Genomic DNA, 55,526 nt, shown 5'->3' with positions numbered 1-55,526 from the left:
GGGAAGCTGCGCGGAGGTTTCGGCCAGACGCTGCCGAATGACCTGCGGTTTCGAGCCAAGAGAGCGGATGTTTGACGCTTGATTTACTTTCCTAAGGAAAGGTAACGTCCTCCTATGACCCTCGCCGACCAGCCACCCGCGGCAGCACTCGTCTTCCAGACCCTGCTCCAGCACGGTCCACTGAGCCGCGCCGAGCTCGGCCGGCGGACCGGGCTGACGCCCGGTGCCGTCACCAAGGCGGCCGCCTCCCTGATGGCCGACGGCTGGATCACCGAAGGTGGCCGGCCCGCCACGGAACGGACGAACGGCCGCCCGGCGACCCTGATCGAAGTACGGGCCGAGCGCGCGCTGTTCGCCGGCGTGAAGGTCACCGGGGAGGAACTCATCGGTGTCCTGGCCGACCTGACCGCGAGGCCGCTGGCCTCCCATCGGGTGGCGCTGGACTCGCGGGACGTGGGCACCGTGGTGCTGGCCATCGCCCGGCTGGTGGACCGGCTGCGGGTGGCGGCGGACCTGGAGGGGGAGGACGCCGTGCACGGCATCGGGGTCACCATCTCCGGTGACGTGGACAGCCGGCTGGGCACCGTCCAGTACTCACCCTTCCTCAACTGGCGCCGGGTGCCGCTCGCCCAGCTGGTCGAGGAGGCCACCGGCACCCCCACGGTCATCGAGAACGACGTGCGCGCCCTGACCGTGGCCGAGCAGTGGTTCGGCGCCGGCGTCGGCGTGTCGATCTTCGCCCTGGTCACGGTCGGCGCGGGCATCGGCGCCGGACTCTCCATCGGCGGCCGGGTGGTCTCCGGCGCGCACGGCGTGGCCGGTGAGATCGGGCATCTGCCGGTGAGCGGCGTCGAACGGGTCTGCACCTGCGGCAACACCGGTTGTGTCGAGGCGGTCGCCTCCACCCACGCGATCGCCGAGCAGGCCCGGCAGGCCACCGGGGACCCGAAGCTCACCATGGACGACGCGGTACACCTCGCCCACGCCGGAGACCCCACCGTCCGTGCGGTCTTCGCCCGCGCCGGACACGCCGTGGGCCTGGCCCTGGCCTGTGTCGCCAACCTCATCGGACCGGAACGGATCATCATCTCCGGCGAGGGCGTGGCCTCCTACGACCTGTTCGCCGACCACATCCGGCAGGCGTTCGTGGACCACGCGTTCGGCGCCGCGGTGGACTGCGACCTCCTGGTCCGCCCCCTGCCGTTCGAGGAATGGGCACGCGGCGGCGCCGCGGTCGCGGCACAGCGCGTGTTCGCGCCCACGAAATAGACCCGGTCCGGGTGCCCAGCCCCCCGGCAGGGCACCCGGATCCGGCGGCGTGTCGCTCTTGTCAGGGACGGGCCGTCGGCGTGTTGGCCTCGGTGACGTCGACCGCGGACCACGCCTGGTCGACCGTGCGGTACTCGACGCCGCTCGCGCCGTAGAGGTCCTTGGCCGCCTTCAGCGTCGCGATCCGCGCGTCGTGGAAGTCGGTCGAGGAGACCATGTACCGGGTCAGGGCACGGTAGAAGATCGCCGTGGCCTTGGCGCGGCCGATGCCGGTGACCGTGGACCCGTCGTAGGTCGGTGAGTCGTAGGTGGTCGCACCGATGGTCTTGCGGCCGCTGCCCTCGGCGAGCAGGTAGAAGGCGTGTGAGGAGACGCCGGAGCCGGCGTGCACCTCGGCGTTCGCCACCTCGGGCGACCAGTAGTCGACCGTGCCTTCGAGGCGGTCGAGCGAGGGGTGGTCGAGGCGGCGCAGGAACTTCTGGCGCAGGCCCAGCTTCTCGCCCAGCAGGTAGTTCGGCGGGTTCTTCTGGTTGTTCGCGAAGAACTCCACGCCGGAGCCGAAGATGTCGGCCAGCGACTCGTTCAGCGCGCCCGGTTCGCCGAACTGGTTGCCGTCGTTGTCGACGTACGTCGGTTCGAGCTTGGCCGTGGCGTCCACCACGCCGTGGGTCAGCTCGTGGCCGGTGACGTCGAGGACGACCAGCGGCTTCTTGATCTCGTCGCCGTCCCCGTCGCCGTACAGCATGCAGCCGCAGGCCGAGTCCCAGAAGGCGTTGCCGACCTTCTTGCCCCAGTGGACCATGGCGCGGGCGGGCTTGGAGTTGTTCGCTATGCCCTTGCGGCCGAAGGTCTTCTTGTAGAAGTCCAGGGTCTCGGTGATGCCGTACTGGGCGTCGGCGGCGGCGCTGCCCCGGCTGGTGGTGGTGCCGTTGCCCCAGCTGTCGGTGGTGCTGGTGAACTTGGTGCCCTGGCCGAAGCTCTCGGTCTCCTTGCCCTTGGCGTCCCGGGTCTCGGTGCCGTAGCGGGTGGGGTCCTTGAGCAGGAAGCTCTTGCGGGCGGTCTGCGTGGTGGTGAGCGGAACCTTGCCGACGAAGAGGGACTTGCCATAGCCGTGGGCGGTGGCCGGGTAGTGGGCCGCGGCGGAGACGGACACGCCGGCGAGGGCCTGGGCCTGCGCGCCGGCGCCGGCGGCCGGGTCGAGGGTCTCGCCGCGGCTGCGGAGGGTCTCCAGCAGCTTGGGCGAGAGGAACTCGTCGCTGTCCGGCGTGTTGCTGCGCACCTTCCCGGTGAGGGCGTCGACGACGACCGTGCTGGAGCCGTCGGAGCCGTCGACGGTCACCTGGTAGGCGAGGGCGGCGGCGCCGTCCCGGGCGTCCACCACGAGCCGGGCGGTGCCGGCGTCGCCGGCGGCGACCGCGGCGGCCTTCTCCTCGGCCTGCCGGGCGGTCAGCTTCGCCTCGGTGGCGGCGGGCCTGACGGTGTGATCGGCCGCGCGGGTGACGCCGGTGTAGGCCAACCGGCGGGAAAGATGGACCACGAGGTCGCCGCCGAGTACCGGCATCCCCCGGTGGGTGCGGACGAAGCGGACGTGGCGTGCCCCTTCGGGGTCGATCATCACGTCCTGCGGCCGGAGTTCGTCGCCCGCGCCGACACCGGTCGCCGTGGCATGGGCGAACGCCGCGGCCCGGGCGGCGGCCACCACCTGCGCGGCCGTCGTGGCGGAGGCCGCGACCGACTGTCGTTCCCCCGTGGCGGGACCGGCGAAGGCCGTACCGGCCAGGCCCGTGGCGGCCGTCGTCACGGCGACGGCGACCGCCACGCTGCGTATGTGCACGCTACGCACTGATCAGGGTTCCTTCGTTCGAAGGCGGCCGGGGTCACCAACCGCCTTGCGGCAGGGCGCCGTTGGGCGCCAAGGGGGCTGGTCGGGCCCCGGGCCGCAACCCTTCCGGACGAATCATGTCCATGTAAAGCGCAATTCGTTACGTTTCTTGCCTTTCGTGGCAATACATGGCGAATCCGCACCGCACGGTGATCAGGGAGTGACCAACTGTGCGTCGGCTGTGGAGATGTGACGGGATGCGAGAGGGTTCCCCGAACCGTGTGTGACTCATCTCGCATCGAAGGCAGCACAGAGAGGAGCAGGTCCGAATGGTCTCGGCAATGGTGTGCAGAAGCGCGGTGCTCGGGGCGGTGACGCTGTCACTGTTCGCGGTCCCGGCCCAGGCGGCGCCCCTGAAGACGGCGGACGGGCCGCAGGCGGCCGCCGCCCTCCCGGCGCCCGACACCGCGGGGCTGACCGCGGTCCTGCGCTCGGTCGTGGCGAAGGGTGCGCCCGGCGCGATGGCCCGCATCGACGACGGCACCCAGGTCTACCGGTCCGCGCAGGGCATGGCCGACCGTATGAGCCGGCGGGCCCTCACCACCACCGACCGCTTCCGGGTGGGCAGTGTCACCAAGACGTTCTCGGCGGTGGTCCTGCTGCAACTGGTGGACGAGCACCGGCTCGCCCTGGACGCGCCGGTCAACCGCTACCTGCCGGGGCTGCTGCCGGACGACCGCATCACCGTGCGGCACGTGCTGAGCCACCGCAGCGGTCTGTACGACTACACCAACGACATGTTCGCGAGCAGCGTGTCCGGCTTCGAGGCCGTCCGCGACAAGGTCTTCACCTACCGCCAGCTGGTGGACCTGTCCCTGCAGAAGCCGCGCACCAACGCGCCGGGCGCCGCCTACTCGTACTCGAACACCAACTTCGTGGTCGCCGGCATGCTGATCGAGAAGCTCACCGGGCACAGCGTGCGCACGGAGTACGAGAACCGCATCTTCAAGCCGCTCAAGCTCGACGACACCTTCTACGTGCACCCCGACACGAGGATCCCGGGGCAGCACGCCAACGGCTACCTCACCGCGGACCGGGCGGGCGACCGGCCCGTCGACGCCACCGACCAGACGGTCTCCTGGGCGCAGAGCGCGGGCGCCATCATCTCCAGCGCCCGCGACCTCGACACGTTCTACTCGGCGCTGGTGCGCGGCAAGCTGACGTCGGCCGCCCGCCTCGCGGACATGGAGCGCTTCACCCGCGTCAACTCGAACACCTCCTACGGGCTGGGGCTGCGCCGCCGCGACCTGTCCTGCGGGATCTCGGTGTACGGCCACACGGGCGCCGTCCAGGGCTACTACACGTACGCCTTCACCAGCAAGGACGGCAAGCGCAGCATCACCGCGCTCGCCAACGCCTCCAACAGCTCCGACGTGCTCAACACGCTGGCGGCCACGCTGGAGCCGGCGTTCTGCGGCAAGCAGAAGTCGGTGCGGAGCACGGCCGTCCCGCTGGAGCGGGAGGACGTGGCGCCGGCCGCGCCGCGGGAGCAGTAGCACCGCGACCCGCCGGGGGAACCTCGCGCCCGGGCCGGACGTTCAACCGGCGACTCCCCCACCGGGCGCGGCGTTCGGCCCCTGACCTCGTAGAGGCGGCGAGATGAGCGAGCTGGTCCCCGGGGGCAATCTGCCCCTTCCGGGCGGCGCGCTGACGCTGCGGGTGCCCGGTCCCTTCGACGTGTCGGCCCTGATCACCGGCGAGAGCGGCAGGGTCGGCGGTGACGCCGACTTCGTGTTCTACAACCAGCCGGACGCGCCCGGCGTCCGGCTGCGCGGTGACACGCTGACCGTCGAGACGGCCCTGCTGCGGGCCGGGGCCCAGCGCGTCACCCTCACGGTCACCGCCGCCGAACCCGGCACCCCGCTCGGCCGGCTGCCCGCCGCCACCCTGCACGTGACCGACCGCCTCGGCCGTACGGTGGCCCGCTTCGCACCGCCGCGCCCGGAGACGGAGACTCTGCTGCTGCTCTCCGAGATATACCGAAGGGGCACCGGCTGGAAGCTGCGCGCGATCGGCCAGGGATACGCGGACGGACTGGCGGGCCTCGCCCGGGACTTCGGTGTCGACGTGGTCGAGGACCGGCAGCCGGCCGCCGGTTTCCGCGCCGCCATCCCGACCCAGCGCACGGCGGCCTCGCCGCCCCGCCCCTCGACCGCCTCGCTCCCCGATCCGGACGGCCTGCTGGGCCAGGTCAACTCCGCCCGCGCCCGGGCCGGCCGCCCGCCGGTGGCCCCGGACGCCCGGCTCACCTCGGCCGCCCTCGCGCACGCCGGCGCCATGGCCGACGCCGGCCGGCTGGCCACCGAGAGCCATGACGGCGTCTCGGTCCACCAGCGGATCAGCGACACCGGATTCACCTACGTCACGGTCGGCGAACACCTCGTCTCCGGCCCCCGCACCCCGGCCGAGTTCGTCGACTACTGCCTGCGCTCCGAGGACGCCCGGCGCACCCTGCTCGACCCGGCCTTCACCCACGCCGGCCTGGCCCACGCCCGCAGCCCGCGGAACGGGGACACCTACTGGACCGCCCTGTGGGCCAGACCCCTGACCCAGGCCGAACTGACCCGCACCCGCGCCGAGGTCGTCGACCTCACCAACCGCGAGCGCACCCGGACCGGGCTGCGGCCGCTCGCGGTGGATCCGCAGCTGGCGGCGGCCGCGCAGGCGTACAGCACGGACATGGCGACCCGGGACTTCTACTCGCACACCTCCCCCGAGGGCACCCAGCCGTGGGACCGGGCCGCCGCCGCGGGCTCGCGGCGGCGCACCATCGGCGAGAACATCGCCTGCGGCCAGCGTTCCGCGGCCGAGGTGGTGGACGGCTGGATGAACAGCCCGGGCCACCGGGCCAACATCCTCAAAGCGGACTTCACCCACATAGGCATCGGCTTCGCGGGCGGCGGCCGGGCCGGCACCTACTGGACCCAGCTGTTCGGTGCCTGAACCGGTACCGTCCGTGATCTTGGCGGAACGGGTCCGTCCGGGACACCATGCCGGACATGAAGGGTGATCTCTTTTCAAGTCAGCACATGGTGGCACCGGCGCTGGAGCCGGGCCTGACGGTCGAGAACGCGAAGTGCCTCAGGTACGCGGTCAACGGCGAGATGTACGCCCGCCAGGGCGCGATGATCGCGCACCGCGGCGGTCTGAAGTTCGAGCGCAAGGGCCAGGGCGTGGGCGGGATGCTCAAGCGCGCGGTCACCGGCGAGGGGCTGCCGCTGATGTCCGTGCAGGGCCAGGGCGAGGCCTGGTTCGCGCACGAGGCGCAGAACTGCTTCATCGTCGAGATAGAGCCGGGCGACCAGTTCACGGTGAACGGCCGCAACGTCCTGTGTTTCGACGCCACACTGGCGTACGAGATCAGGACGGTGAAGGGGTCCGGCATCGCCGGCGGCGGTCTGTTCAACAGCGTGTTCTCCGGACACGGCAAACTCGGCCTGATCTGCGACGGCAACCCGCTGGTGATCCCGGTCTCGCCGCAGGCCCCGGTGTACGTCGACACGGACGCGGTGGTGGGCTGGACCGCGCACCTGCAGACCTCGCTGCACCGCTCGCAGTCCATCGGGTCGATGCTGCGCGGCGGTTCGGGGGAATCCGTGCAGCTGATGCTCCAGGGCGAGGGGTACGTCGTGGTCCGGCCGAGCGAGGCGACCCCGCAGAAGGTGCAGCAGCACTGAAGCCCGGCGCCCTGGTCCGAGTGGCCCGGCCGTCGTGGCCGGTCCGGGTTGACCAGGGCGGTCCGGCCGGGTGAGGGTGCGAACGGCGCGGATCGTCGCCCCCGCGCCGGAAGGGTGAACCGCCTTGAACGGCATCATCGGCATCTCCGACATCGAAGCCGCGGCCCGGCTGGTCGCCGTTCACGTCGTACGCACCCCCACCGTGGCCAGTCCCGGCCTGTCGGAGCTGCTCGGCGTCCCGGTCACCGCCAAGCTGGAACTCCTCCAGCGCACCGGCTCCTTCAAGGCGCGCGGTGCCACGGCGAAGCTGCTGTCGCTGAGCGAGGCCGAGCGGGCGGCGGGCGTGGTGGCGGTCAGCGGCGGCAACCACGGCATCGCCCTCGCGGTGATGGCCGCGGCCCTCGATGTGAAGGCGACGGTGGTGATGCCCCGTACCGCGCCCGCCCGCTCGATCGCGCTGGTCGAGGCGGCCGGGGCGGCGGTGCGGCTGACCGACGGCATGGACTCGGCGTTCGAGCTGGTGCCGCGGCTGCGGGACGAGGGGCTCACGCTGGTCCACCCCTTCGACGACCCGGTGGTGATCGCCGGACAGGGCACGGTGGGCCTGGAGCTCGCCGAGGACGCGGACGACGACCTCACCGACGTGCTCGTCAGCATCGGCGGCGGGGGCCTGATCGCGGGCGTGGCGGCGGCCCTGCGGGCCCGCCGCCCCGGGGTGCGGGTGTGGGGCGTGGAGACGGCGGGCGCGCAGGCCATGTCCGAGGCGCTCGCGGCGGGCGGTCCGCTGCCGGTCGCGGTGTCGTCGATCGTGACGACGCTCAGCGCGCCGTCCGTGTCCCGGCTGACCTACGACCATGCGGCGGCGCTGGTGGAGGAGGTGCTGGTGGTGCCGGACCGGGAGGCGGTGCGGGGCAGTCTGGAGTTCGCCGAGCACGCCAAGGTGTGGACCGAGCCGGCCGCCGGCTGCCTGCTGCCCGCGGCCCGACAGGTGCGGGAGCGGGTCGGCGACGGGGCGCGGATCGGCCTCGTGGTGTGCGGGGGCAATGTGACCCACCAGGAGATCGCGGCGTGGACCGAGCGTTTCGGACTGGGCTGACCAGCGGACCGCACCCGGGCTTTTACCGTCGGTTACCCGCAGGTCGAGGCCCGGCCATACATTGTTTTCCACAAGTACCCAGGTGATGCCGCCAGTTGAATAAAAGGCAAGAAGGGTCCCCGAGTTGCAGATTCTTTGAACAAACCCGGGAGCGTCCCGCGTACTTCTGGTTAATGACGAGGCAGGGGTTTCAGCGAGGGATGACGATGGTCAAGGCGCATGTCTCCACACAAGAGTTGGTGGCCGGAAAGTACCGGCTCCTCGAAGTCGCCGACCGCGAGCCGAACCGCATCAGCTGGTACGCGGAGGACGTACAGGCCGAGCGACCGCGCCTGGTGACCCAGATCGCGTTTCCCGAGCCGCCCACCGAGGACACCGTACGCCGGACCACCGCCCGCATTCTGCGCTCCTCCGAGGTGATGAGCGCGCTGCGGCCCGGCCGGGTCGCCATGGTGATCGACGCCTTCGAGGAGGCGGGCGCGCTGTGGACGGTCACGGAGCTGATCGACGGCACACCGCTCAGCGAACTGCTCGCCCAGCAGCCCACGTTCAACTACGTACGGGCCGCCCGCATCGGGCTGGAAGTACTCGACGTGCTGGAGGCCGCGCACGCCGACGGCTACACGCACGGCGAGCTCAGCCCCGGCCAGATCTTCGTCCGTGACCGGGGCCCGGTCGTCGTCACCGGGTTCGGCCTGGCCGGCGCGACGCTGGCGCCCCGGGTCACGGCGCCGTCGTACGCCTCGCCGGAGCAGGCCCGGGACGAGCGCATCGGGCCCTCGGCCGACCTGTGGGCGCTCGGCGCGATCCTCTACACGATGGTCGAGGGGCGGCCGCCGTTCCGGGACCGGGGCAAGGCCGACGCCACCCTGAAGGGCGTGGACCGACTGCCGTTGCGCACCCCGCTGCGGGCCGGGCCGCTGACCCAGGTGGTGCAGGGACTGCTGCGGAAGAACTCCCGGGAACGGCTGAGCCGGCCGGTGCTGCGCCAGGCGCTGACACGTGTCCTGGAGGAGGACCCCGATGCGGTGGCCGAGCCCGCCCCCGTCTCCCGGCTGCGCGGCGCCTATGTGGCCGCCCGGTCCTCCGGGTGGAGCAGAACCACCATGATCGGCGGGACCGCGCTGGCCGTGGTGACCGTGTCGGTCGCGGTGCTGGCCGCGACCCAGGGCCTGCCGGGCGCCGCCTCGGCGGGCTCGGCCCCCAGCGCATCCGCCACGGCCGGCGACCCGGCCAACCGCACGGACGGCAACGCCCCCAGCCCCTCCCCGTCGCGGACCTCGCCCTCCTCCCCCGCCCCGTCCCCCTCCGCTTCCGCCTCGGCGTCCGCGTCCCCTTCGGCGACGGCAACGGCGACGGCGGGTGCGCTGCCGGCCGGTTTCCACCGCTACACCGCCCCGGAGGGGTTCTCGGTGGCGCTCCCGAAGGGGTGGAAGCGCCTCGACACCGCGCGGGACGACACCGCCTACCGCATCACCTTCGGTCCGGGCGGCGACGACCTGCGCACCCTGGCCGTCACCTACAGCACCCAGGCGGGTCCGGACCCGGTCGCGATCTGGCGGGACGACGTGGAGCCGGGCCTGGAGAAGCTGGACGGCTACCAACGGGTCGGCGAGATCAAGGCGACCACGTACCAGGGGCACAAGGCCGCCGACATGGAGTGGCTCTCCGGGACCGGCGCCGACCGGGTGCACACCTTCGGCCGCGGGTTCCTGCTGGGCGGCGGCCGCAGCTTCTCGCTGCGCATCACGACACCCGCCGCCGCCTGGGACGACGCCGCCGACCGACTCGCCATGAAGACCTTCCTGCAGACGTTCCGCCCCACCACGAGCTGATCCGTCTCCGGTCCGGTACGGCTCGGCGTGCGGCGGACGCCGGCCACCGGGTCGATAGGCTGCCCGTCGGTACGTATGCAGTTCGGCAGCCTTCAGGAGTGTCCTCCGTGACCCTAGCGATCGACCCGTCCGAGACGTCCAGCGCGTCCCCGGCTCCCCTCTCCGACCTGGTGGCGCGGGACGCGCGCGAGTTCGGCGCCTATGTGCGGACCGGAGGCTGGACGTTCGGGCTGATGGTGGCCCGCAGCGTGCGGCCGGGAGGGCAGGGCGCGGACGAGACGCCGAAGGTCTCGGCGAAGGAGTTCGCCGAGCTGGCCGGCTGCTCCGCGGAGCGCGTCATGCGCTACTACAAGGCCTGGGACAAGGCCGCCGACGACGGCCTGGTCCCGCACTTCGAGGCCCTCGCGCCGGGGCAGGAGGTCGAACTCCCGGACTCCGACGTCTGGTTGGACTACTACGTCTCCCGCAACAGCGCCACCTCCGAGCGCGGCACCGCCATCGCCCAGGCCGCCGAGGCCGAGGGCATCCGGCCCACCAAGGCCCTCGAAGTCGCCGAGAACCCCACCGCGCTGCGCGCCGCGATCCTCGCCGACCCGTCCACCGCCCGCGCCGCCCGCTCGGCCCTCCTCGACCGCATCAAGGAGGACCCGGACCTCCAGACGGTGCTGGCCCGGGACGTGGTCCGCACCGCCGACCTGAAGAAGGCCGTCGCCACCGAGAGCCGCTCGGCCGACCGCATCGGCTACGTCCGGCAGATCGCCGAGTCCGGCCAGATCAAGACCCCGGCCGGGCAGACCGTCGACGCGCCGGCCGAGCTGCGCCAGGAGGCCGAGCGCCATCTGTCGCTCCTCGACGAACTGGACGAGGACGAGGACACCGGCGAGTGGGCGACCGAGGCCTTCGACACCATGAAGAACCTGGTCGTGGAGGCGGTGGAGGCCGACCCCGAACTGCGGGTCCAGGAGAAGCGCACCAAGTTCTACAACAGCCTGCAGAAGGCGACCAAGGCGTTCGAGGAGCTGACCTTCGACGACGCCCAGGACTTCTACGAGGACGACATGGTCCAGCGCCTGGAGGACCTCCAGCAGGCCATCGGCTCCTGCCTGACCGCACTGCGCGGCGCGCAGGGCACGCAGGACGCCTAGGGTCCGCGGTGCACGTTGGGGCTCGGCTTGCAGGGCTCGTAGGGCAATTTCGCTCAGGGTTGAGCGTTTTTCCCGTGACAGGGGTACTAGAGGGCACCAAGCCGATCGTTCTCGGAGGCCACTCGCGTGAACCCCATCGTGCACAGGACCCTGGTCGTACAGCTCAGGGCGGACGGGACGGAGCGCTGTCCCGTCCTCGCCCATCTGGCGTACGACGCCGATGACCCGTTCGCCGTCACCGCGGTGTTCACCCTGGACGGCCGGGTGCTCGCCCGGTGGCGGCTGGACCGCGAGATGCTGAACGACGGGCTGAGGGAGCCGGTCGGCGTCGGGGACGTACGGCTGCGTCCCGTACGGCAGGGGCGCTGGAGGGAAGTGCGCATGGATTTCCTCGGCGACCCCCTGCCGGGCGGCAGCCGCCACCACGCGGTGGTGTTCGCATGGGCGCCCGCACTGGCCTCCTTCCTGAGCGACACCTACCTGGCCGTGCCGCCGGGCCGGGAGGTGGTCCCCATGGACGACGTACTCGCGGAGATCCTCGCCACCGGCTGAGTAGCCGTACTCATGCAGGCGCCCGGGCGCCGCGGCCACGATGAGGCTCCCACGACAAGGAGTCCCCATGACCGCTGTGCACCCCGCCCCGCGCCCCGTTCCGCACCGGGTGCCCCGCCGTGTTCCGCCGGCCCTGCTCGCCGGGGTGGTGGTGGTCGGCATGGCCCTCTCGTGGTGGGGCGCGCGGGACCGTACGACCTGGTTCCTGGAGACGGTGTGGGTGCTGGTCGGGCTGCCGCTGGTGGTGCTGACCTGGCGGCGCTTCCCGCTGACGGGCCTGCTGGCCGGGCTCCTCGCGGCGCATGCGCTGGTGCTCGCCGTGGGCGGCCACTACACCTATGCCGAGGTCCCGGTGGGCGACTGGGTGCGCGACACCTTCCAGCTGTCACGCAATCCGTACGACCGCTTCGGCCACCTCATGCAGGGCTTCGTGCCGGCGGTCCTGGTCCGGGAGCTGCTCGTCCGTGCCTCCCCGCTGCGCGGCAGCCGCTGGCTGGCCCCGCTGACGGTGTGCGCCTGCCTCGCGTTCAGCGCCTTCTTCGAGCTGCTGGAGTGGCTGGCGGCCGAGATCGGCGGACACGGCGCGGACGCCTTCCTGGCCACCCAGGGCGATGTGTGGGACACCCAGTGGGACATGTTCTGCGCGCTGATCGGGGCGACGGTGTCCGTGCTGGTGCTGAGCAGGGTGCACGACCGGCAGCTGCGGACGCTGGAGGCGGCTCAGCGGGTGGAGTGACGGTGCCGGGACCACAGCGGCAGGCCGTACCAGCACACCAGGTACCAGACGACGACGGCCACGACCGCCCAGGTCACCGGGCTGCCGCCGGTGGCCACCCGGAGGATCAGCACCAGGGAGGCGGTCATGGTGGCCAGCAGCAGGAACAGGCCGATAGAGGTCAGCCGGGACGCCATCCGCACCGCCTGCGGCTTCACCTTGCGGCCGGAGACCAGCCGGTGCAGGGAGACCGGGCCGATCAGGGCTCCGGTGGCGGACGCGCCCAGGACGACGGTGACGACGTAGATCGTCTTGTCCGTGCCGGACAGCTCGGCGTACTTCTGCTGGAAGACAACGGTGAGCAGGAAGCCGAACAGGATCTGCACACCGGTCTGGGCGACGCGCACTTCCTGGATGAGATCGCTCCACATCCGGTCGGCGCGCTCTTCCTCCGTCTCGTCGCGCCCGGTCCGCCTCGCCTGGTCGGTCATGGAGTACGGGTAACCGACGGGCCGATCCTTCAAACGGCACGGGCGAACGGTACGGGCCGGGAGCAATGCGGCTGTGCTCCCGGCCCACACCACTGCTACCAGCGGCTTTCCACCTGGGTCTTGATCCGGCAGTCGTACAGGTCGCGGATCGCGGCGACCGTCTCCGCCGGCAGCTCCGGGAGCTTCGCGGCGGCCGCGTTGGCGCGGGCCTGCTCAGGGTTGCGGGCGCCCGGGATCACCGTGGTCACGCCGGGCTGGTCGATGATCCAGCGCAGGGCGAGCTGGGCCGGGGTGTACCCCTCGGGGGCGAGCGCGGCGAACTCGGCGGCGGCCTCGACGCCCGTCGCGTAGTCCACGCCGGAGAAGGTCTCGCCCTGGTCGAAGGCCTCGCCGTGCCGGTTGTAGGTGCGGTGGTCGTCGGCCGCGAAGACGGTGTCCTTGGTGTACTTGCCGGACAGCAGCCCGGAGGCGAGGGGTACGCGCGCGATGATGCCGACGCCTGCCTTCCGGGCGGCCGGGAGCACCTCGCCGAGCGGCTTCATGCGGAACGGGTTGAGGATGATCTGCACGCTGGCCACGCCCGGGCGGGCGATCGCGGTGAGCGCCTCCGCGCAGGTCTCGACGCTGACGCCGTAGGCCGCGATGCGCTCCTCCTCGACCAGGGTGTCGAGGGCGTCGTACACCGCGTCGGAGGAGTAGACCGGGGTGGGCGGGCAGTGCAGCTGGACCAGGTCCAGGCGGTCCACGCCGAGGTTGCGGCGCGACCGGTCGTTCCACGCGCGGAAGTTGTCCAGGACGTAGTTCTCCGGGATCTGGTCGACCCGGCGGCCCATCTTGGTGGCCACCAGCACGTGCAGGTCCGGCCTGCCGCTCAGGAAGGCGGCGATGGTCTGCTCGCTGCGCCCGTCGCCGTACACGTCGGCGGTGTCGAAGAAGGTCACCCCCGACTCCGCCGCCGTCTCCAGAACGGCGAGCGCCTCCTTGTCGTCCACCTCGCCCCAGTCGGCGCCGAGCTGCCATGTGCCGAGGCCGACGACCGATGCCCGCTGTCCCGACCTGCCGATTACGCGTTCGTCCATGGCGCCAGTCTGTCATCCGCCACCGACAACGCTGTCACGGGCCGGTTCGTCCCCACCCACCTGTGAATCCTTCACTCACACGGGTGATTTTGGTGGACGGAAATCGGGGGTGTGTCAAACGGGCCCCTAGCGTGTCGGCGTGACTGATCGTTCATCGGACAACTTCCCTGCCATGGGCGGCTGGAGCCGTCGGGGCTTCCTGAGGTCCGCCGCCGCCCTCGCCGCCGTACCGGTGCTGCTCGCCGCCGATCCGGCCGTGGCCGCCACCGAACTGCCGGGCTTCCCTGCGGAGGTCGCGCTGTATCGTTCCGCCTACCGCAACTGGGTCGGCGAGATCACCGCGGACGGACTGTGGGCGTGTGCCCCGGCCGACGCCGACCAGGTGCTCGCGACCGTCGACTGGGCCTGGCGCAACGGCTGGCGGGTACGCGCGCGTGGCTCCTCGCACGGCTGGTCGCCCTTGACGATCACCGAGGGGACGGGGGCCGGCGACCAGGTCCTGCTCGTCGACACCGCGAGCCATCTCACCGGGCTCTCCCTGGACTCCGGTTCGGCGGTCCGGGCCGGCACCGGGGTCACCCTGGAGGCACTGCTCACCTTCCTGGAAGGCCACGGCCTCGGGCTCACCGCGGCGCCCGCGCCGGGCGATCTGACGCTGGGCGGCGCGCTGGCGATCGACGCCCACGGCAGCGCCGTACCGGCCGACGGCGAGGAGCCGCTGCCCGGCCGCACCTACGGCTCGCTGAGCAACCTGGTGCTGTCGCTGACGGCGGTGGTCTGGGACGACAGCGCCGGGACGTACGCCCTGCGGACGTTCCGGCGCGACGAGGCGGACTGTGCGGCGCTGCTGACGCATCTGGGCCGTGCGCTGGTCACCGAGGTCGTGCTGCGGGTCGGGGCGAACAGCAGCCTGCGGTGCGTCAGCCGGACCGACATCCCGGCCGCCGAGTTGTTCGCCGCGCCCGGGACCCCCGGCCGGACCCTGGACGGCTTCCTGCGGCGGTCCGGGCGCCTCGAGGCGATCTGGTTCGCCTTCACCGAGTACCCGTGGCTGAAGGAGTGGAGCGTCGCCCCGGCCAAGCCGCTCACCTCACGGCACGTCACCGCGCCGTACAACTACCCCTTCTCGGACAACGTGCCGACCGTGGTCGCCGACCTGGTGGGGCGGATGGTGTCCGACGCGGCCTGGTATCTGGCGCCGGTGCTCGGGAACGCGCAACTGGACGTCGCGGCGCTCGGGTTGACGGCCACGCTGTCCTCGGACATCTGGGGGCCTTCGAAGAACACGCTGCTGTACGTCAGGCCGACCACGCTGCGGATCGGTGCGAACGGGTACGCGGTGCTGAGCCGGCGGGCCGATGTGCAGCGGGTGGTGCACGAGTTCACCTCCTTCTACCGGGAACGGCTCACCGCGTACGCGGCGTTGGGCCGGTTCCCGGTCAACGGGTCGGTGGAGATCCGGGTGACGGGATTGGACGAGGCGTCGGATGTCGGGGTGGGCGGTGCTCAGGTGCCGTTGCTGTCGGCTTTGCGGCCTCGGGAGGGGGCCGACACCGCTGTGTGGCTGGATGTGCTGACCCTGCCGGGAACGCCTCATGCCGACGCGTTTCTGCGGGAGTTGGAGCAGTTCCTGTTCGAGAGGTTCGAGGGGACTCGGGTCGAGTGGTCCAAGGGGTGGGGTTATACGGAGTCGGGTGTGTGGAGTGACGAGGTGGTGCTCGGTACGAGGATTCCTGCGTCGTTCGGGGGTGGAGTGTGGGACGCGGCGGTCGAGACGCTTGATCGGCTTGATCCGCACCGGGTTTTCAGTAACGGGTTCTTGGATGGGGTGCTTGTGCGCCGTTGATGGTGGGGGCTGGTCGCGCCCCCGCGGCGCAGCCGCAAATCGACAACAGCCCCGCGCCCCTGGAAGAAGGGGCGCTCGCACGACCGGCGCTCAAAAGCAACCGCTTCGCTAGAAATAGTGGCCCTCGTCCAAGTCCGCGATCAGACCCGGCTGTTCCGGCTTCCAGCCCAGAAGGGATCGGGTCCGCTCGCTCGATGTCGCGTTGTCGATCGTCGCCGGGGCGGCCAGCCAGCCGAAGTGGGATTGCGCCTCCTGGGCCGGGATGCTCTTCACCGGTACGTCGAGGCCCCTGCCGATGGCTGCCGCGATGTCCTTGAAGGGGATTCCTTCGTCGGCCGCGCCGTGCAGGCCGGTGCCCGCCGGGGCCGATTCCAGGGCCAGGCGGAACAGGCGGGCCGCGTCCAGGCGGTGGACGGCCGGCCAGCGGTTGGTGGCGTCGGCGACGTATGCGGAGACGCCCTTGTCTCGGGCGACGTCGATCAGCCGGGGCACGAAGCCCTGATCGCCGCGGCCGTGCACCGAGGGCGCCAGCCGGACCACCGCGCTGCGTACGCCGCGCTCGGCCAGGGCGAGCGCGGCGAGGTCGGAGTCGCTGCGGTAGGTGCCCGGTACCGGGGTGTTCTCCTCCGTCGCCACACCGTCGACCGAGGCGAGCATCAGGGTTCCCGAGGTGACCGCGAAGGGCCGGTCCGAGCCCTCCAGGGCCGCCCCGAGCGCCTCGATCACGCGCAGGTCGCTCTCCGCTGCGCGGGTGAGGTTCGGAAACTCGTCGTGGTTGAAGGCCAGATGGATCACGCCGTCGGTCCCGGATGCGGCACGGGCCACGTCCTCGGGGTCGTCGAGGCTGCCGCGGTGGACCTCGGCGCCCGCCGCACGCAGGGTCTCGGCCGACTTGTCCGAGCGGGCGAGGGCGACGACCTGGTGGCCGGCGCCGAGGAGTTCGGGGACGACGGCGGAGCCGATGAAGCCGCTGCCGCCGGTGACGAATACCCGCATGGTGGGTGCTCCTTCGAGGGAGAGGGAGAGGGTGGTGCTCCCATCGTTCGGGCGGCGGGCGGCGGGCGTCCAAGGCCTGTTTCGCACTGCGCAATGCCTCTCAGGCATCGGTGCAGGTCGTCGGCCCTATGCTGGAGGCATGGCTGATCCGGCTTCCGCCCCCGACCTCGATCTGCGGCTCGTCCGGTACTTCACCGTGGTCGCCGAGCAGCGGCACTTCGGGCGGGCCGCCGGCACCCTGCACATCACCCAGCCCGCGCTGAGCCGGCAGATCCAGCGGCTGGAGCGGGTGCTGGGGGCACGGCTCTTCGACCGCACCCCGCAGGGCACCCGGCTCACCGAGGCCGGCGAGGTGCTGCTGCCGCGGGCCCGGGCGCTGCTGCGGGCCGCGGGTGAGGCCGCGGCCGTCACCCGGGCCGCCGCCGAGCCCAGCCGGATCACCGTCGGGTACATCAACGGGATCTTCGTCACCCCGGCCGTGCGCGAGCTGCGCCGGCGCTTCCCGGACGCCGACGTGCGGACCCTGCACCTCGACTGGGGCGAGCCGCGCGAGGCCCTGCTGACGGGTCGCGTGGACGCGGTCGTGACCCGGCTGCCGCTGCGCACCGACGGGTTGCGGGTGACGGTCCTCTACGACGAACCGCGCGTCCTGGTGGTCCCGCTGGACCACCGGCTGGCCGGGAAGGAGTCGGTCACGCTGGACGACATCGCCGACGAGCCGCTGCCCAGGGGGCGGGATCCGCTGTGGAACGCGTTCTGGCGCGTCGATCCCCGGCCGGACGGCAGCCCGGCGCCCGACGGTCCGCTGATCGGCGCGGTGGAGGACAAGTTCGAACATGTCGCCGCCGGGCAGGCCGTGGCGATCGTGCCGCGGGTGCCCGGCGCGACCATCCGCCCCGACCTGACCGCGGTCCCGCTGCACGGCGTCGAGCCGAGCCAGGTGGTCCTGGCGACCCGCGCCGAGGACAACCAGCGGCTGCTGACCGCCTTCCGCGGGTCGGCCGAGGCACTGCTTACAGGGCCGGAGCCGGACTGAGCAGGCCGGGTGACGGCAGCGCCCCGAAGGGGCGCGGGGAACTGCGCGACCAGCCACGATGGCGCCGCGGCCGAACGACGACGCATCGAGGCACCTCCAGCTGAGCGCTCACGGCGTCAACTGGGCCTGGACGGCGGGGCCGTACCGGTCGGCGATGTCGGCGATGTCCTCGGCCGCGGAGTCGCGCAGCCGCGGGCCGCGGGCGATGCCGTACATCACGCCCAGGCCGATGAGCTGGGCGACGGCGAGTTCGGCGCGCAGGTCGGGGTCGGGTCCGGTGAGCCGGGCGGCGAGGGCGTCGACCACGTGGGCGCGGAAGTTGGCGCGCAGCACGTCTCCGTGGTCGCCGTGCAGGGGGGCGAAGACGATCCGCAGCAGCGGGTCGGCGCCGCGGTCGCGCTGGCTCTCCAGGACGTGCCGGACCATGTGCCGGCCGAGATCCTCCAGGGGGGCGTCCAGCAGGTCGGCCGCGTCGGTGTCGAAGGACATGACGCGGGCGAACAGGCTGTCCTTGTTGCCGAAGTACTTGAGGATCAACGGCGCGCTGACCCCGGCGCGTTCGGCGACGTCCTTGAGGGTGATGTCGGCGTGCGCGTGCCGGGCGAGGAGGTACCGGGCGGCCCTGAGGATGGCCGCCTTGGTGGCCTCGGCGTCCCGGCGGGCAGGGGCGGGGGCGGCCCCGGATGCGGGTGCGGGTGCGGCGGGGGTGCTGCCGGGTCGGGTGCTCACGGCACTCATGCTCCCTCCAGTGCGTCGTCCCTCGCACTCTCGGCACGGTTCCGGGCGCGGGGGGTGTCGGCGGGAGCCTTGTCGCCGGGTATGGAGAGTGCTGCGGCGGCGGCCGCGAGGGCGATGGCGCAGGCCATCGCGAAGGCCAGCAGGTAGCCGTGCAGGGTGGCGATCGGGACGCCGCCGACGAGGCTGGTGTGGTGGGTGAGGACGGCGGCCACGGCGGCGCTGGAGGTGGCCTGGCCGATGGTGCGCATGAGGACGTTGACGCCGTTGGCGGAGGCGGTCTGGCTCGCCGGGACGGCCCGCAGGATCAGCGTGGGCAGCGCGGAGTAGGCGAGGGTGGTGCCGGTGGCGACGACGGTGGCGCCCAGGATGATCATCCAGAGGTCGCGGCTGTCGGCGATGCGGACCACGTATCCGCAGGCGATGACCGCGGCGCCGAGGGCCAGGGTGATGCGCGGGCCTCGGGCGGCGGAGATCCGGGCGGAGAGCGGGGAGAACAGCAGCATGGTCACGCCGCCGGGGAGCAGGCACAGGCCGGTGGCCACGATGGACAGGCCGAGGCCGTATCCGGTGGCCTTCGGGGCCTGCACCAGCTGGGCGGTGACCAGCGAGTTGGCGTAGAAGGCGAACCCGGTCAGCAGGGCGGCGACATGGGAGAGGCCGACCCGCGGCCGGGTCACGAGGTGCAGGTCGACCAGGGGTTCACCGGTCCGCAGCTGCTGCCACCACCACAGGGCCAGCACGAGGACGGCGCCGCCGAACAGTCCGAGGACGCGCGGGCTGCCCCAGCCCCACTGGCCGCCCTGCGAGACGCCGAGCAGCAGACAGGTCAGCCCGACGGCCAGCCCGAGCGCGCCGAGGACGTCGAACCGGCCGGGCTGGCGCACCGGTGACTCCCGGACCGCCCACCAGACGGCCGCGACGCCCAGCGCGCCGAGGAGGCTGGTCAGCCAGAACATGGTGTGCCAGTCGTAGTACTGCACCACCAGCGCGGCCAGCGGCAGGCCCAGGGCGGCCCCGATGCCGACCGTGGAGCTCATCAGCGCCACCGCCGAACCCCGGCGCTCGGGCGGGAGTTCGTCGCGCAGGATGCTGATCGACAGCGGCACGACGGAGGCGGCGGCGCCCTGGAAGGCACGGGCGACGATGAGCACGGTGATGTCCGACGACAGGGCGCACATCACGGAGCCCACCGTCATCAGCGCGAGGGCCCCGGTGAGCACCCGGCGCTTGCCGTACATGTCGCCGGCCCGGCCGAGCACCGGCGTGAGAACGGCCCCGGCCAGCAGGGTCGCGGTGACCGTCCAGGAGACGGCGCCGGCCGAGGAGTGGGTCAGCCGGGGCAGGTCCGGCAGGAGCGGGACGACCACCGTCTGCATGACGGCCATCAGGATCCCGCCGAAGGCCAGCACCGGAATGGTCAGCCGCTCCCGCAACGGGGGCGGAGCGGCGGGCGATCCCGGGCTACCGGCTGTCGGGGCGGGCTGGTCCATCGGTACTCCTGCGGGCGGCGCGGAAAAGAGGTGAATACGAATTCACCCTATCGAGTGAATGGCCTTTCACCCAAACATTCCGCTGCCGCCCGGGGCTACGACCGGGCGTGCAGGGCGCGCGCCGCCCGGGGTCCGAGCCACCGCTTGAACCGGCGCAGTACCTCCAGCCGTCCGACCGCCCTGTCGAGGCCGTAGTAGAGCTGCGGCGGGACGTACGGCAGCAGGGGCGAGTGCCGCTGGCCGAGCAGGGCGAACATGCGGTGCGGGGGCAGGCCGATGTAGCGGGGCAGGTTCTCGTACCACTGGGCGCTGAGGCGGGCGGCGCTCTGGGCGGAGACCAGTTCGGCCTGGCGCCGCTGCTCATAGGCGGCGAGGGCCTGCGGCAGGGCAGCGTGCTCGCGCAGGGCGTCGGCCAGGCACATGGCGTCCTCCAGGGCGAGGGTGGTGCCGGCGCCGATGGAGTAGTGGGTGGTGTGGGCGGCGTCGCCGAGGAGGACCAGGTTGCCGTGGTGCCAGGTGCGGTTGGTGAGGGTGCGGAAGGCCGGCCAGGCCGCCGAGGAACCGCCGATCAGCGGGCGGCCGTCGAGGATGCCGGCGAACAGCTTCTCCAGCAGGGTCAGTTGGCCGGCCTCGTCCATGGCGTCGAGGCCGAGGCCGGTGAGGGTGTCCGGGGCGCACTCGATGACGCAGGTGCTGTGCTCGGCGTCGTACGGGTAGCCGTAGCACCAGACCCAGCCGTGCTCGGTCTCGGCGAAGGCGAAGGTGAAGGAGTCGAAGACCTGGGTGGTGCCGAGCCACACGTAGTGGTTGCGGCCCTCGGTGGCGTCGGCGCCGAAGTGGTCGGCGTGCCGGGCGCGCAGGGTGCTGTGGATGCCGTCCGCGGCGACGACCAGGTCGGCCTCGGGGAGGTTGTCGGGGCTGATCTCGTCCTCGAACTCCAGCCGCACGCCGAGGGCGCGGGCGCGTTCCGCGAGGATCTCCAGGAGGCGGTGGCGGCCGATGCCGTGGCCCACGTCGCCGGGCTGCCGGGCCACCTCGTCGCGGACGTGGGCGACGCCCTGGGTCCAGCGCACCGAGCTCGCCTCGATGGCCCGCGCCGACTCGGGGTCGCAGGTGTGGAGCCGGTCGAGGAGGGCGCGCCAGTAGGTGACGCCCCAGCCGTAGGTGGAGCCCTCGGGGTTGCGTTCATGGACGGTGATCTCGTGGGACGGGTTCTGCCGCTTGAGCAGGATCGCGAGATACAGGCCGGCGGGCCCGCCTCCGACACAGACGACCTTCACGCACACACCCCTGGATCTCACCGAACGTGGCCAATTGGAACCGGAGGGTAGCAGCGAGAGAATGCCCGACCGGGTTTTCGAATCGCGCCAGATTGACGCCGTGAGCCACACCACCCGAACGGCGGACGACCGCGAAAGATCACCGGAAAGCCGCCGGACCGCGCAAGGAATTGCCCGTTCCGGGTCCGGCGGAGCCATCGCCACAGCAAGATCATCTTTGTTCAATCTTGTATGACATGTAGTCAATTGTCCTGATCGTAGCCAACCCGATCCGGGCGATTTCTCCCGCTCCGAAACCGGCGGATAGGCATACGGGGTCATCACTCGCACCCGTCACAGGAGCATCCGTATGCCCGAACTCACCCGCCGTCGCGCACTCACCGCGGCGGCCGCCCTCGCCGCCGCGGCCGGCGTCCAGACCCTCGGCGCACCCGGCGCCTCGGCCGGCGGCCACCCCCACGAGGGATCACTCGAACCCTTCGACGAGGTCTACAAGGGCCGCCGGATACAGGGCCGGCCGGCCGCCATGGACGACATGGGCGGCATGCACGGCATGGGAGGTCATCACCACGGACACGGCGCCGGATACGCGATGTCCGTGGACGCGGTCGAGCTGCACGTGATGCGGAACGCGGACGGCAGCTGGATCAGTGTGGTCAGCCACTACGACCCGGTCGCCACCCCGCGCGCCGCCGCCCGCGCCGCGGTCGACGAGTTGCAGGGCGCCGTGCTGCTGCCGTTCCCCGCCAACTGACCGCCCCGGCCGTCCTGACCGCCCCGTACAAGGAGCAACTCCGCACATGACCGTACGCAAGAACCAGGCCAGTCTGAGCGCCGACGAGAGGCGGCGGTTCGTCGCCGCCGTCATCGAGCTGAAGCGCGGCGGGCGTTACGACGACTTCGTGCGCACGCACAACGCCTTCATCATGTCCGACACCGACGACTCGGAGCGCACCGGCCACCGTTCGCCGTCGTTCCTGCCCTGGCACCGCAGATTCCTGCTCGACTTCGAGCAGGCCCTCCAGTCGGTGGACTCCTCCGTCGCGCTCCCCTACTGGGACTGGAGCGCCGACCGGACCGTCCGTGCCGCGCTGTGGGCACCGGACTTCCTCGGCGGCACCGGGCGCAGTTCGGACGGGCGGGTGACGGACGGGCCGTTCGCCGCGGCCGGCGGGAACTGGCCGGTCAACGTCCGCGTGGACGGCCGTACTTATCTGCGCAGGTCGCTCGGGACGGGCGTGCGCGAGCTGCCGACCCGGGCCGAGGTCGACTCGGTGCTCGCCATGGCGACGTACGACATGGCGCCCTGGAACAGCGCCTCGGACGGCTTCCGGAACCATCTGGAGGGCTGGCGCGGGGTCAACCTGCACAACCGGGTCCATGTCTGGGTCGGCGGGCAGATGGCCACCGGGGTCTCCCCCAACGACCCGGTGTTCTGGCTGCACCACGCCTTCATCGACAAGCTCTGGGCCCGCTGGCAGCGCCGGCACCCGGAGGCGGCGTATGTGCCGGGCGGCGGCACGCCGGACGTGGTGGACCTGGACGAGACGATGAAGCCGTGGAACGACGTGCGGCCGGCGGACCTGCTCGACCACACGAGGTTCTACACGTTCGACACCCTGGAGGACTGATCGGGCCGCCGTGTCAGGTCTCGGCGTCAGGCCTCTGCCGTGCGGCACTCCGGGTGGCCCCAGCCCTGCGGGTTCTTGGCGATGGACTCGCCGGCCGCGTAGGAGCGGCCGCACAGGCAGCGGCCGGGGAACTTGGCCTTGATGGTACGGGCCGCGGAGCCCCCCGCCGCGCTCTTGCGGGGTGCTGCCTTGCGGCGCGGGGCCGCGGTGGAGGCGGCGGACGTCGGGGACGGCGGCGGTTCCGGGGAGCCGAGGGCGCTGCCCGCGGCCTCCTGGACCACGGCCGCCTGGCTGGCCGCGCGGTCGGCGAAGTCGTTCAGCGGGTCGCCGTCGACCTGGTGGGCGGGGACGTACCGGAAGTCGACCGTGCGGCCGTCGAGGAGCTCGTCGATGCGGACGACCAGGTCCTGGTTGGCGACCGGCTTGCCCGCGGAGGTCTTCCAGCCGTTGCGCTTCCAGCCGGGCAGCCAGGCGGTGACGGCCTTCATCGCGTACTGCGAGTCCATCCGCACCTCGAGCGGCACGTCCGGGTCGACGGCCGTCAGCAGCCGCTCCAGGGCGGTCAGTTCGGCCACGTTGTTGGTGGCCTTGCCGAGCGGCCCGGCCTCCCAGCGGGCCGGAGTCGCCGCGTCGTCGGACACCACCCAGGCCCAGCCCGCCGGTCCCGGGTTTCCCTTAGAAGCCCCGTCGCACGCGGCCACCACTCGTTCACGCATGCGCCCGATCATGCCACGGCCGGACGGGGTGCCCGGCCGCGGTCCGGGATCCGCCCAGGTCAGACGTCTGTGGTCGGGGGCATCTCGCCCTCGGTGGTCGTGACGTCGATCACCGAGAAGTTGGCGCCCTGCGGGTCGCTGAGCGCCGCGAACCGGCCGAAGGGGCTGGTCATCGGCCCGAAGCGGAGCACCGCGCCGAGCTTCGTCGCCTTGGCGACGGCCTCGTCGCAGTCGGCGACGGTGAAGTACACGTTGACGTACGAGGGCACCTCGGGCGGGAAGTCGTCGGTCATCCGCATCCGGCCGAGGACGGGCTGCTCACGGAGGTTGAACGTGCGGAAGTCGACGTTGTCGTCCTCGATCTGCCGGACCGTGTAGGGGAAGACGGCCGCGAAGAAGGGGTCGGCCTTCTCGGGTTCGCGGGTGAAGACCTCCGCCCAGCAGTAGGCGCCGGGCACGGCCGTGGCCTCGAAGCCCTCGTGGACGCCGCCCTGCCAGATCCCGAACACCGCGCCGCTGGGCTCACGGGCCAGGCACATCGTGCCGAAGTCGCCGACCTGCATCGGCTCCATCAGCACCTCGCCGCCGTTCTCCCGGATCCGCGCGGCGGCGGCCGCGGCGTCCGGCGAGGCGAAGTACAGGCACCACTGCGACTGCCCCTCCTGACCGGGCATGGGCGGTACGACGGCGGCGACGGCCTTGCCGTTCGCGTAGGCCTGGGTGTAGTTGCCGTACTCCGAGGACGACTCGCCGAAGGTCCAGCCGAGGACCTCGCCGTAGAAGCTCTTGGCCCCTTCCAGGTCGCCGAACATCGCGTCGGCCCAACAGGGGGTTCCTTCAGGTTGTACCGCCATCGCCGCGTGCCTTCCGATCGTGCGGGTTCTCCCGGTTCCTCACGCTAGCCACCGGGAGGTCCGCCCGCGCGCCGAACGCCGGACTCCGGCGGACACTGGGGAAGGGAGTCGGCGGCCTTCGGCGGACGGGGCGCGGTATGGCGGATGTGATGCGGGCGTGGTCGGTGGAGCGGCCCGGACCGGTCGAGGGGGATCCGCTGCGGCTGGTCGAGCGGCCGGTGCCGGTGCCCGGGGCCGACGAGTTGCTGGTCCGGGTGCGGGCCTGCGGGGTGTGCCGTACCGATCTGCATGTCACCGAGGGAGACCTGCCGGTGCACCGGCCCGGGGTGACCCCGGGGCACGAGGTGGTCGGCACGGTCGCGGGCATGGGCGCCGGGGTGGCGGACTTCGCGGTCGGCGACCGGGTCGGGGTGGCCTGGCTGCGGCGCACGGACGGGGAGTGCGCGTACTGCCTGCGGGGCGCCGAGAACCTGTGTCCGCACTCGGAGTACACCGGCTGGGACGCCGACGGCGGTTACGCCGAGTACACGACCGTGCCGGCCGCCTTCGCCTACCGGCTGCCCGGCGCCCTGGACGACGTCGCGCTCGCACCGCTGCTGTGCGCCGGGATCATCGGCTACCGCGCGCTGCGCCGGGCCTCGCTCCCGCCGGGCGGGCGGCTCGGCCTGTACGGCTTCGGAGGCAGCGCCCACCTGTGCGCGCAGCTGGCGCTCGCCCAGGGCGCGCGGGTGCATGTGCTCACCCGGGGTGCCGAGGCCCGGCGGCTGGCCGTGGAGCTGGGCGCGGCCTCCGCGCGGGACGCCTCCGCGGCGCCGCCCGAGCCGCTGGACAGCGCGATCCTGTTCGCGCCGGCAGGCGACCTGGTGCCGGTCGCGCTGCGCGCCCTGGACCGGGGCGGAGTGCTCGCGGTCGCGGGCATCCACCTCAGCGACGTACCGCCGTTGAACTACGAGCGCGAGCTGTTCTACGAGCGGGAGCTGCGCAGCGTCACCTCCAACACCCGTGCCGACGGGCGGGAGTTCCTCGCCCTGGCCGAGCGGCACGGCGTGCACGCGACCACCCATGCCTACCCGCTGTCGGAAGCCCCGCGGGCCCTGCGGGACCTCAAGGCCGGGCGCTTCGACGGAGCCGCGGTGCTGGTCAACGACCTTTCCTGAGCCCAACCCCGGCGCGGCCCGGGCACGAGAGCGGGCGACCGGCGCACGAACGGGAAACACCACCCTTTCCACCCCGAACTCCAGGTTTGCGCAACTAAGGCATGCAACCGCCCCTTTCGCGCCGTACCCGTAGATCACCAAGGCTGTTTGGCTTGTCCGTGCGCACCACCACCTCGCACACCACCGACCTTTCGGGTCACCGTTGTTCACCTCTCTGCTGGAGGGAAAGTGTCCACACCGGACAGCGTCATCGGTTCCGCCGTCGAGGAGCCCGAGCCGGATCCGACCGCCGACGGGCAGCTCACCAGCCTGAGCACCCGGGCGGCACGCCAGCTCGCCACGACCACCAAGTCCGAACCGCAGATGCAGGCCATCACGTCCCGGTGGCTGCTGAAGACACTGCCGTGGGTGGACGTCAGGGGCGGCACCTACCGGGTCAACCGGCGCCTCCAACTGCGCACCGGGCGGGGCCGGGTGAGCTTCGAGCACAACGGCGGGGACGACATCCGGGTCATCCCGCAGACCCTCACCGAACTGCCGATCCTGCGCGGCTACGACGACCTGGACGCGCTGACCGAGATCGCCGGCCGGTTCCAGTCCCGCGAGGTCCGCGCCGGACAGGTGCTGTTCGAGGCCGGGCAGCCGGTCACCGAGACCTACCTGGTGGTGCACGGCCGGTTCATCCGTTACGCGGCCGGCAAGTACGGCGAGGAGGAGGTCGTCGGGGTCGTCACCGACGGCGACCAGATGGGCGACGAGGCGGTCGGCCAGACCGACCCGCTCTGGCTCACCTCGGTCCGGGCGGAGACGGCGGGCGTGGTGATGGCGCTGCCCTGGGCGGTCGCCGAGGAGATCATGGACCGGGTGCCGTCGCTCGGCGCCCATCTCCAGGCCTATGTCGACCGGCAGCGGCTGCCGATGAACCGCAAGGGCGAGGCCGAGGTGCCGGTGCAGGCCGGCCACACCGGCGAGCCGACCCTGCCGGGCGGCTTCGTGGACTACGAACTCGCGCCGCGCGAGTACGAGTTGTCGCTCACCCAGACCGTGCTGCGGGTGCACTCCCGGGTCGCCGACCTCTACAACCACCCGATGGACCAGACCCAGCAGCAGCTGCGCCTCACGGTCGAGGAGATCCGCGAGCGCCAGGAGTGGGAGCTGGTCAACAACCGGGAGTTCGGGCTCCTGCACAACATCGACTACGGGCAGCGGATCAGCTCCTTCACCGGTCCGCCGACCCCGGACGACATGGACGAGCTGATCTCCATGCGCCGCAAGACCAAGGTGATCCTGGCGCACCCCAAGGCGATCGCGGCCTTCTTCCGGCAGTGCAACCGGCGCGGCCTGGTGCCCCCGTCCACCAATGTCGACGGACACGAGATCCCGGCCTGGCGCGGGGTCCCGATCTACCCGTGCAGCAAGATCCCGATCAGCGACGACCACACCAGCAGCATCATCGCGCTGCGCACCGGCGAGGCCGACCAGGGGGTCATCGGCCTCTACCAGACCGGGATCCCCGAGGAGTTCCAGCCCGGCCTGAACGTCCGCTTCATGGGCGTCAACGAGCAGGCCGTCATCAACTACCTGGTCACCGCCTACTACTCGCTCGCCGTCCTGGTCCCCGACGCGGCCGGGATCCTGGAGAACGTCCAGCTCGGCCGCACCGCCGACTGACGGCCTGGAGCACATCCATGAGCACAACCACCTCCTCCTACGCCCTGCCGGGACCGCCGAACATCGCGCAGCGGATGCGCCCGACGAAACGCACCGGGGCGGTCCCCGGACTGCACTTCCGGCCGGCCGTGCCCGCCGACCCGGAGAAGGCCGCCGAGCTCGACCGCCGTCTTGAGGCCTGGGCCCGCGAGCTGGACCTGTTCCCCGCGGCCTGGAAGGGGGACTTCTCCGGCTTCCAGTTCGGCCGGGCCGTCGCCCTCCAGCATCCGGGCGGCCTCGACCTGGACCGGCTCACCGCCGCCGGCAAGCTGCTGCTCGCCGAGAACATCGTGGACTCCTGCTACTGCGAGGAGGACGAGGGGCGGGGCGGATCCCGGCGGGGTCTCGGCGGCCCGCTGATCATCGCCCAGTCGGCGCTAGACCCCTACCACGGCATCCCGGAGCTGGAGGAGGAGTGGCGCGAGGGGATCCAGGCCGACGGCCCGCTGCGCTCGTACCAGCACGCCCTCGCGGACTACGCCGCCTTCGCCACGCCCAGCCAGACGGCCCGGTTCGTGCACGACATGGCCCGGCTGCACATGGGCTATCTCGGCGAGGCCGCGTGGATGGAGACCGGGTATGTGCCGCGGGTCTGGGAGTACCTGGTGATGCGGCAGTTCAACAACTTCCGGCCGTGTCTGTCGATCGTCGACGCGGTGGACGGCTACGAACTGCCCGAACAGCTCTACGCCCGCCCGGAGATCCAGCGGATCACCGCCCTGGCCTGCAACGCCACCACGATCGTCAACGACCTGTACTCCTTCACCAAGGAGCTGGCCAGCGACCCGGACCACCTGAACCTGCCCCAGGTGGTGGCCGCCAACGACCGGTGCGGGCTGAAGGCGGCCTATCTGAAGTCGGTCGGCATCCACAACCGGATCATGGACGCCTTCGAGGAGGAGTCGGCCGCCCTGGCCGCCGCCTCGCCGCTGATCGCGCGCTACGCCGAAGGGCTGGCCGCCTGGGTCGCCGGCAACCACGAGTGGCACGCCACCAACACCAACCGCTACCACCTGCCCGACTACTGGTAGCCACCGAGCCAATCCGAAACACCGTCAGAAACACTTCGAGGAGCAACTGTTGACGACCGCCCCTGTCGCTCGGAAGACCACCACGTCAGCCCCGGTGCCGACCCAGTCCAGGTACCAGAACAGCGTCGCGGAGTACTGGAACGCCGAGGAGAACCCGGTCAACCTCGAACTCGGAAAGATCGACGACCTCTACCACCACCACTACGGCATCGGAGAGGCCGACTGGTCGGTGCTCGACGAGCCCGACCCCGCGCTGCGCAAGGAGCGCGTCACCAGTGAGCTGCACCGCCTGGAGCACGCCCAGGCCGAACTGCTCGCCTCCCACCTCGGCGCCCTCACACCGGCCGACCGGGTCTTCGACGCGGGCTGCGGCCGCGGCGGCGGCAGCATCGTGGCGAACCTGCGCTACGGCTGCCACTCCGACGGGGTGACCATCTCCGCCAAGCAGGCCGACTTCGCCAACGAGATGGCCCGCAAGCGGGAGGTCGGCGACAAGGTCCGCTACCACCACCGGAACATGCTGGACACCGGCTTCGAGACGGGCGCGTACGCGGCGTCGTGGAACAACGAGTCCACGATGTACGTCGAGCTGGAGCTGCTGTTCGCCGAGCACGCCCGGCTGCTGCGCCGCGGCGGCCGCTATGTGACGATCACCGGCTGCTACAACAACACCTACGGGCAGGCCTCCCGCGAGGTGTCCCTGATCAACGCGCACTACATCTGCGACATCCACCCGAGGTCGGAGTACTTCCGGGCGATGGCCGCCAACCGGCTGGTGCCGGTGCATGTGGAGGACCTGACCGCGGCGACGATCCCGTACTGGGAACTGCGCAAGCAGGCCGACCACCTGGTGACGGGGATCGAGGACGCGTTCCTCACCGCCTACAAGAACGGCAGCTTCCAGTACCTGCTGATCGTGGCCGACCGGGTCTGAGCCGGCAGCGCGCGTGCGAGGGGCGGTGCCCGGGTCCGGGTGCACCGCCCCTCGTCGGCGTGCGGGTCACTCGCCCGCGTGGGCCTTCCGCAGCGCGGCGATGTCGAGCTTGCCCATCGCGTACATGGCCCGGGTGGTGCGGGCGGCCTTCTCGGGGTCGGCGTCGCCGATCATGTCGATCAGCCCGTCGGGGATGACCTGCCAGGACACGCCGTACCTGTCCTTGAGCCAGCCGCACGGCCCCGGCTCGCCGCCGTTCTCGGTGAGCTTGGCCCAGTAGTGGTCGACCTCCTCCTGGCCGTCGCAGTAGATCTGGAAGGAGATCGCCTCGGTGAACTTGAACTGCGGGCCGCCGTTGATGGCGACGAACTTCTGCCCGTTGGCCGTGAAGTCGACGGCCAGCACGGAACCCGCCTCCCCCGGTCCGGCCTCGTTGTACCGGCCGACCTTCCCGATGCTGGAGTTCTTGAAGATCGACACGTAGTAGTGGGCGGCCTCCTCGGCCTGGCCGTCGAACCAGAGACACGTGGTGAATCCGTCGGTGGTCATGGACACCTCCTGGGAGCGGGGAACGCGGTCATGTGTACCGACCGGTGCTCATCAAGAAACTCATCGCCAAGCGCGCCCCTTAGGGGCGCGGGGCTGTGCTGCATATGCGGCTCCGCCGCGTGGGCGCGACCAGCCCCCACCGAGCCGCAGACAACGGATGACGGGCAACCGCACCTAGCATCACCAACATGACCTCTTCGTCGCCGGACATCACCCCCTTCCGTATCTCCGTCCCCCAGAGCGACCTCGAAGACCTCCACACCCGCCTCGACCGCACCCGCTGGCCGGCCGAGCTGCCCGGCGCCGATTGGGCATACGGCGTGCCCACGCCGTACCTGCGGGAGCTGACCCGGTACTGGCGGCACGAGTACGACTGGCGCGCGGCCGAGGCGGAGCTCAACGCGTGGCCGCAGTTCACCACCACGGTCGACGGCACGAACGTGCACTTCGCCCACATCCGCTCCCCCGAGCCGGACGCCACCCCGCTGGTCGTCACCCATGGCTGGCCGGGCTCGATCGTGGAGTTCCTGGACGTGGTCGGGCCGCTCACGGATCCGGCGGCGTACGGCGGGGACCCGGCCGACGCCTTCCATGTGGTGCTGCCGAGCATCCCGGGGTTCGGTTTCTCCGGTCCGACGACGGAGCCCGGCTGGGAGGCGGGGCGGGTCGCGGACGCGTGGGCCGAGCTGATGCGCCGGCTGGGCTACGAGCGGTTCGGTGCGCAGGGCGGTGACTGGGGCGCGGCGATCTCCCGGGAGCTGGGCCGTGCCCATCCGGGCCAGGTGATCGGCGTGCACCTCAATCTGCTGCCGGGCGCCCAGCAGGCCACCGAGCCCACGGCCGCGGAGCTGGCGGCACTGGACGCCGAGGAGCAGGTCAACACCGTGGACTCCTGGCGCCGTTGGGCCGCCTGGTCCAAGGAGAGCACCGGGTACGCGATCCTGCAGAGCACCCGCCCGCACACGCCCGGATACGCGCTCACGGACTCGCCGGTGGGGCAGCTCGCGTGGATCGTCGAGAAGTTCCGGGAGTGGACGGACTCCGCGGAGCTGCCGGAGGAGGCGGTGGACCGGGACCGGCTGCTGACCAATGTGATGCTCTACTGGCTCACCGGCACGGCCGCCTCCTCGGCACGGATCTACTACGAGCGGGCGCACGCCACCGGCGCCCGCGCCGCCGCGCCCGCCGAGCCTTCGACGGCACCGACCGCCCTCGCCCTGTTCCCGGCCGAACCCCAGCGGCCGCTGCGGCACAAGGCGGACCGCACGGAGAACATCGTCCGCTGGACGGAATTCGACCGGGGCGGGCACTTCCCGGCGATGGAGGAGCCGGATCTGCTGGTCGGCGACGTGAGGGCGTTCTTCCGGCAGCTGCGGGAGAAGGACGGGGGCTGAGCCGTCGCCGGGCGGCCGGGGCCGGCGAAAAGCGCTGGCCCCGCGGGAGGGGCGGCGGCATTCTGCCCTGCATGGACGCACTGGAATTCAGGGTGAGAGAGCCGAAGCTGCGGGACATCTTCGACGAGGACGCCGAGCGGTACGAGCGGGCCCGGCCGCGCTACCCCGCCTCGCTGACCGAGGAGCTGGTCCGGGTCACGGGGGCCGGGCCGGGCAGCCGGGTCCTGGAGATCGCCCCGGGCACCGGCAAGCTCACCGTCGACCTGGCCCGGTCCGGCTGTTCGGTCACCGCCGTGGAGATCGGCCCGAACCTGGCCGCCGTGGCCCGTCGGCAACTGGCGGCGTTTTCCGAGGTGGACGTGGTGGTGGCGGCCTTCGAGCAGTGGGAGCTGCCGCCGGAGCCGTTCGACGCGGTGGTCTGCGCGACCGCCTTCCACTGGCTGGACCCGGCGGTCCGGCTGCCGAAGACGGCCCGGGCGCTGCGCCCCGGCGGCCTGCTCGGCATCGTCTCCACCCACCATGTGGCGGGCGGCACCGAGGACTTCTTCGCCGAGGTCCAGGAGTGCTACGAACGGTGGGATCCGGCCACCCCGCCGGGGCTGCGCCTGACCCGCGAGTCCGACCTGGCCACCGACACGACGGAGTTCACGGGCTCCCCGCACTTCACCGACGTCTCCGCGCGCGGCCACGGCCAGGAGATCACGTACACCACCGACCAGTACCTCGACGTGCTGCTCACCTACTCCAACCACCGCGCACTCCCGGAGGCCGCCCGCAACGGGCTGCTCGCGAGCATCCGTGAGCTGATCGACTCCGGGTACGGCGGTGTCGTCACCAAGCGGTACTGGCACGAGCTGATCACGGCGGTGCGCGTCGGAGCGTAGCCCTCGCACCCACGGACCGTCAGCGGCTGTTTCCCGCCACCTCCGGGAACGGGGTGCATGCGTCGCGTCACCCCGGGTACCCGAGCTTCGAGGCACGCATGAGTCGTCCGGTTCCGGGTACCCGGGCCAGGGCGAGACCTGGACAGGGCCGGGACGACACCGGCCGAAGAGGCACCGCCGAACCATGAGTGACCTGGGAGAGGGAAAAATGGACACCGCCGGGATCCGGTCGGAAGCAGCGAACACCGCTCACCCCGTCGAAGCGTGGACGCCGGAGGGGGCACTCCCAGGAATCGAGGACCCGAGGGCCGTCGCCCCGCGCGACGCACGTCAGCTGTCCCGCCAGTTCTTCCAGCGGCTCGGCGAGCTGGAGGAGGGCACGCCCGAGTACCAGTACGCCCGCAACACGCTCATCGAGATGAACATGTCGCTGGTCCGGTTCGCGGCCGGACGGTTCCGCAACCGGGGCGACGACATGGAGGACATCGTCCAGACCGGGATGATCGGCCTGATCAAGGCCATCGACCGGTTCGAGCTGTCGCGCGAGGTCGAGTTCACCTCCTTCGCGCTGCCGTACATCGTGGGCGAGATCAAGCGGTTCTTCCGTGACACCACCTGGGCGGTGCACGTACCGCGCCGGCTCCAGGAGCTGCGCGTGGAGCTGGCCAAGGCGCGCGAGGAGCTCTCCAGCCGCCTGGACCGGGACCCGACCGTCGCCGAGCTCGCCACGCTCATGAACCTGTCCGAGGACGAGGTGGTCGAGGGTCAGCTGGCCTCCAACGGCTACAACTCCTCCTCCCTGGACGCCGCGCTGACCGGGGACGGCCCGGAGGACGGCGAGGCGGTGCTGGCCGACTTCATCGGCGTCGAGGAGGACGGGCTGCGGCTCGTCGAGGACTTCCAGTCGCTGGCCCCGCTCATGGCCGAGCTGAGCGAACGGGACCGGGAGATCATCCATCTGCGGTTCGTGGAGGAGGCCACCCAGGCGGAGATCGGCGAGCGGCTCGGCTGCTCCCAGATGCATGTGTCCCGCCTGATCAAGCGGATCATCACACGACTGCGTCAGGGGATGCTGGGCGAACTCGGCTGCGCCTGACGGCGGGATCCCGGGCGCCGCTCCACACCGGCACGTGGGGCGGCGCCACCGGCACATGGGGCGGCGACGTCCGCGGTCACCCACCCGGCCGCGGTGACCGGTCACTCATCCGCCCGCGGTGACCGACCCGGCGAAGCGCACCAGCGCACGCACCCGCTTGCCGACCGGCACCCGTTCGGCGGTCACCTCCGCGGCCACGGCATGGACGATCTCCAGCCCGTGCCGGCCGACCCGCTCGGGGTCCTTGGGGAAGCGCCGGGGCAGCGCGGCGCTGCTGTCGTACACGGAGACCAGGACCGCGCTGTCCGTTCCCTCCAGTTCGAGGATGTACGGGCCGTTGCTGTGCCGGTCCGCGTTGGTGACCAGTTCACTCACCACGAGGAGCAGCTCGCCGTCGGCCCGGGGGTCGATCTCGGCACACCACTCGGTCCTGAGCTGTTCCAGGAAGCGGGCCGCGAAGTCCCGCGCCTCGGCGATGCAGCCGGGCTCGCCGGTGTAGTGCGCCGCTCGTCGCAGCGGTTCCACGGGTACGTCGAAGCCAGTCGGTATCACTGCCCCGCCCAGGTGTTCGGTCATGCGTGTCTCTCCAGGAGGCCGGCCCGGCCGGTCGCTGTTGCATCCATGCTCGTACCCCGAGTGTGGTCCGACAGTCCCAGGGAATGTTCGCCGAACGCGCACAAAACAGGTCGCGCTGGTCACAGTACCGGCGAGCTGGGGCCGCCCTCGGGTCGCGGAGGCGCGGAGGTCTCCACCGAACGGGTGACCGGACCGGGGGCCGCGGAACTGGGCGGTGCCTGCTGAGCCGAGGTCGCCGGGGCCGCCGGGGCCGGGGAGGACACCGCGGACTCGGGGCCTGGCGACGCCGGGGACGGCGGGGCCAGGTGCTGCGCGGAGGACGGGGGTTCGGAGGCCGGCCCCTGCGACTTCGGGGGCTGCGACGCCGGCGACTCGTTCTTCGGGGACTCGGTGCGGGGGGACTGGTTCTCGTTCTTCGGGGGCTCGGACTTCGGCGACCCGGTCCCGGGCGACTCGGTCCTGGGCGACTCGGTCCTGGGCGACTCGGTCTTCGGTGACTCGGTCTTCGGTGACTCCGACGTGGACGAGGGCGGTTCGGAGGACGGCGGCTTCGAGGACGCGGGCGGCTTCGAGCCCGGCGACTGCGAGGACGGGGAGTTCGAGGACGGCGGCTTCGACTGCGGGGACTTGGAGCCGTTCCCCGGGCCGGGTGACGTCGACGGCCCGGACGAGGCCGGCGGGCACGGCGTGGTGCCGGGCGACCCGGGCTTGCCGGACGCGGGCGGACAGCCGTGGTGGGCCGGCGGGTTCATGGGGTCGGGATTGGCCGGGGGCCGGGCCGGGCGGTCGTGGTGCCCGGTGTGGTCGCCCCGGTGGCGGCCGAACCAGTCGTGGTGCTTGTGGTCGTAGACGACGAAGACCTTGATGATCTGTGCGGCGGGTGCGACGACGACCACGTTCGAGGGCCGGTAGGCGGGCCAGGCGGTGCCGGTGGTCCTCGGGGTGGTCCGCTGCGCGACCGGCGGGGTCAGCGGGTTGCCGCAGGCGCACCGCACCCGGGGCACGCCGCGCCCGTCGACCAGGACGGCGGTGCCCGCCTGGAGGACGGACTGGTAGGTGGTCGTACGGCCGTCGCGGTAGCCGTGGGTGGTGACCCGGGTGTCCGCGCGCAGCTGTACGGGGGTGAGGGAGCGCAGATAGGCGGGGACGCCGGACGGCTGGACGCCGACCTGCGCGGCGAACGCCTTGTTGCGGGAGGGCGAGGCCTGGAAGTACCTGACCTGCTGCTCGACATCGCAGCTGGCGCTGTCCCGGGTGCCGCTGTAGAGGCCGGGCGCCCCGCCGTCGACCCCGCGCACCTCGCTCGCCGGTGCGGCCGACCCGGCCGATGCGGCCGGGGCCGCGGACGCCGGTACGGCGGAGCTCTTCGTGGCGGTGGACTCGGTGAACGGGTCCTGGCCGGAGCTGTTGGCGGCCTGGAGGAAGACCTCGCCGTGTTTGCCGGAGCTGTCGCCCGAACGGGTGAGGACCAGGCCCAGGGCCGCGGCCACCACCACGGCGGTGGTGAGCGTCGCGACCCGGGGCACCGACTTCCACCATGGCCGGCGCGGCTCGCCGCCCTGGCCGCCGCCGTCTCCGGGCGGCTGCGAGGGGGGTTGGGAGGGTGGTCCGGAGGGCCCGGACAGGGGGCCGGAGGGGGGTCCTGTGGGGCGGCCGGACGACGGCGGTTCGACGCTCACGCGCTCATCTCCCCGGTGCAGTAAACGGCATTCATGAAAAATGCCTCATTTGGGGCATGTCGAGCCCAATGTGCGCCGGTCCGGTACCGTCCGCAAGCCGACGCGGACGGACCACCCGGCGGGCGGGGTGACCGGGTGTTGCCTAGCGTGACAGCGTGCGTCCCCGAATCGCCCCCGCGTCGCCTGCCCCCGCATCACCTCCGAGCGGCCGGTGACCGCGCCGGCCGGCCGGTCCGTGGCCCGGCACGGCTGGCTGCCGGCTTTGGCCGTGGTGCTGGCCGCGTCGCTCGCCATGCTCGTGACGGCCGCGGTGGGGCTGTGGGCGGCGGGCGCGGCCGACCTGCCGAAAGGCGCCTTCCTGCCGGTGGTCCTCGCGACCGTGGTGACCGCGGTGGGCGGCGCCGTCGAGCTGTCGGGGGACGCGGGCGAACTGGCCCGGACGAACGCCGGTCTGACGGTCGTACCGCTGTCGGTGACGCTGGTCGGGTCGCTGGTCGCCGCCGGGGGTTTCCTGCGGCCGCTGCGGCACCGGGCGGTGGCGGGGGCCGGGGAGCTGGCCGGGTGGGCGGCCCGGATCGCGGTGCTGTGGCTGCTCGCGCTGATCGGGCTGGCCTTCGGTGCCCGGCACACCTTCGCGGTGGACGTGGGCAGCGGTGTGCTCAGTGACCTCACCGACGCGCTCGACGCGGCACCGAAGGCGGGCTTCACCACGGATGTACCGCTGACGGCCGGGTTCGGACTGCTGTGGCTGGCGGGGGTCCTGCTGCTGGCGCTCCTCGTGTCGCGCGGGGCGCCGCTGCCGGGGCGCCTTGTGCGCTTCCAGGCCTCGGTACGGCCGGCGGCGTACGCGATGGTCGTGCTGGTGCTGGCGTATGTCGGCCTGGCCCTGGTGATCGCCCTGGTCGCGATGGTCACCCGCGGGCACGCCAGGCAGACCCTCGCGGTGGTCCTGCTCGGCCTGCCCAACCTCGCCTGGCTGGCCCTCACGCTCGGGCTCGGCGCCACCTGGAAGGGCAGGGTCGACGGCCCGTTCGGGCTGCCGGTGCCGAAGGTGCTCGCCGAGGTGCTGCGCACGCCGGACGTCTCGACGCTGAACCTGCGCACCGTCACCGCCCACGACGGCCGCTGGTGGTGGCTGCTCTGGGTGGCGGCGGTGCTGGTGCTGGTGGCCGCGTTGCTGATGGCGGCCCGCTCCCCGGCCCGGATCCGAGCCTGGCAGCACGCCCTGCATCTGGCGGTCGCCCTCGCGCTGACGATGCTGACACTGTGTCTGACCGGCCGGATCTCCGCCCACTACGGCCTCTCCCTGCTCGGCATCGGCGACCTGGGCGGCAATCTGTCGGGCGAGCTGCTGCTGGAGCCCGTGCTGTGGTCGGCGGTGAGCCTGGGGGCGCTGTGGGGTCTGGTCGCCGGGTTCCTGGGCGCGCTGCTGGCCCGCCGGGTGCACCGGCGGGGCGAGGTGACGGCCTCGGCGACCTGAGGCATGCCGGAAGGCTCTGCCGGTCCCAGGGGCGTGACGGTCCTAGGGGCGCCGGAAGACCGGACCCGCCCAGGGCGGCGGTCGGGAAACCGGCCGCTCGTCTCGCCGGGTGGCCGTGCGCAGGGCGGTGACGAAGGCGAGGCAGGTGGGGTAGCGGTCGTCGGGGGTCTTGGCGAGGGCCTTCGCGAAGACCTGGTCGACGGCCCTGTCGAGGTCGGGACGGGAGGCGGTGACGGCGGGCGGCTCGTCGTTGCGGTGCGCCCACAGCACGGCCGTGTCGCCCTCGCGGACGAACGGCGGACTGCCCGTCAGGATCTCGTGGACGACGCAGGCGAGACCGTACTCGTCGCAGCGGCCGTCGACCGGGCGGCCGGCGATCTGCTCCGGAGCCGCGTAGTCGAGGGTGCCGACGAACTGGCCGACGGAGGTGAAGCCGGTCAGGGACAGCGACTTCTTGGTGAGGCCGAAGTCGGTGAGGTAGACGTGCTCGGGGTGGTCGCTGTCGGTGCCCCGGGCGACCAGGATGTTGCCGGGCTTGACGTCCCGGTGGACCAGGCCGTGGTCGTGGGCGGCGTCCAGCGCGGACGCCACCTGGGCGGCGATCCGTACCGCCGCCGAAAAGGCCAACGGGCCGTCGCGGTCGAGGAGGTGGCGCAGGTCGAGGCCGTCGACGTAGCGCATGGCGATGTAGAGGACGCCGTCGGTCTCGCCGGCCTCGAAGACCGGCACGATGTGCGGGTGGTCGATCGCGGCGGCCGCCCGGGACTCGTGGCTGAAGCGCTGCCGGAAGGTGTCGTCGCGGGCGAGTTCGGGGGCCAGCAGCTTCAAGGCGACCGTGCGGTCCAGGCGCGGGTCGTGGGCGCGGTAGACGACGGCCATGCCGCCGCGGCCGAGGCGGCCCTCGATCAGGTAGCCGGCGACCTCCTTGCCGACCGGTTCCGAGAGCAGTCCGGCGGCGCCGGACATCAGCGGTCACCGTCGGGGGTGACCACCCGGGTCGGGTCATGGCCGGGGCCGTCGCCGCCCGGTCCGGTGCGGTCGGTGACGTACGTGGACAGCCGCCGCCCGTCGCCGTACACCCAGCGCTCCTCCGCCGGGTCGTACAGCCACATGGACTCCCCGTCGACCACCACGCCGATGCGCAGCCCGTGCGTGCGGCCGCGGAACGACTCGCCGTCCAGGGCACCGACGGCCAGTTCCTCGACGGCGGCCCGGTAGCCGGTGAGCGCCTCGGCGGCGTGCGCGAGGAGCGGGCGCGGGTCGCCGGCTTCGGCGGGCGGGCCGCCGGTGACGGGCGGGTCCTGGGGTACGGCGACGAGGTAACGCCCGTCGACCCAGGCGGACCAGCCGTTGGCACAGCTGATGTGCGCCCAGTCGCCGCGCCGTGCCACGAGCTGCACCGGCAGCAGCGCGTCCAGGGGCACGGTGGGCCGGCCCGGGTCGGGGGCCTCCCAGGCGGGCATGCCGTCGCCGGGGACGACATGGGTGGGCCGGAATCCTGGCGTCGTCGTCATCGGTCGCCTACTTCCGCATCACGGCCGGTTCGTGCCGGCGCAGCAGCCGCGACAGCACGCAGCCGAAGGCGACCGACAGCACCACCAGCATGAGCATGTTCCGCAGCCAGACGCCTGCCGAGTGCCGGAAGAAGGGGTCGGCGGTGAGCGTGCCGGGCACGATCCGGTGCAGTTCGACGGTGCCGGCCATGGCGCCGAGCGCCCACCGCGAGGGCACCAGCCAGGCCACCTGTTCGAGGCCGGGCACGCCGTTCAGCTTCAGCAGGGTCCCGCAGAAGACGACCTGGACGACGGTGAGCAGCACAAGGAGCGGCATCGTGACTTCTTCCTTGCGGACCAGCGCGGAGATCAGCAGGCCGAGCATCATCGCGGTGAAGGAGAGCACGGCCACGGCGACGGTGATCTCCAGCAGGGGCGGCATCAGCACCCCGTCGCCGCCGGGCGCGTTGAGGGCGACGCCGGCCAGGCCGACCTGGGTGAGCACGATCGCCTGGAGCACGGTGATGGCGCCGAGGACGACGACCTTCGACATCACGTACGCCGATCTGGGCAGGCCGACGGCTCTCTCGCGCTGGTAGATGGTCCGTTCCTTGACGAGTTCGCGCACGGCGTTGGCCGCGCCGGTCAGCACCCCGCCCACGCACAGGGTGAGCAGGGCGTTGGTCGCGGTGTCGAAGGTGAGCTTGTTCCCGGCGACGGCCCGGGCCATGGCGCCCATCACGAACGGCAGCCCGATCATGATGGCGAGGAAGGTGCGGTCGGCGGCGAGCGCGGCCGTATAGCGGCGCACCAGCGTCGAGAACTGGGCGCCCCAGCTGCGCGGCCTGGGCGGCGGGGCCGCGGCCACCGGCGCGGAGCGCGGCACCATCGGCTGCGCGCTGGAGTTCACGATGTACTTCCGGTGGTACGACGAGGCGCGGTACTCCCCCGCCCAGTCCCGGCCGGTGTCCCGCTCGAACGCCTCGAAGGCCTCGGGCCACTCGTCGAACCCGAAGAAGCCGAGGGCGTCGCCGGGCGGCCCGAAGTAGGCGGTCCGGCCGCCCGGTGCGAGGACGAGGAGGCGGTCGCACACATCGAGGCTCAGCACGCTGTGGGTGACGACGATGACGGTACGGCCGTCGTCGGCGAGGCCGCGCAGCATGTTCATCACCGAGCGGTCCATCCCGGGGTCGAGTCCGGAGGTCGGCTCGTCCAGGAAGAGCAGGGACGGTTTCGTCAGCAGCTCCAGGGCGACGCTGACCCGCTTGCGCTGGCCGCCGGAGAGGCTGTGCACGGGCTGCTCGGCGCGCTGTTCCAGGCCCAGTTCGCGGATGACCTCGTCGACCCGCTGCCGGCGCTCGGCCTTGGCGGTGTCCTCGGGGAAGCGGAGTTCGGCGGCGTAGGTGAGGGCGCTGCGCACGGTCAGCTGGACGTGCAGGATGTCGTCCTGCGGGACCAGTCCGATGCGCTGGCGCAGCTCGGCGTAGTCGCGGTAGAGGTCGCGGCCGTCGTAGAGGACGGTGCCGTGCTCGGCGGGACGCTGGCCGGTGAGGGCGTTGAGCAGCGTGGACTTGCCGGCGCCGCTCGGCCCGACCACGGCGAGCAGGGACTTCTCGCCCACCGGGAAGGAGACGTGGTCCAGCAGGATCTTGCGGCCGTGGTCGACGGCGACGGTGAGTTCCTGGACGTCGAGGGAGACCTCGCCGGTGTCGACGTACTCCTGGAGCCGGCCGTCGACCAGGCAGAACGCGGAGTGGCCGATGCCGACGACGTCCCGGGGGCCGAGCGGGGCGCGGGTGACGGCGCGGCCGTTGAGGTAGGTGCCGTTGTGGCTGTCGAGGTCGACGATCTCGTAGCTGCCGTCGGGGTGGGCGCGCAGTTCGGCGTGGTGGCGGGAGACGATCAGGTCGTCGACGACGACCTCGTTGTCGCCGGCGCGGCCGATGCGGACCGTGCGGGCCTGGAGCCGGCGTACCGAGGAAGGCTGCCGGAAGGTGCCGGTCCGGCTGGGCATCGAGACGGCGGAGGGGCGGTCCGGGGCGGGCGGCGGGCGGCCGCTCAGGACGGCGGACGGGCCGTCGGCGGGGCTGCCGAAGCGGATCACGGTGCCCGGTCCGACCTCCCACTCCCGGATGCGGCGGCCGTCGGCGTAGGTGCCGTTGGTGCTCTGCTCGTCCTCCAGCGTCCAGTGGCCTTCGTCGGGCCGCAGCACCGCGTGGTGCCACGAGACCCGGGCATCGTCGATGAAGATGTCGCTCAACGGGTCGCGCCCCACGTGGTAGTCGCGGCCCGGGCTCATCACCGTGGATCCCGTGTCGGTCTCCAGGACGAGTTCGGGCGCCGTCGAGGCGACCGGCCGCTCCGCCATGGCCAGAATTCTACCGATCCGACCTCTTGTGTGCCTGGTCACGGCCGCGGCGGCGGCCGTCACAAGTCAGGCGACGGGGACGACGAGGGCCGGGACGGTGCGCTGCATCCGGAGGGCGTCGATGGACTCGGCGAGCAGTTCGTACTCGGTGGTGTCGTCCTGGAGGGCGATCCGCACCAGGCGCCCGCCGGCCAGTTCGTCGGCGACGAGTTCCTGCCGGACCACGTCGGCACACCAGGCGCGCAGCAGGCCGGGTACGTCGGAGACGGTGTCGGCGACCGGTACGAGCGATCCCCGCGGGAACCGGGGATTCTCGGGTAAGGGGTCCAGCCGCTCCGCGATCCAGGACGCCCGGTCCCGTAACCACCACAGCGCCAGTGCCAGGGTCGGCGCACGGTAGGTGCCGAGCGGAACGCCGATGCGTTGCCCGCCGCACATGCCGTATGCCGTGACATGGCACAGGAATTCGTCGTGCACGATCACTCCCCCGTAGCTCGCCGGGGTGCCGTCGCGGCCGGGTTCCGTGCGGCTCCTGTGCGGTGAAGTGCTCCTGACATTCGAGTATGTTCACTTTCGAAACACTGTCACCACACCTTTCCGGCCAGTCTCTTGGCATATTCCCCCTGCGAATTGGCCGAAATGCGCGAGCTGTACCGGACGGCGTTCATTACCTGAGGGGTAATCGACCCGTCGCACGGACCGGGGCATGGTGGTGCCAACGGATCGCAGCAAGCCGCGATCCACCCCCTGACCAGCAGAGACGACCTCGATGGAGGCTGATTCGCCATGTCCGTGAACACCGACCGTTACCAGACCGCCGCCGCCCGCTACTTCGAGGCCTGGAACGCCACCGGGCCGGAGGCGCTGGGCAAGGCGGTCGCCGCGGCCTGGGCCCCGGAGGGCTCCTACACCGACCCGCTCGCGGATGTCGCCGGCCACGCGCAGATCACGGCCGTGATCGCGGCGGCGCACGAGCAGTTCCCGGGTTTCGTGTTCCGTCCGCTCGGGGTCACCGACGGCCACCACGACACGGCCCGCTTCCGCTGGGAACTGGTGAGCGAGGCGGACGGTTCCGCTCCGGTGGCCGGTTTTGACGTGGTCACGCTCAGTGAGGACGGCCGGATCCTCCGGGTACTGGGCTTCCTGGACCGGGTTCCGGCCGGGGCGTAGCCGGCGTCCGTCCGCCAGGCGATCGGGAAGGGGGAGGGAACACGGTGCGTGCCCCCTCCCCCTCACCACCGAACCCGTCACCGGGTGACGATCACGGCGATCGCGCCGATCACCGGTTGATGATCGCGTCGATCCGCGCCAGCTCCGCCGCGTCGAAGTCGAGGTTGCGGATGGCGCCGACGCAGTCCTCGACCTGCTGCGGGCTGCTCGCGCCGATCAGCGCCGAGGTCACCCGGCCGCCGCGCAGCACCCAGGACAGGGCGAGCTGGGCCAGGGTCTGGCCGCGGCCCTTGGCGACCTCGTCGAGGTCGCGCAGCTGGGCGACCAGGTCCTCGGTGACCGCGTCCGAGTTCAGGAACGGGCTGTCGCTCGCGGCCCGCGACCCCTCGGGGATGCCGTCGAGGTAGCGGCCGGTGAGCAGGCCCTGCTCCAGCGGGGAGAAGACGATGGAACCGACCTGGAGCTCGTCGAGGGCGTCCAGGACGCCCTCGGTCTCCGGGCGGCGGTCCAGCATCGAGTAACGCGGCTGGTGGATGAGGAGCGGGGTGCCGAGCTCGCCGAGGATCCGGGCGGCCTCGCGGGTCTGCTCCGCCGAGTAGTTGGAGACGCCGACGTAGAGCGCCTTGCCCTGCTGGACCGCCGAGTGCAGGGCGCCCATCGTCTCCTCCAGGGGAGTCTCCGGGTCCGGGCGGTGCGAGTAGAAGATGTCGACGTAGTCCAGGCCCATCCGGGTCAGGGACTGGTCCAGCGAGGACAGCAGGTACTTGCGCGAACCCCACTCGCCGTACGGGCCGGGCCACATCAGGTAGCCGGCCTTGGTGGAGATGACCAGCTCGTCGCGGTAGCCCGCGAAGTCCTCCCTGAGGGCCTCGCCGAACGCGGACTCGGCGGCACCGGGCGGCGGGCCGTAGTTGTTCGCCAGGTCGAAGTGGGTGACGCCGAGGTCGAAGGCGCGGCGCAGGATGGCGCGCTGGGTCGTCACGGGCCGGTCTGGCCCGAAGTTGTGCCACAGGCCGAGCGACAGCGCGGGGAGCTTCAGGCCGCTGCGGCCGCTGCGGCGGTACGGCATGTCGGCGTAGCGGTCGGGGTGTGCGGTGTACAACGCGACTCCAGAGGGGTGGGCACAGGATCTACCGGTTCCACTCTTTCCCGAGCCGCGGGCAGTGGTCCAACAGGAGAATCCGATGGAATTGTGCGGCTAGGCTGCTCAATCATGGAACTGCGCCACCTCCAGCATTTCGTCGCCGTCGCCGAGGACCAGCACTTCACCCGGGCCGCGGAACGGCTGATGGTGTCCCAGTCCGGCCTGTCGGCGTCCATCCGGGCCCTGGAGCGGGAGCTGCGGGCGCCGCTGTTCGTGCGGACGACCCGCCGGGTGACGCTGACCGAGGCCGGCCGGGCGCTGCTGGGCGAGGCGGAGCGCATCCTGGCCCAGGTGCGCTCCGCGCACGAGGCGGTGGCGGCGGTGCAGGGCGTGCTGCGCGGGACGCTGGCCCTGGGCACCGAGCAGTGCATCGCGGGGGTGCATGTGGCGGGGCTGCTTGCCGCGTTCCGGCGCCGGCACCCGGACGTCGAGATCCGGCTGCGGCAGGCCGGTTCGGGCGCGCTGGCCGAGGAGGTGGCCGCGGGCCGGCTCGACCTGGCCTTCGCCTACCGCACCCAGGACGACACCGACCAGCTGCGTTCGGTGTCCCTGACCGGCGAGCCGATGACGGTGCTGTGCCATCCCAGCCACCGGCTGGCGACGGCCGGCGTGGCCGTGACCCCGGAGGACCTCGGCGGCGAGGTGTTCGTCGACTTCCACCCGGACTGGGGCCCGCGCCGCACGACCGACGCGGCCTTCGCCTCGGCGGGCGTACGGCGGACGGTCGCCCTGGAGGTCAACGATGTGCACAGCCTCCTGGACCTGGTCGACGAGAACCTGGGCGTCGCCGTCGTACCCCGCCACTTCCGCCACAAGCGCCCCGCGCTGACCGCGCTCGCGCTGAAGGGCACGGACGAGGCCGCGTACGAGACGGCCGCCCTGCTGCCGCCCGAGACGGCCACCAGCCCGGCGGCCCGGGCGCTGATCACCCTCCTCGAAACGGGAGGCCTCGCCGCACCCCCGGACGGGGCCTGGCCCTGACGCCACGTCCGCCCGGGCGGGGCGGCCGGATTCTCGGTGTGTAGCTTCACGCCATGCCCATCGCTCTCGGCGTCCTCGGCGCCCTTGCGGCTCTGCTGGCCGCGGTCAACGGACTTCAGGTCCTTCTCGGCCGGCAACTCGTCCGGCCTTCGGCGAGCAGGCGTTCCGCTCGGCAGCTCCGAGCCGAGTCGGCCGCTGCCGCCGTGGCCATGGTCGGTGCTTCCTTGGCGGTGTTCGGCGTTCCGATGGGTGGCCGATGGGCCGCGCTCGGCGCTCTCGTCATGCTGGTGGGCTGGACTGTGCTGGTGCTGGTTCGCAGGCGGTTCACCGCCCGGTCGTAGCCGCGTCGAACGGGGTGCGGAGGCGCCGTTCAGTTGCCGTCGCCGACCGGACGAGTCCCGGCGGGCGTCCCGGTGCGGAAGCCGGATTCCGTGGGCATGACGGCCTTCGATGCGCGATCGTGGTCGCATGCATGCAAGGGACATCCTCATCGACGGCTTCGGCCGCATCCAGGAAGAAGTCCACGCCGCCCTCGACGGCGCCGGCCCCGACCTGCTCAACAGGCGCCCCGCCCCCGGCGCCAACTCCATCACCTGGCTGGTCTGGCACCTCACCCGGGTCCAGGACGACCACATCGCCGACGCCTTCGACCTCGACCAGGTGTGGCTGGCCCAGGGCTGGGAGAAGCGTTTCGGCCTCGACCTGCCGCCCCGGGACCACGGGTACGGCCACACGCCCGCCGACGTCGCGAAGGTCACGGTGGACTCCGCCGACCTGCTGACCGGCTACTGCGACGCGGTGCACGAGCAGACCCTGGGGGTGCTGCGCGAGCTCCCCGCCGCCGACCTCGGACGGATCGTGGACACCCGCTGGGATCCGCCGGTCACACTGGGCGTGCGGCTGGTGAGCGTCCTGTCCGACGACCTCCAGCACGTCGGACAGGCGGCCTATCTGCGCGGCCTGCTTCAGAGCGCGGCGGCGTAACCGGGCAGGACGACGTCCTCGATGAGGGCCTTGCGCTCGTCGAACGGGATGAACGCGCTCTTCACGGCGTTCACCGTGACCGCGCGCAGGTCCTCGACGGTCCAGCCGGCCTCCTCGACCAGCAGGGACGCCTCCCGGGTCATCGTCGTACCGGAGACCAGCCGGTTGTCGGTGTTGAGGGTGACCCGGAAGCCCAGCTCCTTCAGCGCGGTGATCGGGTGCTCGGCGATCGAGGTGGCGCAGCCGGTCTGGAGGTTGGAGGTGGGGCACATCTCCAGGGCGATACGGCGGTCGCGCACCCAGCCCGCGAGGCGGCCCAGCTTGCCGTCGACGATGTCCTCGGTGATGCGGACACCGTGCCCGATGCGCTGGGCGCCGCAGGCCTGGATCGCCTGGTGGATGCTGGGCAGGCCGAAGGCCTCACCGGCGTGGATCGTGAACGGCACGCTCTCGCCGCGCAGCAGCTCGAAGGCGTCCAGGTGGTCGGCGGCCGGGAAGCCGTCCTCGGCACCGGCGATGTCGAAGCCGACCACACCCGCGTCCCGGTAGGCGACGGCCAGCTCGGCGGCCTCGCGGACCCGGTCGAACATGCGCATGCCGCAGAGCAGCGTGCCGACACGGACGGGCGTGCCGGCGGCGGCCGCCGTCGCCATCCCCGCCGCGAGACCCTCCTGCACGGCCTCCACGACCTCGTTGAGCGTCAGCCCGCTCTTCACGTTCAGCTCGGGCGCGTAGCGCACCTCGCCGTACACCACGCCGTCGGCGGCGAGGTCGAGGACGTACTCCTCGGCGACGCGCCGCAGCGCGTCCTTGGTCTGCAGCACCGCGAGGGTGTGCTCGAAGGTGGCTATGTAGCGGACCAGGTCGCCGGAGTTGGCGGCCTCGACGTACCAGGCGGCCAGCTCGTCGGGGTCGGTGGTGGGCAGGGTGTGACCGACCTCGGCCGCGAGCTCGACCAGGGTGGCGGGGCGCAGGCCGCCGTCGAGGTGGTCGTGCAGGACGGCCTTGGGAAGGCGACGGATCACATCTGCATCTACGCGCGTAGCGGTCATGGTGGAGCTTTCCTCGGCAGGTGGTTCGGGGTGATCGGTCAGGCGGCGGGCTGGAGCAGGTCCCAGCGGTTTCCGTAGAGGTCCTGGAAGACGGCGACACTGCCGTAGGGCTCGTGCCGCGGCTCTTCCAGGAAGGTCACGCCGGCGGCAGTCATCCGGGCGTGGTCGCGGGCGAAGTCGTCGGTGTGCAGGAAGAACCCGACGCGGCCGCCCGTCTGGTCGCCGACGCGGGCGCGCTGCTCCTCGTCCTTGGCCCGGGCCAGCAGCAGCCCGGTGCCCTGGCCCTGCGCGCCGGGTTCCACGACGACCCAGCGGGAGCCGTCGGGCCGCGGCGCATCCTCGACGAGCCGGAACCCGAGGGCCTCGGTGTAGAAGCGGATCGCCTCGTCGTAGTCGCCGACGACAAGGGTGACCAGGGCGACGCGTCGCATGGGGGCCTTTCGGTGGATCGGTTAGCGGGAGAGGTTATACGTAAAACTAAACGGACGCCAGTCGAAGCGCCCCGTAAGGGGCGCGGGGAACTGCGCGACCAGCCCCCACCGGCCCGCAGCCGACCATCGACGCGGCCCTTACCGCTCCGCCTCCCCCTGCGCGACCTCCACCCGATGATGAAAGTCGATCATCCCGCTCGCGGAAGCGACGCACGACAGCCCGGCGCAAGCCACCAGCAGCAGCACCGCGACCCACGCCCCGGCCCGCCGCCCCACCCGCGGAGCGGTCAGCAGCGCCTGCACCCGCTGCGACACCGGCCCGGACGCGGCACCCGACACGAACGCCGGCCGCTCCACGCCCCCGCCCTGCCCCGCGAGCGCCGCCCGGGCGATGGCGCGGGCCGTCAGCCGCCGGTCCCCCACCGCGTTCGCCGCGGCCTCGTCGGCGGCCCGCTCGACGGCCAGCCGAATGACGTCCCGGACCGGGCGCAGCGCCGGATGGCAGTGCGCCGCGAGCTCGGCCGCGGCGAGGAAGTAATGGTGGCCGCCCGCGTTGTGGGCCCGTTCGTGCGCGAACAGCGCCTCCCGCTCGCTTCCGTCGAGGCTGCGCAGCATCCCGGTGGTGACCACGATCCGGTGCGGCCTGCCGGGCAGCGCGTACGCGTCCGGGGACGGCGAGTCGACCACGCACAGATCACCGGCCGCGGGCCCTCGCCCGGCCTCCGTGCGGGCCGCGCGGAAGGCACGGACCTGGTGGAGTACCGACCGCGCGAGCGTCCAGGCGCACACGGCGAGGCCGCCCACCGACACGGCCGCCAGCGGCAGCACGTAACGGTCGGAGGCGGTGTGCAGCGGCCGGATCAGCTCGCCGAGCGCGGCGAAGAACGGCAGCTTGAGCAGCCCGGTGAGGACGAACGCGCCGAGCGCGGCGAGCGAGCATCCCGCGAGGACGACGGCCGAGCCGGTGACCGCCCGGAGCACGACGACGGGGGCCAGCCGGTCCAGGGCCCGCCGGGCCAGGGGCGGCAGGGCGAACGGCAGCAGCAGCGGCAGGATCAGGAGTGCGATCATCATCCACCGGGTTGCTCGTCGGCTTCGAGCAGGCCGCGCAGGACCCGCTCGTCGTCCGGGCTGAGCTGGGCGACGAAGCGGGCGAGCACGGTCTCCCGGTCGGCGTCCCGGTCGAGCTCGGTGTGCATTCGCTTCGCGGTCAGGCCCTGCGCGTCCTGGACGGGTACGTAGGCGTAGCCGCGGCCCTGGCGGTGCCGCTCGACCACGCCCTTGTCGTGCAGCCGGGTCAGGATCGTCGTCACCGTCGTACGGGCCAGGGCGGTGCCGAGGCTCCGCTGCACCTGTCCGGGGGTCTGGGGCGCACCGGCGGCCCAGAGAGCCGCCATGACGCTCGCCTCCAGTTCGCCGGCGGGCCGGCGTTCGTCCTTCCCGTCGGCCATGGAAGGTTCCTCACCCCTTCTTCGTCCTCGGTCCGTGGACCGTCTACGCCAGTGTAGTCAGCTCAGCCCGGCGGCGACCGTCGCCCGTGAGCCCATTATGGGGAGCCCGTCGCGGGAGGGGGCGTCGTCGCAGGCCGGGCCCCCGGCCGACGTGCCGGAGGCGGCGGCCGGGGCGCTGCGGGCGAAGACGGGCTGGGACCCGCGCGGACAGCCTGTCGTACGCCGTCTTCCGGATCCGGCCGTATGCGGTGCAGGCCTGGTGCGGGGTGCACGAACTGGGTGGCCGGCAGCTGATGCGGGACGGGGTGCGGGCGGGCCGAGCCGGGCCGTCAACCGGCCCTGGTGTGGAGGGCGTTCAGCCGGGTCAGTTCGTTCTCGGTGAGCCGGATGGCACCGGCCGCCACGTTCTCGGCCAGGTGGTCCGGGTTGCCGGTACCGGGGATGGCGAGGACGTGCGCGCCCTGGTGCAGGGTCCAGGCGAGGCGGATCTGCGCGGGGGTGGCGTCGTGGGCGCGGGCGACGGCGAGGACCTCGTCGTCGTGGGCCTCGGCGACACCGCCCGCCCCGGCCTCGCCCGCGACGGCGAAGAACGGTACGAAGGCGATGCCCCGTTCGCCGCAGACGCGGACCAGTTCGTCGGTGTCCGGGTCCCGGGTGTCGAGCCCCCAGCGGTTCTGCACGCACACCACGGGGGCGATGGCCAGCGCCTCGTCGAGATGGCGCGGTTCGACGGCCGAGACCCCGAGGTGCCGGATCAGGCCGGCCTCGCGGAGTTCGGCGAGGGCGCCGAAGTGCTCGGCGATCGAGTCCTGGCCCATCCGGCGGAGGTTCACGACGTCGAGGTGGTCGCGGCCGAGCTGGCGCAGGTTCTCCTCGACGTGCCCGCGCAGCTGGTCGGGGCGGGCCGAGGCGCCCCACTCGCCGGAGTAGTCGCGGAACGGGCCGACCTTGGTGACGACGACCAGGTCCTTCGGGTACGGGGACAGGGCGGTGTTGATGAGTTCGTTGGCCGAGCGCAGGGTGGAGAAGTAGAAGGCCGCCGTGTCGATGTGGTTCACACCGAGTTCGACGGCCTTGCGCAGGACGGCGGTCGAACGGGCGCGGTCGCTCGGGATGCCGTGGGGGAAGGCGATGCTGCCCGTCAGCCGCATCGCGCCGAAGCCGAGGCGGTGGACGGGCAGGTCGCCGAGTTTCCAGGTGCCGGACGCGTCCGCGGTGATCGTTTCGGAGGTCATCGACGGAGTCTGGCACACGGTCCTGACGAACAGGTCAGCAGTAGAGGTTGCTGCCGGCCGGGACACCGAGGATCTGGGTGAACTTCTGGTAGGCGCTGACCCGGCTCTGCACCTGCGCGGGGTTCTTGCCGTCGCACTCCAGGGATCCGTTGATGCTGCGGATGGTCTGGCCGAAGCCGGCCTGGTTGACCATGGCGTTGTGGCCGGTCATGGTGCCGGGGCCCTTCTGGGTGTTCCAGTACCACAGGCCGGTCTTCCAGGCGACGGCAGAGTTGTTCTGAACCTGCCAAGGATTGTTGAGGAGGTCGATGCCGAGCGCGTCGCCCGCGGCCTTGTAGTTGAAGTTCCAGCTGAGCTGGATGGGGCCGCGCCCGTAGTAGGCGGACTGGCCCGCGGGGCAGCCGTAGGACTGGCTCCAGTCGCAGTAGTGCGAGTAGTTGGCGGTGTTCTGCTCGACGATGTAGACCAGTCCGCCGGTCTCGTGGCTGACGTTGGCCAGGAAGGCGGCGGCCTCCTGCTTCTTGACGGTGTCGCTGCCGGTGTTGGCGAACGCCGGGTAGGCGCTGAGGGCGGCGGTGAGGCCGCTGTAGCTGTAGAAGGAATTCCGGCTCGGGAACATCTGGTTGAACTGCGCCTCGCTGACGACGAAGCCGGCGGCGGAGGCCGAGGGGGCCGCCTGGAACACCAGGACGGAGCCGCCTATGGCGAGCGAGGTCAGGAGCGCGGCGATACGGTGCCTCGACACGGGTCAACTCCTTCGCGGAGCACGGCCGCGCCCCTGGAAAAGGGGTGCGGCCGCGGTGGGGGGTGTGAGGCACACTCAACTGCCTTGGTCTGTACCAGTCAAGGGTGTAGACCAGTCAACCAGTCCTGGGCTCCTGAGCCGTGGCATCCGCAATCGCGGCCGGAAACAAGGGAGTCGGGAATCCACCGCGGCCGAAGGGAGCAGCCGGCGGCACGGCGTGGACGCATCGTCGCGGCCGCACACCGGGCAAGCCCGGGCAACCGCCCGGCAGAGCAGCGGTCGGACCCCGCCACCCCTTCGCGGCACCACGACCGCCGCCCGCACCGCACCGCGACACCGGTCGGGCCCGGCCGTGTCGGTGCGGTCCGGGCCCGGAGGGTGGCGGAGGGGGTCAGCCGAGGGGCTTGGCGAGGACGGCCTTGCGGTGGCTGAAGGTGTCGATGGAGTAGCGGCCGTGGTAGCTGCCCATGCCGCTCTCCCCCACCCCGCCGAACGGCAGGTCGGAGACGGTGAGATGGGCGACCGGGAGGCCGTGGCCGAGGGCGCCGGAGGAGGTCTCGGCGGCGAACCGGTCCCGGGTGCCGTCGGACTCGCTGAACACGTAGAGCGCGAGGGGCTTGTCGCGGTCGTTGACGAAGCCGATCGCGCTGTCCAGGTCCGGGACGGTCACGATGGGCAGGATCGGACCGAAGATCTCCTCCCGCATCACGGGAGACTCCGGGTCGACGTCGGTGAGCACCGTGGGCGCGATGTACCTGGCCGCGCGGTCGGTGTCGCCGCCGACGGCCACCCGGCCCGAGCCGAGCAGTCCGCTGAGCCGGTCGAAATGGCGCTCGTTGACGATCCGGCCGTACTCGCCGGACTCCTTGGGCTCGCTGCCGAACAGCTCCTGGACGGCCTTGGCCAGGGCGGGCTCCAGGGCCTTGGCCGTCTCCGGGTCGGTCAGGACGTAGTCGGGGGCCACACAGGTCTGACCGGCGTTGAGGAACTTGCCGCGCGCCAGCCGCTGCGCGACGACGGCGAGGTCGGTGTCGCGGTCGACGAACGCCGGGGACTTGCCGCCGAGTTCGAGGGCCACCGGGGTGAGGTGCTCGGCGGCGGCGCGCATCACGATCCGGCCGACCACGCCGTTGCCGGTGTAGAAGATCTGGTCGAAGCGCTCGGCGAGCAGGGCCGTGGTCTCCGGGATACCGCCCTCGACGACGGCGACCGCCTCGGTGTCGAGGTAGGCCGGGAGCAGCCGGGCCAGTACGGCCGAGGTCGCGGGGGCCACCTCGCTGGGCTTGGCGACGACCGCGTTGCCGGCGGCGAGGGCACCGGCCACGGGGGCGAGCAGCAGCTGGGCCGGGTAGTTCCACGGGGCGATGACGAGGACGACGCCCAGCGGGTCGTACTGCGTCCAGGCGGTCGTGTCGCCACCCAGGTGCGCCGGGACGGGGGCGGGCTCCGGGCGCAGCCACTCGTCCAGGTGCTCCAGGGTGTGGTCGATCTCCCGGATGGTGAAGTCGATCTCGGAGCCGTAGGCCTCGCGGGTGCTCTTGCCCAGGTCCGCATGGAGGGCGGCGGCGATCTCCGCGCCGCCCTCCGTGAGCATGGCGCGCAGCCGGCGGAGCTGGCCGGTGCGCCACTCGATCGGCTTGGTGCGGCCGGTGCGGAAGGTGGCGCGCAGCCGGGCCACGACGTCGGCGGGCTGCTCGGGGGTGGGCTGGTTCACGGATGCCTCGCTGGTGGTGCGCACGGGCCCGGGAGGCCCGGCTACGGTCTCGAGGACGCGAAGGCCTCGACGGTCAGATGTACTTTGCAACCATTCATGGTCAGAAGTAAATTCCGGCATCCCGAAACTACTGCGCTTGACAAAGATCACACCTGGTCAGCCGGTGAGTTCGCCCCGCCTGCGTGCGAGGTGTGCCCGTTCGGGCACGCTGTGGGCGAGCGCGATGGCGGCGTCGTACTCGGCCACCGCCTCGGCGTCCCGGCCGAGCCGGCGCAGCAGGTCGGCGCGGACGGCGTGCAGCACGTGGTACCCGGGCAGGTCGATCGCATCCACCAGTTTCAGTGCCGCGGCCGGGCCCGCGACCTCGGCGACCGCGACCGCCCGGTTCAGCGCGACGACCGGGCTCGCGGCGACGGCCATGAGCTGGTCGTACAGCCGCAGGATCTGCCCCCAGTCGGTGGCCTCGGCGGTGGCCGCGTCGCTGTGCACGGCGTTGATCGCGGCCTGGATCTGGTAGGGCCCGGGCCGGTTGCGGCGCAGGCACCGCCGGACGAGGTCCTGCCCCTCGGCGGTCAGCTCCCCGTCCCACCGCCCGCGGTCCTGCTCGGGCAGCGGCACCAACTCGCCCTCCACCGGCTCCCGGGCGGGCCGCCGGGCCTCGACGAGCAGCATCAGCGCGAGCAGCCCGGCCACCTCGGGCTCGTCCGGCATCAGCTCGTACAGCAGTCGTCCCAGGCGTACGGCTTCGGCGCACAGCGCGGGATCGCCGCCGTAGCCCTCGTTGAAGACGAGGTAGACGACGGCCAGTACCCCGTTCAGCCGGTCGGGCAGGTCGGCGTCCTTCGGTACCCGGTACGGGATCCCCGCGTCGCGGATCTTCGCCTTCGCGCGCACCAGGCGCTGGGCGAGGGTGGGCTCGGGGACCAGGAAGGCGCGGGCGATCCGGGCCGTGCCGAGCCCGCCGAGCAGGCGCAGGGTCAGGGCGACCCGGGACTGGAGGGCGAGCGCGGGGTGGCAGCAGGTGAAGATCAGCCGGAGCCGTTCGTCGCGCACGGGGCCCTCCTCGGCCGGTGGGTCGGGCGCGTTAAGCCGGGCGGCCTCGGCGTGCCGGGCGTCCCGGGAGGACTCGCGGCGCAGCCGGTCGATCGCGCGGTTGCGGGCGGTGGTGATGATCCAGCCGGCCGGGCTCGGCGGCACCCCGGCGCGCGGCCAGCTGTCCAGCGCCGTGGTGAAGGCGTCCTGGACCGCTTCCTCGGCGAGGTCGATGTCGCCGAGGAAGCGGACGAGGACCGAGACCGCGCGCCCGTACTCGGCGCGGAAGACGGCCTCGACGTCGGCGGCTTCCGCCATCAGTGCTGGTCCACGAAGGGCCGTACCTCGATGGGGAGGGTGGTGGCGAGAGCGGCCTTGCGGCCCCACTCCAGGGCGGCGTCGAGGTCCTCGGCGCGGATGAGGCAGAGCCCGCCCAGGTACTCCTTGCCCTCGGCGTAGGGGCCGTCGGTGATCAGTACGTCGCCGCCCTCGGGCCGCAGCACGGTGGCCGTCTCCGGACCGTGCAGGCCGCCCGCGAAGACCCAGGCGCCGGCGGCGCGCAGCTCGTCGTTGAAGGCCTCGACGTCACGCGTGATCGCGGCGAGCGCGTCGGGCGAGGGCGGGGTGCCGTCGGCCGGCTGGACCACGCTGAGCAGGTAGTGCTTCATGTTGTTCTCCTCGGTCGTCGTGAGGTTTTCCGTGAGGATTTCCGTGGAGTGATCCGCGGGGTGCTCCGCGGGGTGCTCCGTGGGGTGCTCCGTGGGGTGTTCTCGCCTTCTACACGAACGGCAGGCCACCGGATCGACACCTCGCGCCAGGCAGCCGGAAGAATCTTCGCCATGACCATCGCCGCACATCCGCTCGTCGCCCGCGCCCGGGAACTCGCCGACGGCCTCCTCTCCCCCGCCGCCGAGCGCGTCGACCAGGAGGGCGTCCCCGTGAGCCACATCGAGGCGGTCAAGCGCTCGGGCCTGCTCGGGGTGAGCGCGCCGGTGGCGTACGGCGGCTCGGCGGCGCCCGCGGCCGTGGTGCGGGAGACGGCGGAGATCCTGGCCGGGGCGTGCTGCTCGACCTGGTTCGTGCAGACGCAGCACCAGACGCCGGTGCTGACCCTGGCGGGGACCGACCTGCCGGTGCGGGAACGCCTGCTGGGCCCGCTGGCGCGCGGTGAACTGCTGTCGGGGGTGGCGTACGCGCATCTGCGGTCGTATCCGCGGATCCCCGTGCGGGTACGGCGGCAGGCGGACGGCTGGCGCTTCGACGGCACCGTCCCCTGGTACACCGGCTGGGGCCTGAACGACGTGCTGCTGCTGGCCGGGGTGACCGAGGACGACGAGGCCCTGTTCGCCTTCGTCGAGGCACGGGAACAGCCGGGCCTGCGGCCGTCGGAGCCGATGCGCCTGGCGGCCCTCACCGCGTCCCGGACGGTCTCCCTGGACCTGGACGGGCTGCGGGTCCCGGAGGACGCGGTCGCGCTCCGGATGCCGTACGCGCGGTGGGCGGCGGCGGACCGTCCCAAGCCCCGCAACGCCAACCCGGCGGTCTTCGGGATCACGGCCGCGGCACTGGCGCTGGTGCCGGAGGAGTACGCCGCTCCCCTGCGGGCGCGTCTCGGCGAGGTCCGCCGACGGGCCTACGCGCTCGCCGACCACCCGGTGCCCGGTGAGTACGCGGAAGAGCGGCTGGCGCTGCGGGCGGAGGCGTTCGCGCTGCTGCGGACGGCCACGACGGCGGCCGTGGTGACGGGCGGCGGCCGGGCGATGTCCCTGGACCAGCGTGCCCAACGGCTGGCCAGGGAGGGCCTGTTCCTGCTGGTCCAGGGCCAGACGAGCGAGTCACGCACGGCCCATCTGGAGCGGCTCGCGGAGCGGCACCGGGCCGGCGGCTGACCGGACCGGCACGGAGATGCGTTGCGTATCGCACAGAGTGATGCGTCAAGTAGAACATGCCCCCTTGACCCGCCAACCGTCTTGGCTGGACGATGTTGCGTATAACCCACATCGTTGCGCAGTGCGCATCAGGAGGATGTCATGTCTCCTAGACCGCAGCCCGGCCGCGAGTTCGTCCTCACCCTGTCCTGTCCCGACCGGGCCGGTCTGGTCCACGCCGTCACCGGCTTCCTGGTCGGCCACGGCGGCAACATCCTGGAGAGCCAGCAGTTCGACGACCGGCTGGAGGACCGCTTCTTCATGCGGGTGCACTTCGACGTCCCGGACGGTGCCGTCTCACTGGACGAGCTGCGGACCGGTTTCGCCCCGGTCGCCGAAGAGCACCGGATCACCTGGCGGCTGAACGACGCGTCGACCCCGACCCGCACCCTGATCATGGTGTCGAAGTTCGGCCACTGCCTGAACGACCTGCTGTTCCGCAGATCCACGGGCGCGCTCAACATCGAGATCCCGGCGATCGTCTCCAACCACCGCGACTTCGAGCCGCTGGCCCGCACCTACGGCATCCCCTTCCACCACATCCCGGTGACGCCCGACACCAAGGCCGAGGCGGAGGCCCGGCTGCTGCGTCTCGTCGGCGAACTGGACGTCGACCTCGTGGTGCTCGCCCGGTACATGCAGATCCTCTCCGACGACCTGTGCAAACAGCTCGACGGCCGGGCCATCAACATCCACCACTCCTTCCTGCCGAGCTTCAAGGGGGCCCGGCCGTACGTCCAGGCGCACCGGCGCGGCGTCAAGCTCGTGGGCGCCACGGCGCACTATGTGACACCCGATCTGGACGAGGGCCCGATCATCGAGCAGGACGTCGTACGGGTGAGCCACTCGCACGCCCCCGACGAACTGGTCGCGCTGGGCCGTGACGTGGAGGCCCAGGTCCTGGCCCGCGCCGTGCGGTGGCACAGCGAGAGCCGGGTACTGGTCAACGGCCGCTGCACGGTCGTCTTCCGCTGACAGCC

At 72.0% G+C, this 55,526-nt stretch carries 52 protein-coding genes and 1 pseudogene; 27 read left to right on the top strand and 26 right to left on the bottom strand.

Annotated elements, in window-relative coordinates; genetic code table 11:
• Positions 1-114 precede the first annotated feature (114 nt).
• Positions 115-1,269, top strand: coding sequence for an ROK family protein (locus ACWGKQ_RS27690; RefSeq protein ID WP_453294669.1), 1,155 nt, complete (start codon positions 115-117; stop codon positions 1,267-1,269).
• Positions 1,270-1,330: 61 nt separating this feature from the next.
• On the opposite strand, the gene ACWGKQ_RS27685 is transcribed toward ACWGKQ_RS27690, so the two are convergent.
• A complete protein-coding gene (locus ACWGKQ_RS27685) occupies positions 1,331-3,112 on the bottom strand; it encodes a M4 family metallopeptidase (RefSeq protein WP_453294668.1) in 1,782 nt (593 codons plus the stop codon).
• Positions 3,113-3,420: 308 nt separating this feature from the next.
• On the opposite strand from ACWGKQ_RS27685, the gene ACWGKQ_RS27680 reads away from it, so the two are divergent.
• The 8 genes from ACWGKQ_RS27680 (at position 3,421) to ACWGKQ_RS27645 (ending at position 12,192) form a co-directional block, all read left to right on the top strand.
• A complete protein-coding gene (locus ACWGKQ_RS27680; protein ID WP_453294667.1) occupies positions 3,421-4,647 on the top strand; it encodes a serine hydrolase domain-containing protein in 1,227 nt (408 codons plus the stop codon).
• A gap of 103 nt (positions 4,648-4,750) precedes the next feature.
• Positions 4,751-6,094, top strand: coding sequence for a CAP domain-containing protein (locus tag ACWGKQ_RS27675; protein ID WP_453294666.1), 1,344 nt, complete (start codon positions 4,751-4,753; stop codon positions 6,092-6,094).
• Positions 6,095-6,150: 56 nt separating this feature from the next.
• A complete protein-coding gene (locus tag ACWGKQ_RS27670; protein ID WP_453294665.1) occupies positions 6,151-6,828 on the top strand; it encodes an AIM24 family protein in 678 nt (225 codons plus the stop codon).
• Between the two features lie 133 nt (positions 6,829-6,961).
• Positions 6,962-7,924, top strand: a complete 963-nt coding sequence (locus ACWGKQ_RS27665) for a threonine/serine dehydratase (RefSeq protein WP_453294717.1) — start codon at positions 6,962-6,964, stop codon at positions 7,922-7,924.
• 200 nt (positions 7,925-8,124) lie between these two features.
• Positions 8,125-9,759, top strand: a complete 1,635-nt coding sequence (locus ACWGKQ_RS27660; protein WP_453294664.1) for a serine/threonine protein kinase — start codon at positions 8,125-8,127, stop codon at positions 9,757-9,759.
• A gap of 107 nt (positions 9,760-9,866) precedes the next feature.
• Entirely contained in the window at positions 9,867-10,904 is a 1,038-nt protein-coding gene (locus ACWGKQ_RS27655) for a hypothetical protein (protein ID WP_453294663.1), read from the top strand.
• A gap of 126 nt (positions 10,905-11,030) precedes the next feature.
• Complete coding sequence (locus ACWGKQ_RS27650; protein WP_453294662.1) at positions 11,031-11,456, top strand: SsgA family sporulation/cell division regulator; 426 nt, start codon at positions 11,031-11,033, stop codon at positions 11,454-11,456.
• A gap of 67 nt (positions 11,457-11,523) precedes the next feature.
• Entirely contained in the window at positions 11,524-12,192 is a 669-nt protein-coding gene (locus ACWGKQ_RS27645) for a DUF2238 domain-containing protein (RefSeq protein ID WP_453294661.1), read from the top strand.
• Here ACWGKQ_RS27645 and ACWGKQ_RS27640 read toward each other — a convergent pair.
• Both ACWGKQ_RS27640 and ACWGKQ_RS27635 read right to left on the bottom strand, forming a co-directional pair.
• On the bottom strand, positions 12,177-12,662 hold the full coding sequence (locus ACWGKQ_RS27640) for a DUF6328 family protein (protein WP_453294660.1): 486 nt from the start codon (positions 12,660-12,662) through the stop codon (positions 12,177-12,179). The genes ACWGKQ_RS27645 and ACWGKQ_RS27640 overlap by 16 nt on opposite strands.
• A gap of 95 nt (positions 12,663-12,757) precedes the next feature.
• On the bottom strand, positions 12,758-13,741 hold the full coding sequence (locus ACWGKQ_RS27635) for an aldo/keto reductase (protein WP_453294659.1): 984 nt from the start codon (positions 13,739-13,741) through the stop codon (positions 12,758-12,760).
• 172 nt (positions 13,742-13,913) lie between these two features.
• On the opposite strand from ACWGKQ_RS27635, the gene ACWGKQ_RS27630 reads away from it, so the two are divergent.
• Positions 13,914-15,587: a cholesterol oxidase substrate-binding domain-containing protein gene (locus ACWGKQ_RS27630; protein WP_453294716.1), complete on the top strand. Its 1,674-nt coding sequence runs from the start codon at positions 13,914-13,916 to the stop codon at positions 15,585-15,587.
• A gap of 108 nt (positions 15,588-15,695) precedes the next feature.
• Here the strand turns inward: ACWGKQ_RS27630 and ACWGKQ_RS27625 are convergent, their stop codons facing one another.
• Positions 15,696-16,583 carry an SDR family oxidoreductase gene (locus tag ACWGKQ_RS27625; protein WP_453294658.1) on the bottom strand — a complete coding sequence of 296 codons (888 nt, stop codon included), beginning with the start codon at positions 16,581-16,583 and terminating at the stop codon, positions 15,696-15,698.
• A 139-nt stretch (positions 16,584-16,722) separates the two neighbouring features.
• On the opposite strand from ACWGKQ_RS27625, the gene ACWGKQ_RS27620 reads away from it, so the two are divergent.
• Positions 16,723-17,619 (top strand): LysR substrate-binding domain-containing protein, encoded by an 897-nt coding sequence (locus ACWGKQ_RS27620; RefSeq protein ID WP_453294657.1) that lies wholly within the window; start codon positions 16,723-16,725, stop codon positions 17,617-17,619.
• Between the two features lie 108 nt (positions 17,620-17,727).
• On the opposite strand, the gene ACWGKQ_RS27615 is transcribed toward ACWGKQ_RS27620, so the two are convergent.
• From ACWGKQ_RS27615 to ACWGKQ_RS27605, 3 genes are all read right to left on the bottom strand, one after another.
• The gene (locus ACWGKQ_RS27615) at positions 17,728-18,357 is read right to left on the bottom strand and encodes a TetR/AcrR family transcriptional regulator (protein WP_453294656.1); all 630 of its coding nucleotides are present in this window, start codon (positions 18,355-18,357) and stop codon (positions 17,728-17,730) included.
• Complete coding sequence (locus tag ACWGKQ_RS27610) at positions 18,354-19,847, bottom strand: MFS transporter (protein ID WP_453294655.1); 1,494 nt, start codon at positions 19,845-19,847, stop codon at positions 18,354-18,356. The genes ACWGKQ_RS27615 and ACWGKQ_RS27610 overlap by 4 nt, the downstream gene beginning before the upstream one ends.
• Positions 19,848-19,942: 95 nt before the next feature.
• A complete protein-coding gene (locus tag ACWGKQ_RS27605) occupies positions 19,943-21,133 on the bottom strand; it encodes an FAD-dependent monooxygenase (RefSeq protein ID WP_453294715.1) in 1,191 nt (396 codons plus the stop codon).
• 343 nt (positions 21,134-21,476) lie between these two features.
• On the opposite strand from ACWGKQ_RS27605, the gene melC1 reads away from it, so the two are divergent.
• Together melC1 and melC2 are read left to right on the top strand one after the other, a co-directional pair.
• Complete coding sequence (gene melC1, locus ACWGKQ_RS27600) at positions 21,477-21,881, top strand: apotyrosinase chaperone MelC1 (protein ID WP_453294654.1); 405 nt, start codon at positions 21,477-21,479, stop codon at positions 21,879-21,881.
• Positions 21,882-21,927: 46 nt separating this feature from the next.
• Complete coding sequence (gene melC2 / locus ACWGKQ_RS27595) at positions 21,928-22,758, top strand: tyrosinase MelC2 (RefSeq protein ID WP_453294653.1); 831 nt, start codon at positions 21,928-21,930, stop codon at positions 22,756-22,758.
• Between the two features lie 26 nt (positions 22,759-22,784).
• Here melC2 and ACWGKQ_RS27590 read toward each other — a convergent pair whose 3' ends face one another.
• Both ACWGKQ_RS27590 and ACWGKQ_RS27585 read right to left on the bottom strand, forming a co-directional pair.
• Positions 22,785-23,486 (bottom strand): ribonuclease H family protein, encoded by a 702-nt coding sequence (locus ACWGKQ_RS27590; protein WP_453294652.1) that lies wholly within the window; start codon positions 23,484-23,486, stop codon positions 22,785-22,787.
• A gap of 47 nt (positions 23,487-23,533) precedes the next feature.
• Positions 23,534-24,328, bottom strand: coding sequence for a VOC family protein (locus ACWGKQ_RS27585; RefSeq protein WP_453294651.1), 795 nt, complete (start codon positions 24,326-24,328; stop codon positions 23,534-23,536).
• A 149-nt stretch (positions 24,329-24,477) separates the two neighbouring features.
• Here ACWGKQ_RS27585 and ACWGKQ_RS27580 point away from each other — a divergent pair, with 149 nt between their 5' ends.
• From ACWGKQ_RS27580 to ACWGKQ_RS27565, 4 genes are all read left to right on the top strand, one after another.
• The gene (locus ACWGKQ_RS27580; RefSeq protein WP_453294714.1) at positions 24,478-25,485 is read left to right on the top strand and encodes a zinc-binding alcohol dehydrogenase family protein; all 1,008 of its coding nucleotides are present in this window, start codon (positions 24,478-24,480) and stop codon (positions 25,483-25,485) included.
• 228 nt (positions 25,486-25,713) lie between these two features.
• Positions 25,714-27,156: a family 2B encapsulin nanocompartment shell protein gene (locus ACWGKQ_RS27575; protein ID WP_453294650.1), complete on the top strand. Its 1,443-nt coding sequence runs from the start codon at positions 25,714-25,716 to the stop codon at positions 27,154-27,156.
• Between the two features lie 17 nt (positions 27,157-27,173).
• Positions 27,174-28,226 (top strand): family 2 encapsulin nanocompartment cargo protein terpene cyclase, encoded by a 1,053-nt coding sequence (locus ACWGKQ_RS27570; protein ID WP_453294649.1) that lies wholly within the window; start codon positions 27,174-27,176, stop codon positions 28,224-28,226.
• A 49-nt stretch (positions 28,227-28,275) separates the two neighbouring features.
• Positions 28,276-29,160, top strand: a complete 885-nt coding sequence (locus ACWGKQ_RS27565) for a geranyl diphosphate 2-C-methyltransferase (RefSeq protein WP_453294648.1) — start codon at positions 28,276-28,278, stop codon at positions 29,158-29,160.
• Positions 29,161-29,226: 66 nt separating this feature from the next.
• On the opposite strand, the gene ACWGKQ_RS27560 is transcribed toward ACWGKQ_RS27565, so the two are convergent.
• Positions 29,227-29,709: a VOC family protein gene (locus ACWGKQ_RS27560; protein WP_453294647.1), complete on the bottom strand. Its 483-nt coding sequence runs from the start codon at positions 29,707-29,709 to the stop codon at positions 29,227-29,229.
• A gap of 188 nt (positions 29,710-29,897) precedes the next feature.
• Between ACWGKQ_RS27560 and ACWGKQ_RS27555 the strand changes: the two genes are divergently transcribed.
• The 3 genes from ACWGKQ_RS27555 to ACWGKQ_RS27545 all read left to right on the top strand — a co-directional run bounded on the left by ACWGKQ_RS27555 (position 29,898) and on the right by ACWGKQ_RS27545 (position 33,083).
• Entirely contained in the window at positions 29,898-31,103 is a 1,206-nt protein-coding gene (locus ACWGKQ_RS27555; RefSeq protein ID WP_453294646.1) for an epoxide hydrolase family protein, read from the top strand.
• A gap of 71 nt (positions 31,104-31,174) precedes the next feature.
• Positions 31,175-31,987: a class I SAM-dependent methyltransferase gene (locus ACWGKQ_RS27550; RefSeq protein WP_453294645.1), complete on the top strand. Its 813-nt coding sequence runs from the start codon at positions 31,175-31,177 to the stop codon at positions 31,985-31,987.
• Between the two features lie 208 nt (positions 31,988-32,195).
• On the top strand, positions 32,196-33,083 hold the full coding sequence (locus tag ACWGKQ_RS27545) for an RNA polymerase sigma factor SigF (protein ID WP_453294713.1): 888 nt from the start codon (positions 32,196-32,198) through the stop codon (positions 33,081-33,083).
• A gap of 105 nt (positions 33,084-33,188) precedes the next feature.
• On the opposite strand, the gene ACWGKQ_RS27540 is transcribed toward ACWGKQ_RS27545, so the two are convergent.
• Complete coding sequence (locus ACWGKQ_RS27540) at positions 33,189-33,659, bottom strand: ATP-binding protein (RefSeq protein WP_453294644.1); 471 nt, start codon at positions 33,657-33,659, stop codon at positions 33,189-33,191.
• Between the two features lie 419 nt (positions 33,660-34,078).
• Positions 34,079-35,338 (bottom strand): annotated as a pseudogene (locus tag ACWGKQ_RS27535) (DUF6777 domain-containing protein); the annotation flags it as partial.
• 211 nt (positions 35,339-35,549) lie between these two features.
• On the opposite strand from ACWGKQ_RS27535, the gene ACWGKQ_RS27530 reads away from it, so the two are divergent.
• Complete coding sequence (locus tag ACWGKQ_RS27530) at positions 35,550-36,818, top strand: streptophobe family protein (protein ID WP_453294643.1); 1,269 nt, start codon at positions 35,550-35,552, stop codon at positions 36,816-36,818.
• A 42-nt stretch (positions 36,819-36,860) separates the two neighbouring features.
• Here ACWGKQ_RS27530 and ACWGKQ_RS27525 read toward each other — a convergent pair whose 3' ends face one another.
• The 4 genes from ACWGKQ_RS27525 to ACWGKQ_RS27510 form a co-directional block, all read right to left on the bottom strand.
• On the bottom strand, positions 36,861-37,784 hold the full coding sequence (locus ACWGKQ_RS27525; protein ID WP_453294642.1) for a serine/threonine-protein kinase: 924 nt from the start codon (positions 37,782-37,784) through the stop codon (positions 36,861-36,863).
• On the bottom strand, positions 37,784-38,332 hold the full coding sequence (locus ACWGKQ_RS27520) for a hypothetical protein (protein WP_453294641.1): 549 nt from the start codon (positions 38,330-38,332) through the stop codon (positions 37,784-37,786). The genes ACWGKQ_RS27525 and ACWGKQ_RS27520 overlap by 1 nt, the downstream gene beginning before the upstream one ends.
• Positions 38,333-38,339: 7 nt before the next feature.
• Entirely contained in the window at positions 38,340-40,679 is a 2,340-nt protein-coding gene (locus tag ACWGKQ_RS27515; RefSeq protein ID WP_453294640.1) for an FHA domain-containing protein, read from the bottom strand.
• A gap of 66 nt (positions 40,680-40,745) precedes the next feature.
• Positions 40,746-41,156 (bottom strand): hypothetical protein, encoded by a 411-nt coding sequence (locus ACWGKQ_RS27510; protein ID WP_453294639.1) that lies wholly within the window; start codon positions 41,154-41,156, stop codon positions 40,746-40,748.
• Between the two features lie 309 nt (positions 41,157-41,465).
• Between ACWGKQ_RS27510 and ACWGKQ_RS27505 the strand changes: the two genes are divergently transcribed.
• A complete protein-coding gene (locus tag ACWGKQ_RS27505; RefSeq protein WP_453294638.1) occupies positions 41,466-41,849 on the top strand; it encodes a nuclear transport factor 2 family protein in 384 nt (127 codons plus the stop codon).
• Positions 41,850-41,958: 109 nt separating this feature from the next.
• Here ACWGKQ_RS27505 and mgrA read toward each other — a convergent pair whose 3' ends face one another.
• Entirely contained in the window at positions 41,959-42,951 is a 993-nt protein-coding gene (mgrA, locus tag ACWGKQ_RS27500) for an L-glyceraldehyde 3-phosphate reductase (RefSeq protein WP_453294637.1), read from the bottom strand.
• Between the two features lie 111 nt (positions 42,952-43,062).
• Between mgrA and ACWGKQ_RS27495 the strand changes: the two genes are divergently transcribed.
• From ACWGKQ_RS27495 to ACWGKQ_RS27485, 3 genes are all read left to right on the top strand, one after another.
• Positions 43,063-43,974 (top strand): LysR substrate-binding domain-containing protein, encoded by a 912-nt coding sequence (locus tag ACWGKQ_RS27495; RefSeq protein ID WP_453294636.1) that lies wholly within the window; start codon positions 43,063-43,065, stop codon positions 43,972-43,974.
• Positions 43,975-44,027: 53 nt separating this feature from the next.
• Entirely contained in the window at positions 44,028-44,315 is a 288-nt protein-coding gene (locus ACWGKQ_RS27490; protein ID WP_453294635.1) for a hypothetical protein, read from the top strand.
• A 127-nt stretch (positions 44,316-44,442) separates the two neighbouring features.
• Positions 44,443-44,958 carry a mycothiol transferase gene (locus tag ACWGKQ_RS27485; RefSeq protein ID WP_453294634.1) on the top strand — a complete coding sequence of 172 codons (516 nt, stop codon included), beginning with the start codon at positions 44,443-44,445 and terminating at the stop codon, positions 44,956-44,958.
• On the opposite strand, the gene ACWGKQ_RS27480 is transcribed toward ACWGKQ_RS27485, so the two are convergent.
• From ACWGKQ_RS27480 to ACWGKQ_RS27440, 9 genes are all read right to left on the bottom strand, one after another.
• Positions 44,940-46,010, bottom strand: coding sequence for an adenosine deaminase (locus ACWGKQ_RS27480; protein WP_453294633.1), 1,071 nt, complete (start codon positions 46,008-46,010; stop codon positions 44,940-44,942). The genes ACWGKQ_RS27485 and ACWGKQ_RS27480 overlap by 19 nt on opposite strands.
• A gap of 38 nt (positions 46,011-46,048) precedes the next feature.
• Positions 46,049-46,441, bottom strand: coding sequence for a VOC family protein (locus ACWGKQ_RS27475; RefSeq protein WP_453294632.1), 393 nt, complete (start codon positions 46,439-46,441; stop codon positions 46,049-46,051).
• 138 nt (positions 46,442-46,579) lie between these two features.
• Positions 46,580-47,512 (bottom strand): M48 family metalloprotease, encoded by a 933-nt coding sequence (locus ACWGKQ_RS27470; protein WP_453294712.1) that lies wholly within the window; start codon positions 47,510-47,512, stop codon positions 46,580-46,582.
• Complete coding sequence (locus ACWGKQ_RS27465; RefSeq protein ID WP_453294631.1) at positions 47,512-47,892, bottom strand: BlaI/MecI/CopY family transcriptional regulator; 381 nt, start codon at positions 47,890-47,892, stop codon at positions 47,512-47,514. The genes ACWGKQ_RS27470 and ACWGKQ_RS27465 overlap by 1 nt, the downstream gene beginning before the upstream one ends.
• A 329-nt stretch (positions 47,893-48,221) precedes the next feature.
• Positions 48,222-49,127 (bottom strand): aldo/keto reductase, encoded by a 906-nt coding sequence (locus tag ACWGKQ_RS27460; RefSeq protein WP_453294630.1) that lies wholly within the window; start codon positions 49,125-49,127, stop codon positions 48,222-48,224.
• Positions 49,128-49,161: 34 nt separating this feature from the next.
• Complete coding sequence (locus ACWGKQ_RS27455; protein ID WP_453294629.1) at positions 49,162-49,872, bottom strand: chitinase; 711 nt, start codon at positions 49,870-49,872, stop codon at positions 49,162-49,164.
• A gap of 391 nt (positions 49,873-50,263) precedes the next feature.
• Positions 50,264-51,706 carry an aldehyde dehydrogenase family protein gene (locus tag ACWGKQ_RS27450; protein ID WP_453294628.1) on the bottom strand — a complete coding sequence of 481 codons (1,443 nt, stop codon included), beginning with the start codon at positions 51,704-51,706 and terminating at the stop codon, positions 50,264-50,266.
• A 36-nt stretch (positions 51,707-51,742) separates the two neighbouring features.
• Positions 51,743-52,936, bottom strand: coding sequence for an RNA polymerase sigma factor (locus ACWGKQ_RS27445; RefSeq protein ID WP_453294627.1), 1,194 nt, complete (start codon positions 52,934-52,936; stop codon positions 51,743-51,745).
• Positions 52,936-53,286 (bottom strand): YciI family protein, encoded by a 351-nt coding sequence (locus ACWGKQ_RS27440; protein ID WP_453294626.1) that lies wholly within the window; start codon positions 53,284-53,286, stop codon positions 52,936-52,938. Before ACWGKQ_RS27440 ends, ACWGKQ_RS27445 begins: the two co-directional genes overlap by 1 nt.
• Before the next feature lie 171 nt (positions 53,287-53,457).
• Between ACWGKQ_RS27440 and ACWGKQ_RS27435 the strand changes: the two genes are divergently transcribed.
• Positions 53,458-54,507, top strand: a complete 1,050-nt coding sequence (locus ACWGKQ_RS27435) for an acyl-CoA dehydrogenase family protein (RefSeq protein WP_453294625.1) — start codon at positions 53,458-53,460, stop codon at positions 54,505-54,507.
• A 141-nt stretch (positions 54,508-54,648) separates the two neighbouring features.
• Positions 54,649-55,521 carry a formyltetrahydrofolate deformylase gene (gene purU, locus ACWGKQ_RS27430; RefSeq protein WP_453294624.1) on the top strand — a complete coding sequence of 291 codons (873 nt, stop codon included), beginning with the start codon at positions 54,649-54,651 and terminating at the stop codon, positions 55,519-55,521.
• The last annotated feature ends 5 nt before the right edge of the window (positions 55,522-55,526 follow it).

Source organism: Streptomyces sp. NPDC054770, from assembly GCF_053611985.1.
Note: the sequence above shows the minus strand (reverse complement) of the source record. Positions and strands in the feature narration are given on the sequence as shown.

Excerpts from the sequence above, each read along its gene's own strand:
- melC2 (WP_453294653.1), top strand. The coding sequence starts at position 21,928 with ATGACCGTACGCAAGAACCAGGCCAGTCTGAGCGCCGACGAGAGGCGG.
- ACWGKQ_RS27540 (WP_453294644.1), bottom strand. The coding sequence starts at position 33,659 with ATGACCGAACACCTGGGCGGGGCAGTGATACCGACTGGCTTCGACGTA.
- ACWGKQ_RS27670 (WP_453294665.1), top strand. The coding sequence starts at position 6,151 with ATGAAGGGTGATCTCTTTTCAAGTCAGCACATGGTGGCACCGGCGCTG.
- ACWGKQ_RS27515 (WP_453294640.1), bottom strand. The coding sequence starts at position 40,679 with ATGGCGGAGCGGCCGGTCGCCTCGACGGCGCCCGAACTCGTCCTGGAG.
- ACWGKQ_RS27480 (WP_453294633.1), bottom strand. The coding sequence starts at position 46,010 with ATGACCGCTACGCGCGTAGATGCAGATGTGATCCGTCGCCTTCCCAAG.
- ACWGKQ_RS27490 (WP_453294635.1), top strand. The coding sequence starts at position 44,028 with ATGCCCATCGCTCTCGGCGTCCTCGGCGCCCTTGCGGCTCTGCTGGCC.
- ACWGKQ_RS27635 (WP_453294659.1), bottom strand. The coding sequence starts at position 13,741 with ATGGACGAACGCGTAATCGGCAGGTCGGGACAGCGGGCATCGGTCGTC.
- ACWGKQ_RS27450 (WP_453294628.1), bottom strand. The coding sequence starts at position 51,706 with ATGCCGGAATTTACTTCTGACCATGAATGGTTGCAAAGTACATCTGAC.
- ACWGKQ_RS27435 (WP_453294625.1), top strand. The coding sequence starts at position 53,458 with ATGACCATCGCCGCACATCCGCTCGTCGCCCGCGCCCGGGAACTCGCC.
- ACWGKQ_RS27460 (WP_453294630.1), bottom strand. The coding sequence starts at position 49,127 with ATGACCTCCGAAACGATCACCGCGGACGCGTCCGGCACCTGGAAACTC.
- ACWGKQ_RS27630 (WP_453294716.1), top strand. The coding sequence starts at position 13,914 with ATGGGCGGCTGGAGCCGTCGGGGCTTCCTGAGGTCCGCCGCCGCCCTC.
- ACWGKQ_RS27545 (WP_453294713.1), top strand. The coding sequence starts at position 32,196 with ATGGACACCGCCGGGATCCGGTCGGAAGCAGCGAACACCGCTCACCCC.
- ACWGKQ_RS27465 (WP_453294631.1), bottom strand. The coding sequence starts at position 47,892 with ATGGCCGACGGGAAGGACGAACGCCGGCCCGCCGGCGAACTGGAGGCG.
- ACWGKQ_RS27505 (WP_453294638.1), top strand. The coding sequence starts at position 41,466 with ATGTCCGTGAACACCGACCGTTACCAGACCGCCGCCGCCCGCTACTTC.
- ACWGKQ_RS27560 (WP_453294647.1), bottom strand. The coding sequence starts at position 29,709 with ATGACCACCGACGGATTCACCACGTGTCTCTGGTTCGACGGCCAGGCC.
- ACWGKQ_RS27625 (WP_453294658.1), bottom strand. The coding sequence starts at position 16,583 with ATGCGGGTATTCGTCACCGGCGGCAGCGGCTTCATCGGCTCCGCCGTC.
- ACWGKQ_RS27590 (WP_453294652.1), bottom strand. The coding sequence starts at position 23,486 with ATGATCGGGCGCATGCGTGAACGAGTGGTGGCCGCGTGCGACGGGGCT.
- ACWGKQ_RS27475 (WP_453294632.1), bottom strand. The coding sequence starts at position 46,441 with ATGCGACGCGTCGCCCTGGTCACCCTTGTCGTCGGCGACTACGACGAG.
- ACWGKQ_RS27660 (WP_453294664.1), top strand. The coding sequence starts at position 8,125 with ATGACGATGGTCAAGGCGCATGTCTCCACACAAGAGTTGGTGGCCGGA.
- ACWGKQ_RS27645 (WP_453294661.1), top strand. The coding sequence starts at position 11,524 with ATGACCGCTGTGCACCCCGCCCCGCGCCCCGTTCCGCACCGGGTGCCC.
- ACWGKQ_RS27640 (WP_453294660.1), bottom strand. The coding sequence starts at position 12,662 with ATGACCGACCAGGCGAGGCGGACCGGGCGCGACGAGACGGAGGAAGAG.
- ACWGKQ_RS27585 (WP_453294651.1), bottom strand. The coding sequence starts at position 24,328 with ATGGCGGTACAACCTGAAGGAACCCCCTGTTGGGCCGACGCGATGTTC.
- ACWGKQ_RS27675 (WP_453294666.1), top strand. The coding sequence starts at position 4,751 with ATGAGCGAGCTGGTCCCCGGGGGCAATCTGCCCCTTCCGGGCGGCGCG.
- ACWGKQ_RS27470 (WP_453294712.1), bottom strand. The coding sequence starts at position 47,512 with ATGATCGCACTCCTGATCCTGCCGCTGCTGCTGCCGTTCGCCCTGCCG.
- ACWGKQ_RS27680 (WP_453294667.1), top strand. The coding sequence starts at position 3,421 with ATGGTCTCGGCAATGGTGTGCAGAAGCGCGGTGCTCGGGGCGGTGACG.
- ACWGKQ_RS27570 (WP_453294649.1), top strand. The coding sequence starts at position 27,174 with ATGAGCACAACCACCTCCTCCTACGCCCTGCCGGGACCGCCGAACATC.
- ACWGKQ_RS27485 (WP_453294634.1), top strand. The coding sequence starts at position 44,443 with ATGCATGCAAGGGACATCCTCATCGACGGCTTCGGCCGCATCCAGGAA.
- ACWGKQ_RS27690 (WP_453294669.1), top strand. The coding sequence starts at position 115 with ATGACCCTCGCCGACCAGCCACCCGCGGCAGCACTCGTCTTCCAGACC.
- ACWGKQ_RS27550 (WP_453294645.1), top strand. The coding sequence starts at position 31,175 with ATGGACGCACTGGAATTCAGGGTGAGAGAGCCGAAGCTGCGGGACATC.
- ACWGKQ_RS27495 (WP_453294636.1), top strand. The coding sequence starts at position 43,063 with ATGGAACTGCGCCACCTCCAGCATTTCGTCGCCGTCGCCGAGGACCAG.
- ACWGKQ_RS27520 (WP_453294641.1), bottom strand. The coding sequence starts at position 38,332 with ATGACGACGACGCCAGGATTCCGGCCCACCCATGTCGTCCCCGGCGAC.
- ACWGKQ_RS27525 (WP_453294642.1), bottom strand. The coding sequence starts at position 37,784 with ATGTCCGGCGCCGCCGGACTGCTCTCGGAACCGGTCGGCAAGGAGGTC.
- ACWGKQ_RS27580 (WP_453294714.1), top strand. The coding sequence starts at position 24,478 with ATGCGGGCGTGGTCGGTGGAGCGGCCCGGACCGGTCGAGGGGGATCCG.
- ACWGKQ_RS27445 (WP_453294627.1), bottom strand. The coding sequence starts at position 52,936 with ATGGCGGAAGCCGCCGACGTCGAGGCCGTCTTCCGCGCCGAGTACGGG.
- ACWGKQ_RS27610 (WP_453294655.1), bottom strand. The coding sequence starts at position 19,847 with ATGGACCAGCCCGCCCCGACAGCCGGTAGCCCGGGATCGCCCGCCGCT.
- ACWGKQ_RS27620 (WP_453294657.1), top strand. The coding sequence starts at position 16,723 with ATGGCTGATCCGGCTTCCGCCCCCGACCTCGATCTGCGGCTCGTCCGG.
- melC1 (WP_453294654.1), top strand. The coding sequence starts at position 21,477 with ATGCCCGAACTCACCCGCCGTCGCGCACTCACCGCGGCGGCCGCCCTC.
- ACWGKQ_RS27615 (WP_453294656.1), bottom strand. The coding sequence starts at position 18,357 with ATGAGTGCCGTGAGCACCCGACCCGGCAGCACCCCCGCCGCACCCGCA.
- purU (WP_453294624.1), top strand. The coding sequence starts at position 54,649 with ATGTCTCCTAGACCGCAGCCCGGCCGCGAGTTCGTCCTCACCCTGTCC.
- ACWGKQ_RS27440 (WP_453294626.1), bottom strand. The coding sequence starts at position 53,286 with ATGAAGCACTACCTGCTCAGCGTGGTCCAGCCGGCCGACGGCACCCCG.
- ACWGKQ_RS27555 (WP_453294646.1), top strand. The coding sequence starts at position 29,898 with ATGACCTCTTCGTCGCCGGACATCACCCCCTTCCGTATCTCCGTCCCC.